This window comes from Acinetobacter sp. B-6 (genome assembly GCF_056930735.1).
Genome location: NZ_JBXPBY010000001.1, coordinates 461372 through 519042, shown reverse-complemented (window position 1 = coordinate 519042; position 57671 = coordinate 461372). Strand labels below are relative to the sequence as shown.

General features: G+C 37.9%; 53 protein-coding genes and 3 tRNA genes (2 of these 56 running past the window's edge). 36 read left to right on the top strand and 20 right to left on the bottom strand.

What is annotated here, in order from left to right; all coding sequences use genetic code 11:
* Positions 1-1053: the 5' portion of a peptide chain release factor 1 gene (prfA, locus tag AC1Z3T_RS02335; RefSeq protein WP_100885436.1), read on the bottom strand. Its footprint begins 36 nt before the window's first position; the window shows 1053 of its 1089 coding nt (coding positions 1-1053); the start codon lies at positions 1051-1053; its stop codon lies off the left edge, out of view.
* 391 nt (positions 1054-1444) lie between these two features.
* Between prfA and AC1Z3T_RS02330 the strand changes: the two genes are divergently transcribed.
* The 5 genes from AC1Z3T_RS02330 (at position 1445) to AC1Z3T_RS02310 (ending at position 6437) form a co-directional block, all read left to right on the top strand.
* Complete coding sequence (locus tag AC1Z3T_RS02330) at positions 1445-1876, top strand: hypothetical protein (protein ID WP_004824395.1); 432 nt, start codon at positions 1445-1447, stop codon at positions 1874-1876.
* Positions 1877-2482: 606 nt separating this feature from the next.
* Positions 2483-3001, top strand: a complete 519-nt coding sequence (locus AC1Z3T_RS02325; protein WP_004824397.1) for a glycine zipper domain-containing protein — start codon at positions 2483-2485, stop codon at positions 2999-3001.
* Positions 3002-3177: 176 nt separating this feature from the next.
* Entirely contained in the window at positions 3178-4191 is a 1014-nt protein-coding gene (locus AC1Z3T_RS02320; RefSeq protein WP_100885437.1) for an LLM class flavin-dependent oxidoreductase, read from the top strand.
* 227 nt (positions 4192-4418) lie between these two features.
* Positions 4419-4898, top strand: a complete 480-nt coding sequence (gene yiaA, locus AC1Z3T_RS02315) for an inner membrane protein YiaA (RefSeq protein ID WP_042089671.1) — start codon at positions 4419-4421, stop codon at positions 4896-4898.
* 978 nt (positions 4899-5876) lie between these two features.
* Entirely contained in the window at positions 5877-6437 is a 561-nt protein-coding gene (locus AC1Z3T_RS02310) for an NAD(P)/FAD-dependent oxidoreductase (protein ID WP_009584478.1), read from the top strand.
* 43 nt (positions 6438-6480) lie between these two features.
* On the opposite strand, the gene AC1Z3T_RS02305 is transcribed toward AC1Z3T_RS02310, so the two are convergent.
* Together AC1Z3T_RS02305 and ppsR are read right to left on the bottom strand one after the other, a co-directional pair.
* Positions 6481-7233, bottom strand: a complete 753-nt coding sequence (locus AC1Z3T_RS02305; RefSeq protein ID WP_100885438.1) for a hypothetical protein — start codon at positions 7231-7233, stop codon at positions 6481-6483.
* 112 nt (positions 7234-7345) lie between these two features.
* Entirely contained in the window at positions 7346-8182 is an 837-nt protein-coding gene (gene ppsR, locus AC1Z3T_RS02300) for a posphoenolpyruvate synthetase regulatory kinase/phosphorylase PpsR (protein WP_004824407.1), read from the bottom strand.
* A 154-nt stretch (positions 8183-8336) separates the two neighbouring features.
* Here ppsR and ppsA point away from each other — a divergent pair, with 154 nt between their 5' ends.
* The 7 genes from ppsA (at position 8337) to cyoE (ending at position 17017) form a co-directional block, all read left to right on the top strand.
* Positions 8337-10715 (top strand): phosphoenolpyruvate synthase, encoded by a 2379-nt coding sequence (gene ppsA, locus AC1Z3T_RS02295; protein ID WP_004824408.1) that lies wholly within the window; start codon positions 8337-8339, stop codon positions 10713-10715.
* Between the two features lie 338 nt (positions 10716-11053).
* Positions 11054-11830 (top strand): RDD family protein, encoded by a 777-nt coding sequence (locus AC1Z3T_RS02290; RefSeq protein WP_005032196.1) that lies wholly within the window; start codon positions 11054-11056, stop codon positions 11828-11830.
* Between the two features lie 294 nt (positions 11831-12124).
* Positions 12125-13189, top strand: coding sequence for a ubiquinol oxidase subunit II (cyoA, locus tag AC1Z3T_RS02285; protein WP_004824413.1), 1065 nt, complete (start codon positions 12125-12127; stop codon positions 13187-13189).
* A gap of 3 nt (positions 13190-13192) precedes the next feature.
* A complete protein-coding gene (gene cyoB / locus AC1Z3T_RS02280) occupies positions 13193-15184 on the top strand; it encodes a cytochrome o ubiquinol oxidase subunit I (protein ID WP_004824415.1) in 1992 nt (663 codons plus the stop codon).
* A gap of 4 nt (positions 15185-15188) precedes the next feature.
* Complete coding sequence (gene cyoC, locus AC1Z3T_RS02275) at positions 15189-15809, top strand: cytochrome o ubiquinol oxidase subunit III (RefSeq protein ID WP_004824417.1); 621 nt, start codon at positions 15189-15191, stop codon at positions 15807-15809.
* Positions 15806-16132: a cytochrome o ubiquinol oxidase subunit IV gene (gene cyoD / locus AC1Z3T_RS02270; protein ID WP_026040388.1), complete on the top strand. Its 327-nt coding sequence runs from the start codon at positions 15806-15808 to the stop codon at positions 16130-16132. Before cyoC ends, cyoD begins: the two co-directional genes overlap by 4 nt.
* Before the next feature lie 6 nt (positions 16133-16138).
* Complete coding sequence (cyoE, locus tag AC1Z3T_RS02265; protein WP_004824421.1) at positions 16139-17017, top strand: heme o synthase; 879 nt, start codon at positions 16139-16141, stop codon at positions 17015-17017.
* Between the two features lie 226 nt (positions 17018-17243).
* Here cyoE and AC1Z3T_RS02260 read toward each other — a convergent pair whose 3' ends face one another.
* On the bottom strand, positions 17244-17882 hold the full coding sequence (locus AC1Z3T_RS02260) for an HD domain-containing protein (RefSeq protein ID WP_042089666.1): 639 nt from the start codon (positions 17880-17882) through the stop codon (positions 17244-17246).
* A gap of 109 nt (positions 17883-17991) precedes the next feature.
* Between AC1Z3T_RS02260 and AC1Z3T_RS02255 the strand changes: the two genes are divergently transcribed.
* A complete protein-coding gene (locus AC1Z3T_RS02255; protein WP_100885439.1) occupies positions 17992-18957 on the top strand; it encodes a GlxA family transcriptional regulator in 966 nt (321 codons plus the stop codon).
* Between the two features lie 422 nt (positions 18958-19379).
* Here AC1Z3T_RS02255 and AC1Z3T_RS02250 read toward each other — a convergent pair whose 3' ends face one another.
* The gene (locus AC1Z3T_RS02250; protein WP_100885440.1) at positions 19380-19865 is read right to left on the bottom strand and encodes a hypothetical protein; all 486 of its coding nucleotides are present in this window, start codon (positions 19863-19865) and stop codon (positions 19380-19382) included.
* Positions 19866-20123: 258 nt separating this feature from the next.
* On the opposite strand from AC1Z3T_RS02250, the gene rpsF reads away from it, so the two are divergent.
* The 4 genes from rpsF to dnaB all read left to right on the top strand — a co-directional run bounded on the left by rpsF (position 20124) and on the right by dnaB (position 22871).
* Positions 20124-20510, top strand: coding sequence for a 30S ribosomal protein S6 (gene rpsF, locus AC1Z3T_RS02245; RefSeq protein WP_004824425.1), 387 nt, complete (start codon positions 20124-20126; stop codon positions 20508-20510).
* An 11-nt stretch (positions 20511-20521) separates the two neighbouring features.
* Positions 20522-20749: a 30S ribosomal protein S18 gene (gene rpsR / locus AC1Z3T_RS02240; RefSeq protein WP_004719336.1), complete on the top strand. Its 228-nt coding sequence runs from the start codon at positions 20522-20524 to the stop codon at positions 20747-20749.
* Between the two features lie 9 nt (positions 20750-20758).
* Positions 20759-21205 (top strand): 50S ribosomal protein L9, encoded by a 447-nt coding sequence (gene rplI, locus AC1Z3T_RS02235; RefSeq protein ID WP_004824427.1) that lies wholly within the window; start codon positions 20759-20761, stop codon positions 21203-21205.
* 220 nt (positions 21206-21425) lie between these two features.
* Positions 21426-22871 carry a replicative DNA helicase gene (gene dnaB / locus AC1Z3T_RS02230; RefSeq protein WP_004824429.1) on the top strand — a complete coding sequence of 482 codons (1446 nt, stop codon included), beginning with the start codon at positions 21426-21428 and terminating at the stop codon, positions 22869-22871.
* Between the two features lie 36 nt (positions 22872-22907).
* Here dnaB and AC1Z3T_RS02225 read toward each other — a convergent pair whose 3' ends face one another.
* Positions 22908-23330 (bottom strand): DUF4259 domain-containing protein, encoded by a 423-nt coding sequence (locus AC1Z3T_RS02225; RefSeq protein WP_004824431.1) that lies wholly within the window; start codon positions 23328-23330, stop codon positions 22908-22910.
* Positions 23331-23623: 293 nt separating this feature from the next.
* Between AC1Z3T_RS02225 and alr the strand changes: the two genes are divergently transcribed.
* A complete protein-coding gene (gene alr, locus AC1Z3T_RS02220; RefSeq protein ID WP_100885441.1) occupies positions 23624-24697 on the top strand; it encodes an alanine racemase in 1074 nt (357 codons plus the stop codon).
* Between the two features lie 266 nt (positions 24698-24963).
* Here the strand turns inward: alr and AC1Z3T_RS02215 are convergent, their stop codons facing one another.
* The 6 genes from AC1Z3T_RS02215 to AC1Z3T_RS02190 all read right to left on the bottom strand — a co-directional run bounded on the left by AC1Z3T_RS02215 (position 24964) and on the right by AC1Z3T_RS02190 (position 29830).
* Positions 24964-25404, bottom strand: a complete 441-nt coding sequence (locus AC1Z3T_RS02215) for a BLUF domain-containing protein (RefSeq protein WP_100885442.1) — start codon at positions 25402-25404, stop codon at positions 24964-24966.
* Positions 25405-25493: 89 nt separating this feature from the next.
* Complete coding sequence (locus AC1Z3T_RS02210) at positions 25494-25835, bottom strand: BLUF domain-containing protein (protein ID WP_228153596.1); 342 nt, start codon at positions 25833-25835, stop codon at positions 25494-25496.
* A gap of 167 nt (positions 25836-26002) precedes the next feature.
* A complete protein-coding gene (locus tag AC1Z3T_RS02205) occupies positions 26003-26737 on the bottom strand; it encodes a proteasome-type protease (protein ID WP_004824440.1) in 735 nt (244 codons plus the stop codon).
* 70 nt (positions 26738-26807) lie between these two features.
* Entirely contained in the window at positions 26808-27587 is a 780-nt protein-coding gene (locus tag AC1Z3T_RS02200) for a transglutaminase family protein (RefSeq protein ID WP_100885443.1), read from the bottom strand.
* Positions 27584-28192: an alpha-E domain-containing protein gene (locus AC1Z3T_RS02195; RefSeq protein ID WP_004824443.1), complete on the bottom strand. Its 609-nt coding sequence runs from the start codon at positions 28190-28192 to the stop codon at positions 27584-27586. Before AC1Z3T_RS02195 ends, AC1Z3T_RS02200 begins: the two co-directional genes overlap by 4 nt.
* A gap of 36 nt (positions 28193-28228) precedes the next feature.
* Entirely contained in the window at positions 28229-29830 is a 1602-nt protein-coding gene (locus tag AC1Z3T_RS02190; RefSeq protein WP_100885445.1) for a circularly permuted type 2 ATP-grasp protein, read from the bottom strand.
* Positions 29831-30133: 303 nt separating this feature from the next.
* Here AC1Z3T_RS02190 and AC1Z3T_RS02185 point away from each other — a divergent pair, with 303 nt between their 5' ends.
* Positions 30134-31129 carry a helix-turn-helix transcriptional regulator gene (locus AC1Z3T_RS02185; RefSeq protein ID WP_004824446.1) on the top strand — a complete coding sequence of 332 codons (996 nt, stop codon included), beginning with the start codon at positions 30134-30136 and terminating at the stop codon, positions 31127-31129.
* 502 nt (positions 31130-31631) lie between these two features.
* Here the strand turns inward: AC1Z3T_RS02185 and AC1Z3T_RS02180 are convergent.
* Together AC1Z3T_RS02180 and mnmG are read right to left on the bottom strand one after the other, a co-directional pair.
* Positions 31632-32576, bottom strand: coding sequence for an ADP-ribosylglycohydrolase family protein (locus tag AC1Z3T_RS02180; RefSeq protein ID WP_100885446.1), 945 nt, complete (start codon positions 32574-32576; stop codon positions 31632-31634).
* 126 nt (positions 32577-32702) lie between these two features.
* Entirely contained in the window at positions 32703-34583 is a 1881-nt protein-coding gene (gene mnmG, locus AC1Z3T_RS02175) for a tRNA uridine-5-carboxymethylaminomethyl(34) synthesis enzyme MnmG (protein ID WP_004824451.1), read from the bottom strand.
* Between the two features lie 255 nt (positions 34584-34838).
* On the opposite strand from mnmG, the gene AC1Z3T_RS02170 reads away from it, so the two are divergent.
* The 7 genes from AC1Z3T_RS02170 to purD all read left to right on the top strand — a co-directional run bounded on the left by AC1Z3T_RS02170 (position 34839) and on the right by purD (position 42277).
* Positions 34839-35264: a hypothetical protein gene (locus AC1Z3T_RS02170; RefSeq protein ID WP_100885447.1), complete on the top strand. Its 426-nt coding sequence runs from the start codon at positions 34839-34841 to the stop codon at positions 35262-35264.
* Between the two features lie 495 nt (positions 35265-35759).
* On the top strand, positions 35760-36638 hold the full coding sequence (locus tag AC1Z3T_RS02165) for a bile acid:sodium symporter family protein (protein ID WP_009584495.1): 879 nt from the start codon (positions 35760-35762) through the stop codon (positions 36636-36638).
* A 125-nt stretch (positions 36639-36763) separates the two neighbouring features.
* On the top strand, positions 36764-37666 hold the full coding sequence (gene prmA / locus AC1Z3T_RS02160; RefSeq protein WP_004824454.1) for a 50S ribosomal protein L11 methyltransferase: 903 nt from the start codon (positions 36764-36766) through the stop codon (positions 37664-37666).
* A gap of 21 nt (positions 37667-37687) precedes the next feature.
* Positions 37688-38545 carry a zinc-ribbon and DUF3426 domain-containing protein gene (locus AC1Z3T_RS02155; RefSeq protein ID WP_046761099.1) on the top strand — a complete coding sequence of 286 codons (858 nt, stop codon included), beginning with the start codon at positions 37688-37690 and terminating at the stop codon, positions 38543-38545.
* Between the two features lie 374 nt (positions 38546-38919).
* Complete coding sequence (gene fis, locus AC1Z3T_RS02150) at positions 38920-39189, top strand: DNA-binding transcriptional regulator Fis (protein WP_001086304.1); 270 nt, start codon at positions 38920-38922, stop codon at positions 39187-39189.
* A gap of 94 nt (positions 39190-39283) precedes the next feature.
* Complete coding sequence (purH, locus tag AC1Z3T_RS02145; protein WP_100885448.1) at positions 39284-40858, top strand: bifunctional phosphoribosylaminoimidazolecarboxamide formyltransferase/IMP cyclohydrolase; 1575 nt, start codon at positions 39284-39286, stop codon at positions 40856-40858.
* A gap of 135 nt (positions 40859-40993) precedes the next feature.
* On the top strand, positions 40994-42277 hold the full coding sequence (gene purD / locus AC1Z3T_RS02140) for a phosphoribosylamine--glycine ligase (RefSeq protein ID WP_005032218.1): 1284 nt from the start codon (positions 40994-40996) through the stop codon (positions 42275-42277).
* Positions 42278-42433: 156 nt separating this feature from the next.
* On the opposite strand, the gene AC1Z3T_RS02135 is transcribed toward purD, so the two are convergent.
* Positions 42434-43054 carry an RBBP9/YdeN family alpha/beta hydrolase gene (locus AC1Z3T_RS02135; protein ID WP_483396452.1) on the bottom strand — a complete coding sequence of 207 codons (621 nt, stop codon included), beginning with the start codon at positions 43052-43054 and terminating at the stop codon, positions 42434-42436.
* Between the two features lie 712 nt (positions 43055-43766).
* Between AC1Z3T_RS02135 and AC1Z3T_RS02130 the strand changes: the two genes are divergently transcribed.
* The 7 genes from AC1Z3T_RS02130 (at position 43767) to AC1Z3T_RS02100 (ending at position 49436) form a co-directional block, all read left to right on the top strand.
* On the top strand, positions 43767-44639 hold the full coding sequence (locus AC1Z3T_RS02130) for a MetQ/NlpA family ABC transporter substrate-binding protein (RefSeq protein WP_004824470.1): 873 nt from the start codon (positions 43767-43769) through the stop codon (positions 44637-44639).
* Positions 44640-44714: 75 nt separating this feature from the next.
* The gene (locus AC1Z3T_RS02125; RefSeq protein ID WP_042089647.1) at positions 44715-45740 is read left to right on the top strand and encodes a methionine ABC transporter ATP-binding protein; all 1026 of its coding nucleotides are present in this window, start codon (positions 44715-44717) and stop codon (positions 45738-45740) included.
* A complete protein-coding gene (locus AC1Z3T_RS02120; RefSeq protein WP_004824474.1) occupies positions 45737-46432 on the top strand; it encodes a methionine ABC transporter permease in 696 nt (231 codons plus the stop codon). Before AC1Z3T_RS02125 ends, AC1Z3T_RS02120 begins: the two co-directional genes overlap by 4 nt.
* A gap of 159 nt (positions 46433-46591) precedes the next feature.
* A complete protein-coding gene (locus AC1Z3T_RS02115; protein WP_151779536.1) occupies positions 46592-47221 on the top strand; it encodes a hypothetical protein in 630 nt (209 codons plus the stop codon).
* A gap of 191 nt (positions 47222-47412) precedes the next feature.
* Complete coding sequence (gene gloB, locus AC1Z3T_RS02110; RefSeq protein WP_042089646.1) at positions 47413-48147, top strand: hydroxyacylglutathione hydrolase; 735 nt, start codon at positions 47413-47415, stop codon at positions 48145-48147.
* A gap of 683 nt (positions 48148-48830) precedes the next feature.
* Positions 48831-49058: a hypothetical protein gene (locus AC1Z3T_RS02105; RefSeq protein ID WP_483396451.1), complete on the top strand. Its 228-nt coding sequence runs from the start codon at positions 48831-48833 to the stop codon at positions 49056-49058.
* Between the two features lie 174 nt (positions 49059-49232).
* Entirely contained in the window at positions 49233-49436 is a 204-nt protein-coding gene (locus AC1Z3T_RS02100; protein ID WP_004719296.1) for a hypothetical protein, read from the top strand.
* Between the two features lie 142 nt (positions 49437-49578).
* On the opposite strand, the gene AC1Z3T_RS02095 is transcribed toward AC1Z3T_RS02100, so the two are convergent.
* The 5 genes from AC1Z3T_RS02095 to AC1Z3T_RS02075 all read right to left on the bottom strand — a co-directional run bounded on the left by AC1Z3T_RS02095 (position 49579) and on the right by AC1Z3T_RS02075 (position 52324).
* Positions 49579-49663, bottom strand: a tRNA-Leu gene (locus AC1Z3T_RS02095).
* A 37-nt stretch (positions 49664-49700) separates the two neighbouring features.
* A tRNA-Trp gene (locus AC1Z3T_RS02090) sits at positions 49701-49774 on the bottom strand.
* Positions 49775-49810: 36 nt separating this feature from the next.
* Positions 49811-49895: transfer RNA gene (locus tag AC1Z3T_RS02085), tRNA-Leu, on the bottom strand.
* 108 nt (positions 49896-50003) lie between these two features.
* On the bottom strand, positions 50004-50816 hold the full coding sequence (locus AC1Z3T_RS02080; RefSeq protein ID WP_483396450.1) for a protein kinase domain-containing protein: 813 nt from the start codon (positions 50814-50816) through the stop codon (positions 50004-50006).
* Complete coding sequence (locus AC1Z3T_RS02075; protein WP_004824479.1) at positions 50813-52324, bottom strand: DUF3336 domain-containing protein; 1512 nt, start codon at positions 52322-52324, stop codon at positions 50813-50815. The genes AC1Z3T_RS02080 and AC1Z3T_RS02075 overlap by 4 nt, the downstream gene beginning before the upstream one ends.
* 199 nt (positions 52325-52523) lie before the next feature.
* Here AC1Z3T_RS02075 and AC1Z3T_RS02070 point away from each other — a divergent pair, with 199 nt between their 5' ends.
* From AC1Z3T_RS02070 to AC1Z3T_RS02060, 3 genes are all read left to right on the top strand, one after another.
* Positions 52524-53396, top strand: coding sequence for an ATP-binding protein (locus AC1Z3T_RS02070; protein ID WP_004824480.1), 873 nt, complete (start codon positions 52524-52526; stop codon positions 53394-53396).
* A gap of 319 nt (positions 53397-53715) precedes the next feature.
* Positions 53716-57288, top strand: coding sequence for a DNA polymerase III subunit alpha (gene dnaE / locus AC1Z3T_RS02065; RefSeq protein ID WP_199959393.1), 3573 nt, complete (start codon positions 53716-53718; stop codon positions 57286-57288).
* 39 nt (positions 57289-57327) lie between these two features.
* Positions 57328-57671, top strand: partial view of an RNA methyltransferase gene (locus tag AC1Z3T_RS02060; RefSeq protein WP_004824483.1) — the beginning only. Its footprint extends 490 nt past the window's final position; only the first 344 of its 834 coding nucleotides appear in the window; the start codon lies at positions 57328-57330; the stop codon falls past the right edge of the window.

The following is a 57671-nucleotide window of genomic DNA, read 5'->3' as shown; positions in this document are numbered from 1 at the left end:
ATCAGCTTGATATTCACGATGCAAGCTATCTAAAAGTTCAGTCAAATCACCTTCCATAACAGCATCCAACTTATATAAGGTTAAATTGATACGGTGATCTGTCATACGACCTTGCGGATAGTTATATGTACGGATTCGTTCTGAACGGTCACCAGAACCGACCAAGTCACGGCGCATTTCAGAAGTTGCAGCATCTGCCGCAGCACGTTTTGCATTTTCTAAACGTGATGCCAATAACGCCATCGCTTTGGCTTTGTTTTTATGCTGTGAACGCTCATCCTGACATTCAACAACTGTTCCCGTTGGAATATGAGTAATACGGACTGCTGAATCAGTTTTGTTAATGTGCTGACCACCTGCACCAGATGCGCGGTATGTATCGATACGCAGATCAGCAGGATTAATATCAACCGTTGTATCTACATCAACTTCTGGAAGAATTGCAACTGTACATGCAGAAGTATGTACTCGCCCTTGCGACTCTGTGGCAGGTACACGTTGTACACGATGCGCACCACTTTCAAACTTTAAGCGCCCATAAACGCCCTCACCATTGACGAGGCAAATGATTTCTTTATAGCCACCATGCTCACCCTCGTTTTCAGATAAGATTTCAATACGCCAATTTTGTGACTCAGCATATTTGCTATACATACGAAATAAATCACCTGAAAAGATCGCCGCTTCATCACCACCTGTTCCGGCGCGAATCTCCAAATATGCAGAGTTCACATCGTTCGGGTCTTTTGGAATCATGAGAATATTCAACTCAGATTCGAGTTGCTCAATTAAAGCTTTATTCTCTTTGATTTCCTCAACAGCCATATCCTTAAAATCTGGATCGGTTAACATCACTTCAGCTGTTTCAATATCTTCTTCAGCTTGCTTATATTTTTTCCAAACTTCAGTAATTTCTGATAAATCATTATGCTCACGTGATAAATTACGAAAGCGCTTATTGTCAGAGATGACTTCAACGTCTGCCAATAATGCCTCTAATTCCTCATGCCGATCACAAAGTTGATCTAATCGTAAACGTAACGATTCTTTCATTTTAAATACATTCTCAAGCTAAGCCTTAACCACATTTTAAGATTTAAAATACAACCTCAATCACATGGCTAAGAAAATTCTAAAATTGTGCATAGTTTACCGATTCTGCCATTTAAATGACACATTTATATAGGCGCTCTGCCGTGAACTTAACGAATTTATCTGCCAATTTACGAGCTTTATGCTTATTCATAACCGTATTATCTTCATCATTTCTCCTTTTTGTCCCAGCGTTTGCATGTTTTAAAATCACTTTTAATAGAAAACATACATTCAGATACCAAACGTTATCAATTTTCGGGTTCATCTCCACATTTTTTGGAAAAACTTTTGTTACATTTGCTTCATCGAATACAGATAGAGCTGTCCATCTAAGGACATGGAGCAACAGATGAAATTTAATACAATCTTATTTAGTACTGCTTTAGCAGTAACTTCAATGTTTACAGTAAGTGCCCATGCTGACAACTCAACACGTATTGCAGCAACTTCGGCTTTAGGAAGTGTTGTTGGTACAGCCGTAGGTAAACAAATTGGCGGTAACACTGGTGCAATGATTGGTTCAGCCGTTGGTGGTGCTGGTGGTGCAGCAGCTTCAACCAATAGAAGAGATCGTACTGCTGCTGCAATCGGTGGCGGTTTAGGTGGCGTGGGTGGTTATACTGTTGGTAAAAATATGGGTGGCACTACTGGCGGCTATATTGGTGCAGCAGCAGGTGCAGCGGGTGGTTCCGTTTTAGGTAAAAAAGTATCTCAAGACCGTCATGCCGATCAACGCAAGTACAATAAAAAGTACTACAAAAAACATCGTCGTCATCACTAATTGATCCGTGAATGACATCAAGCACCTTCGGGTGCTTTTTATTTGTTATATCAGCCTATTACACTCAATATTTAAAAATGATTCCATCTCGCCTTTAATGGTCGACTGTATCCATGCCACCCAACATGATAATGGCATCAGCTAGAATTGGATGATGGAAAAAGCAAAGAACATTTCATCTATATTAAGTCAATAATATTGTCGCTACCTAAGCCCTATATGATTAATTTAACAAGTTATTTAGCGGATTGAGATAACAATAATCTTCACGAACTCATGTTAAATTTTCATCTAATTTTAAATCTAACTGACGGCTCACCCGACTTATTTTTGCTATGAGGTGCTAGGCTGTGATAGTCGCATTTAGAGTTCAATCTTCTATTTTGTCTCGCTTGTTGCATAATTTTAATATGAATGCTCTCTGATCAATCGCGCTGAGAATAAAGTTTAACATTCACATAATATGAACCAATTAAAGAGCAAGAAATACAATCTAGAAACAAAACACAGAAATTGCTTACATCCACATCCATAATTATTGCTAATTGTTTCGTTATTCTAAGCTCAAGTTAAATAATTTGAAGAAGCTTCGACAAGGAGTTTGAAATGAAACTACAAGCAATACTTGGTGCAACTGTTCTTGCAGCAACTCTAGTCACAACTGCACATGCAGGTAACTCAACCAATACAGCCTTAACATCTGCACTTGGTGGTGTTGTAGGTGCAGCAATTGGTCAACAAATGGGTGGCTCCACTGGTGCAATGATTGGTTCAGCGATCGGTGGTGGTGTTGGTGCTGGTGCGGCATCGAATAAACGCGATAGAAATGGTGCAATCATTGGTGGCGCTTTAGGTAGCGCAGGTGGTTATACTGTTGGTCGTAATGTGACAGGTACATCCACAGGTGGATATATCGGTGCAGGTCTTGGTGCTGCTGGTGGTTCAGCTTTAGGTAAAAAAGTCAGTGAAGATCGTCGTTATGATGACCGTTATGACAACCGCTATGGACGTTATAATGACCGTTATGATCGTAACGGATACCGCAATGTAGACTATCGTTATAATAATCGTAATTATCGCCATGACAACGGGCATCACTATGGTCAATATAAAAACCGTTGGTAGAGTTAATTTCCCGCTTCTACTGATATAACAATATATTCAATCAAGCATTTACCGATGCTTGATTTTTTTTATCCGTCGTATTTTCTCAGCTTTAAATACAAATATCGACAATTTTCGATATACATTACTCAACATATATCGTAGTATTTCGATATATGGTTATATTGAGTTAAAAAATGACATCTATAGCAGATTCGGCATTAAAAAATACCAAGTTTTCTATTTTAGAGCTTGCACCTGTACGTGAAGATCAAACAGTTGGGTTTTCTCTTAAACATAGCTTAGAACTTGCTCAACATGCTGAAACGTTAGGATTCGATCGTCTTTGGTTAGCTGAACATCATAATATGGATGGCATTGCCAGTTCTGCAACAGCAGTACTCTTAGGTTATATCTTGGCAAATACACATAGCATCAAAGTTGGTTCAGGTGGAATCATGCTACCCAATCATGCACCACTGGTGGTTGCTGAACAATTTGGTACTTTGGCAACACTTTATCCGAATCGCGTTGAATTAGGTTTAGGACGTGCACCCGGTACAGATCCTCTAACTATGCGTGCATTAAGACGGGGTCGTCAAGAAACTGAAGATCAATTTCCACAAGATGTCTTAGAGATATTGAGTTATTTTGCAGATGCTCATTCAAACCAAAGAATCAAGGCAACACCTGGACAAGGCACGCATGTTCCAGTTTGGCTTTTAGGTTCAAGTTTATTCAGCGCTCAGCTTGCAGCAAAATTAGGGCTTCCCTATTCATTTGCCTCACATTTTGCACCGAGAATGTTGGGACAAGCCATCCAGCTTTATCGTGAAAACTTTCAACCTTCTGAATATTTGGATCAACCTTTTGTCTCTATGGGTGTACCTACTGTCGTCGCTCAAACAGATGAAGAAGCTGAATATCTTGCAACCAGTGTCTATTTGCGAATTCAAGCTTTGCTGACAGGGCAAAGTTTAAAACTCAAACCACCTGTTGAAAGTATGGAAGGTCGCTGGTCTGTTTCAGAAAAAATGGCTGTGCAAAATTTCCTCGCAATGGCGCAAATTGGCTCACCAGAAACAGTGAAAAAAGGTTTGAATCGACTGCTTGAACAATATCAAGTGGATGAATTTATTTTCACTTGTGACATCTATGACACATCGAAACGTTTAGACAACTTTAGTTTATTAATGGATTTAAAAAAATAATACAAACCCATTACCTTTTCCTCTTTACCAAAATGAAATATGAATTTTCATTTTGGTTTTTTTTGATTTCAATATTACTAAATCATTAATTTAAATATAAATTTAAAGTAATTCATGCTTTAAAACATATATTAATACAACAGAAAAAATGAAAAGATTTGCCATCTCTTTTCAAATCAGCATAATAGAACATATAAAAATCAGTAGAATATCAACTAGGAACAACAATGAATCAATATATCAATAAGCCAACACCTGCTTTTGTTGCAGTGAGCTGGGTGGCACTACTTGCTGGCGCTGCCGCCTACTGTGTGGGTCTGTTTAATGCACAAATTCTCTTAAACGAAAAAGGCTATTACCTCATCTTGATTCTTTATGGATTATTTTCTGCTGTTTCATTGCAAAAAATTGTTCGAGATAAGTTAGAAGGACAACAAGTTACCGCTATTTACTATGGCTTATGTTGGGTCTCAGTGGTGATTTGTGTTGTACTTTTAGCACTAGGTTTATGGAATGCCAACATGACTTTGAGCGAAAAAGGCTTTTATATTATGGCATTTTTACTCAGCCTATTCGGAGCTGTTGCAGTACAGAAAAACATTCGTGATTTAGAGTATTTGAGAACACATACACAACCTGAATTAACCCATTCTCTTCCATCCCAAGTGGAAATAAAAGAGATCGAAACACAGGATGATAAATTATAATTTGTTCAAGGCACTGATAATTTAGGTATTGATCAATTAATCAGATTGAGAGACACGCGATTCAATTTCAACAGATAAAATGATGGAAAACGCTTATCCTAACTTTTGTTGGGCTTTTTTAATGCATGAAAATACAGAAGAAATTACCGAAATGTGCCTCCAAAAAAGTACCTCGTCTAGCCCTATGATCAAACCATCTAATGATTCATACAAGTACTTTGTTATTAATCATTGATATTCAATAAACTGTATATTCCTTAGAAGATTTTGATCATTTATATTTCGCCCTTTTGAATCATAGATGGTCTTGCTATCGTGAAGCGACATGTATATCGCCATGTTGAGCGGGGGTATATGAGCAAAAACAAAACACTGCTTTGTTTGCAGCGCAAATAATGTTATTAAATAAAAATGGGTTGGGCAAAGGAAACCATCGTTTACGCAAAACGATTTAAACTTTAGAGCTAAAACGTGGCAGTGCAAACTTTAGATCATCAAACAATCTATTGAGTTTATTGATAAAAAGAAATGATATTTCACTGTATGGATTTTTCATCAGGATGACTATATGTCTCAACAATCTTTTCATATGACAAATAATTCACTGAGTTGTTATCGAGTTGATATTTTCATCTCTTGATAATGAATAATTTCGCCAATCTTTTCAAAATGAGATGAAATAGAATAAACAACAATATTGACCATTCATCACGCAGAAGAATTCAGTTCAACTCTGGTGTTATTGACTAAAATCTTGACGAATATGAATATTCAGGCACATCAGAAATAGAATTTTTTTAAAACCTCAAAATTGCAAAATCATATTTTCAATATAGTTTGTGTGATTTTTCATTACAGCGTTGCATCTATAAAATATGACTGGTGAGATTTTGAAAAGACTTTACCTCTGTGATTAAGTTGGTTATATCAATAAATGTCGCGATTCTCAGCGACCTATAAATAAAAAAAGGAATAAATATGCTCACCAGGAACAAGAGCCAAAACGAAGGTTTTTTTCAAAACCAATCCGAGTTTTTTAAGCCATATACAGGTAAAATCATTGCGTCCACAGACATGAAACTGCATGACTTTTCTGGTTTAAAAGTTGCAATTATTGGGGTTGATCAATTTACTGTAACGCAACTTGATCAGCTATTAAAGCAAGCTGAACTGGTCAAAGTTTTTCAGATTTCGCCTGTTTTTGTATTACCACAAACAGAACGTGGCATACACAAACTCATTTCGCATCCATTAATTATTAAAAATCGTCGTTTGTTTAATCATCGAATTAAAGCAATGTTGGCGATTCGATATTTAGATGCTCAAGTCCAAGACCAGTGGTTAAAACGCCAGCTTACGCCTAATCTGGCAATGAAAAATAAAGTCTTTTTGAAATCCGATAATTATTATTCAGCCTTGCAACATCCTCGATGCAAGCATATTGCTTGGCCAATTGTTAAAATTACATCCAATTCAATACACGGTATGGATGGAACAGAGTATGTCGTTGATGTTGTTATTAGTACCTATACATCATAGATTTGAATAAAATTTAATTGAAGGAGGCATGTATTGCCTCCTTTTATTTTGTCTGTCCGATATAGCGATAACTATTGGCAGTCTTTTGATAGCGCAAGTAGTTGTTCGTCAGTTTTCCAGCGTTATTGATCAGCAGAATATCTATATTCTTTAAATCTTTAGAAATACGGATAAAATCTTCCAATGGACGTTCCCAGTCCTGACAATCGTTTGCAACGTCTATTGAGTCCAAATTTTTCGTTTTCGTTTCAAAAATTTGAACTGGGGCGAATTTATCTTGGTTCAATATGAATGAATTTATACGATAAGTTCTTGAGCATGTACTCCCAACAAAAACACTGGTGATTAAATATACATCTCGATTTTTTATTTTAACTTGCTCAATTTTATTGATAAATCCAACTGTTGTTAAATCTTGAGTGATTGGACCTTTTTTGCCTTTCAATTGAATCAAATTCGTGGAGTCTCGCATCGTACCGCCAGCAGAAATATCCATTGTATAAGATTTAATTTTGCGATCTAGGCTGTAATGAATTTTCAACATATTCTTTTCGGTTAGTTTAGGAAAAGAATAAGTGAAACTTGCAGGGTCCTTTTTAATTTTTGTTTCAATCGCGTTAGAAATATTTTCATTGTATTGATCACATTCATTTCGCGACGAACAACTATTTTGATAATATTTCTGAATCAACGTTGTTTCGAAATCCTTTAAGGATTCGGCATGCAACTGCGTTAGTATCATGCCCTGCGCACAAAAAAACATCGAAAATGAACTTATTTTTAATATCTTTTTCATATAACAACTCAACATTATCATAATCATCTATACATATTTTATAAGAGCAAAATGTGCATTCTGCTCTTAGCAGTCATTCCATCATATTCGCAAGATCAAAGCTAAGGACAATTTATCCAATTCTGCGTTTTAAGCCTGTCATTTGTAGGACTCGTGTTGAAATTTCTTCAATCGACATTTCAGAAACATTGAGATATTTGATTCCTTCAGAAATATAAATACCCTCTACAGCACGAAGTTCCATCTGACATTGTGAAAAACTTGCATAACGACTATTGGCTTTTCGTTCTGAACGAATTGCAACCAAACGCTCAGCATCAATCATTAAACCAAATAGTTTATGTTTATGTTCTTTGAGTACAGCAGGTAAACGGTTATCGTCCAAGTCTTCTTCAGTGAGCGGATAGTTAGCAACACGAATTCCAAATTGTAATGACAAATAAATAGATGTCGGTGTTTTACCTGAACGAGAAACTCCAATCAAAATCAAATCCGCTTTATCGTAATGTCGCGTACGTGCGCCATCGTCATTGTCTAAAGCAAAATGTACAGCATCAATACGTGCTTTATAAGACTCAGAATCTGTTACAGCATGGGTTTGTCCGACTAAAGTTGTAGGCTGAGTTCCTAAAACATCAGACAACTTACTAATAAGCCCTTCAAAAACATCAAGATTCACTGCATTTGCAGTATTAATAATGTCACGCACATAAGGGTCAACCAAAGTATCGAATACCAATGGTTGCTGACCATCTTTATCAGCTCTTCGATTGATTTCTTCGACCACATTCATCGCCGCTTCTTCAGATGTAATGTAGGGAATGATATGAATATCAAACTTTACATGGGGAAATTGCGCTAATAATGAATGCCCAAGGGTTTCAGCTGTGATCGCCGTACCATCAGAAATAAAAAATACGCTCCGCTTTATTTGGTTACTTTCTGACATTAAAAATCTCCTCAAACATTTGTCTTAGCGATGTATAATCTTTATAGTAAGCCCATCTTACATGACTATCACTTAGTTGAATCAAAATGCTAAGTTTTTTGTTATAATTTCATGCCAAGATAGTGATTAATACTGCATAAGTGGAGTAACAACTTTGGAAGCACGCGTAATCGGTCTGGAAAAATTAGGTAAACACGACGTTGAGATCGTGGGTGGTAAAAACTCTTCACTTGGGGAAATGATCAGTCATTTAGCAAATGCTGGCGTATCTGTACCAGGTGGATTTGCAACGACTGCTGATGCATATCGCGAATTCCTAGAGCAAAGTGGCTTAAATGCTAAAATCAATGCAGAACTTGCAGCATTAAATGTTGATGATGTGATTGCACTTGCTGAAACTGGCGCAAAAATCCGCCAATGGATTGTAGAAACTCCACTTACTACAGGTCTAGAGGCTGAAGTTCGCGAAGCATTTGCTGCACTTTCTAATGGCAATCCTGACATTGCAGTTGCTGTTCGTTCTTCTGCGACTGCTGAAGATTTACCTGATGCTTCATTTGCTGGTCAACAAGAAACTTTCTTGAACATTCGTGGTATTGATAATGTTTTGATCGCAATTAAAGAAGTTTTTGCTTCTCTTTATAATGACCGTGCGATTGCTTACCGTGTACACCAAAACTTTGCACACGACATCGTTGCCCTTTCTGCTGGCGTTCAACGTATGGTTCGCTCAGAAACTGGTGCTGCGGGTGTAATGTTTACACTCGATACAGAATCTGGTTTCCGTGAAGCAGTTTTCATTACTGCTTCTTATGGTTTAGGTGAAATGGTTGTTCAAGGTGCAGTCAATCCTGACGAATTCTATATTTCAAAGCCACTTCTCAAAAATGGCAAACATGCTGTTATCCGTCGTAACCTTGGCTCTAAACACCAAAAAATGATTTATGGCGAAGAAGGTGCTGCAGGTAAATCTGTCGTTGTTGTTGATGTTGAAAAAGCAGATCGCCAACAATTTGCTCTTAATGATTTAGAGCTTCAAGAGCTTGCTAAACAAGCATTGATTATTGAAGAACATTATCAAGCGCCTATGGACATTGAGTGGGCAAAAGATGGTGATGATGGTCAAATCTATATCGTTCAAGCACGTCCTGAAACAGTAAAAAGCCGTGAAAATGTTGGCACAATGGAACGTTACCTTCTTAAACAAAAAGGTACGGTTCTTTGTGAAGGACGTTCAATCGGTCAACGTATCGGTTCTGGTAAAGTCCGTATCGTGACATCGATTAAAGAAATGGACAAAGTACAAGAAGGCGACGTACTCGTTTCAGACATGACTGACCCAGACTGGGAACCAGTAATGAAACGTGCAGCAGCAATCGTGACTAACCGTGGTGGTCGTACTTGTCACGCAGCCATTATTGCTCGTGAATTAGGTGTTCCTGCAATTGTTGGTTGTGGTAATGCCACAGAAGTGCTTGTCGATGGACAGGAAGTGACTGTCTCTTGTGCTGAGGGTGATACTGGCTTTATTTATGAAGGTTCGTTAGATTTTGAAATCCAACGTAATTCTATTGAATCTATGCCTAAACTTCCGTTCAAAATTATGATGAACGTTGGTAACCCTGACCGCGCATTTGACTTCGCTCAAATTCCAAACGAAGGTATTGGTCTTGCACGTTTAGAGTTCATTATCAACCGTATGATCGGTGTACACCCTAAAGCATTACTCAACATTGACAGCCTGCCACGCGAAACCCGTGCTGCTGTTATGGCACGTACTGCAGGTTATGCATCTCCAATCGAATTCTATGTTGAAAAATTGGTTGAAGGTATTTCTACGCTTGCAGCTGCATTTGCAGATAAACCAGTGATTGTTCGTATGTCTGACTTTAAGTCAAACGAATATGCGAACTTAATCGGTGGTAAGCTATATGAGCCTGAAGAAGAAAACCCAATGCTTGGTTTCCGTGGTGCAAGCCGTTATGTCTCTGACAACTTCCGTGACTGTTTTGAACTTGAATGCCGCGCATTGAAAAAAGCACGTGATGAAATGGGCTTAACCAACATTCAAATCATGATTCCTTTCGTACGTACTGTATCTGAAGCGAAGCGTGTTATTGAGTTATTGGCTCAAAACGGTCTGAAACGTGGTGAGAATGGTCTTAAAGTCATCATGATGTGCGAATTGCCAACCAATGCATTATTGGCTGAACAATTCCTTGAACATTTCGATGGTTTCTCAATCGGTTCAAATGACTTAACACAGTTAACTCTTGGTTTAGACCGTGACTCTGGTATTGTCTCTCACCTATTTGATGAGCGTGATGCTGCGGTTAAAGCCCTCCTCTCTATGGCGATTCATGCATGCCGTAAAGCTGGGAAATATGTCGGTATTTGTGGTCAAGGTCCTTCTGACCATCCAGATCTTGCAAAATGGTTAATGGAACAAGGTATTGAGTCTGTGTCTTTAAATCCTGACTCAGTGTTAGATACTTGGTTCTTCCTTGCAGAAGAAAAAACCAAACAAGCTTAATTTGTATGCTCTAAAAAAGACCCTCATGTAGGGTCTTTTTTATTTTTGAAATAATATTTATAACTTCAATTCATTTGAACTCAACTGCTGAATACGCAGTTATGTATTAAAATTTCCATCGCTAAGTTTTAAAGTTAAACACATTTTCACGATATTAATTCCTTATAAAAGCAACCTGATATTGCTTCATATTTTAAGATTTCGTGTAAATTTAATATTAATATGTGCAAAAATCGAGTATACATAGTGGATTACAATGTAGATGAATATTGATGATAACGCTTTCGTTGACCATCTACGCTTTTTGTATTTTAGATTTATTTTGAGAATTGAGTTTTATGCAAATTTACTTGGCGAGAAATAACCAACAAGCTGGACCCTATTCCATAGAACAACTGAATCAAATGCTTGCGAGTCAGCAAGTCTTATTAACTGATTTAGCTTGGCATCAAGGAATGACTGAATGGAAAGCACTTGGTGAACTTACACAAGGTAAACTTGTCTATGAACCTGTTGGTTATATTACACCGACAACTTTTACCCCTGAACATCCCACTCAACAAAACCAAGCAATTACCAACATAAAAGTTGAAAGATCCACTAAAAAAGCAATTAAAGCTGCACCTGTAGGTAAACGTATTTCAGCAAAACTCGTCGATTTTGCAGTATTGTTTTTACCGCAAATTCTTGCTATTGCTTATTTTATGCCTGAAAGTGCAGTCAACATTGCTGAAGGTGGATTTTCTAGAGAAAGCCAAATGCAGATCGCTGAAATAATCAGTAAAAGCATACCAAACTATGTCAATATTGGTTTAATGGTATTCGTATTGGCAATCTTGATTATTCAATGTTTTATGATTACCAAGTCGGGGCAGTCGATTGGTAAAAAAATATTCAAACTTCAAATCGTTGATGTGAATACCAATCAACTACCGGGGTCATTCAGAGGCTTTTTTGTACGTTCGTTTTTATTTCTGATTCTCTCTCAGTTGATGAGCATTGTTCCGCTTATTGCAATTGTATTTATTGTTGATTTATTTATGTTTTTTTCAAAAAACAACTATGCACTCCATGATCGCCTGGCAAAAACCAAAGTGATTGATCTTGCAGAATAAATGAAATGGCGGTGACCCCGCCATTTTTGATACTAAATCACGAAAAAATAATAATTTATGTTTTTGTTTTTTTTATAATTCCGACTAAAAATATCAGGTATTTTTACATTAATATATTCATGCCCTATCTATAGCTAAGTTTGCCGATATGAGGCATAATGCCCTACAACGTAGCGGTGTCAGATCATTGAGAATGTTTTCTATTTGTAAACAATAGTCATTTTCAATCATGCGACACTTTAATCGCTATCCCATATTTATATAGGGAATGGGACTCTTCACCGAGGTTGTAAAATGAGACAAACGACTTTAGCTGTATTGTCTTTATCTGCGATGGCTGCACTCTTAACTGGGTGTGGTGGTGATTTAGTACTTCTAAACTCGAAAGGTCCAGTTGCTGAAGGTCAAAGTAGCCTGATGATGACTGCGATCTATTTAATGCTTTTGGTCGTAATTCCTTCGATCTTAATGGCATTGTGGTTTGGTTGGAAATATCGCGCGTCGAATAAAGATGCAGACTATAAACCTACATGGGCACACTCAACTGCAATTGAAATTGTAGTATGGGGTATCCCGTGTATTATTATTGCTATTCTTGCGTATTTAACATGGTGGGGTTCACATAAGTATGATCCTTACAGACCATTAACAAATACTCAAGGTCAGATGGAAGAACATTTAAAAATTCAAGCTGTCGCTGAACAATTTAAATGGGTATTTATCTATCCTGAACAACAGATAGCTACAATTAACGAAGTTCGTTTCCCAGTCAATAAACCAATTGAATTTCAAATCACTTCTAACTTTACGATGAACTCTTTCTTCATTCCTAAGTTAGCAGGTCAGGTTTATGCAATGGCAGGTATGCAAACTAAGTTACATATGCTTGCAGAACATCCAAGTCCAGCAGAAGGCTACCGTGGATTCTCAGCGAACTATAGCGGCTATGGCTTTACGCAAATGCGTTTCCGTGCGCACGCTGTTTCTGATGCTGATTTCAACGCATGGGTAGACGCAATCAAAGCAGGTAAAGGAACTTCAATTAACCCTGAAGCAATCCAAAAAACCACGCTTGATGCGACTGAATTTGCTACGCTCAAAGATGGTGACCGTTCTAAACACCAAATTGAAGCAATGCTGAACAATGCGCATACGCCAGAAGAAATTAAAGCTGCACACGAAGCTGAACGTAAAGGTCCATTCCCTACTAAGCCTCATCCTGTGACTTATTATTCTTCAGTTACGCCTGACTTGTTCAAGAGCATTATCAACACTTACATGAGCAACTATCATGGTGCAGACCATGCAGGTGCTGAACATGCAGGTGCTGAACATGCAACTGCTTCTGTAGGGGAATAAGACATGTCTTTGTTATTAGGTAAACTCAATTGGGACGCGATCCCTAAAGAGCCTATTGTACTTGTGACAATGGTCGTTATGGCCCTTGGCGCAATTGCAGTTTTAGGCGGTATCACCTATTTCAAAAAATGGGGATATCTCTGGAATGTATGGTTTAAATCAGTAGACCATAAAAAAATCGGTATCATGTATATCCTTGTATCTGTAGTGATGCTACTTCGTGGCTTCGCTGATGCAATCATGATGCGTCTTCAACTGTTCCTTGCAAAAGGTGGCGGTGAAGGTTATTTACATCCAGACCACTACGATCAGATCTTCACCGCACATGGTGTAATTATGATCTTCTTCGTAGCTATGGGTCTTGTTGTAGGTATGATGAACATTACTGTACCACTTCAAATTGGTGCACGTGACGTTGCATTCCCATTATTGAACTCTGTAAGTTTCTGGTTATTTGCTGGTGCTGCTGGTTTGATGATGGTTTCGCTTGTATTAGGTGAATTTGCTGCGACTGGTTGGATGGCTTACCCTCCACTTTCAGGCATTCAATATTCTCCTGGTGTTGGTGTTGACTACTATATCTGGGCACTCCAGGTTTCGGGTCTAGGTACGCTTCTGACAGGTGTTAACTTCTTTGTTACCATCATTAAAATGCGTGCGCCTGGTATGAAACTTATGGACATGCCGATCTTTACTTGGACTGCACTTTGTACAGCCGTTTTGATCATCGCATCGTTCCCAGTATTAACAGCAACTATTGCAATGTTAACACTTGACCGTTACTTCGATTTCCACTTCTTCACCAACGAGCTTGGCGGTAGCCCAATGCTTTACGTGAACTTGATTTGGACTTGGGGTCACCCAGAAGTTTATATCTTGGTATTGCCTGCTTTTGGTCTTTACTCAGAAATCGTTTCAACGTTCTCTCGTAAAACGTTATTCGGTTACAAATCTATGGTGTATGCAACAATTGCAATTACTGTACTGGCATTTGTCGTATGGTTACACCACTTCTTTACCATGGGTGCTGGTGCCAACGTTAACGCGTTCTTCGGTATCATGACCATGATTATTGCGATTCCTACTGGTGTGAAAATCTTCTCTTGGTTATTCACTATGTACAAGGGTCGTATTACATTTACATCACCAATGTACTGGACACTTGGCTTCCTTGTGACTTTCGGTATCGGTGGTTTAACTGGTGTATTAATGGCTGTTCCACCAGCTGACTTCTTAGTACACAACTCATTATTCTTGATTGCTCACTTCCATAACGTAATTATTGGTGGTGTTGTATTCGGTATGTTCGCAGGTATCACTTTCTACTGGCCAAAAATGTTTGGTTGGAAGTTAAATGAGACTTGGGGTAAAGCATCTTTCTGGTTCTGGTTCTTTGGTTTCTATTTTGCATTCATGCCACTTTATATCCTTGGTTTCATGGGTATGACTCGTCGTCTGAATACATATGACAACCCTGAATGGGATCCATACCTAGCTATCGCTTTATTCGGTGCTGTACTTGTCGCTATCGGTATTGCTTGTTTCTTAATGCAAGTGATCGTAGGTTTCTTACAACGTCATGACAACATGGACCACACTGGCGATCCATGGGATGGTCGTGTACTTGAATGGTCTACTTCTTCCCCTGCTCCGTTCTATAACTTTGCTGAAATTCCAAAAATCAATGGTATTGATACTTTCTGGAATGACAAAGAGAATGGTGTTGCATATGCGCGTCCTGAGAAATATGAAGATATTCATATGCCAACCGACCGTGCTGCAGGCTTTGTTATTGCGTTGTTCATTACATCAATGGGCTTTGCTTTAATCTGGCATATCTGGTGGTTAGTCGTTGTAACTTTCCTTGGTGCTGTTATTAGCTTCATCGTAAGTTCATTCACGAAGAAAGTGGATTACTATGTACCTGCTGCTGAAGTAGAACGTATCGAAAATGAGCGTTATGCTTTACTTGAAAAACACTTGAAGAAGGACTAAGGATATGGCTGAAGTACTTCATCACGACAACCATGGACACGATGAGCATCATCATCACGATGATACTGACATCACAGTCTTTGGTTTCTGGACATACTTGATGAGTGACTTGATTTTATTCGGTACACTCTTCATCGCGTTCGCTGTATTAAGCAGTCATATTCCGCCTGGTACTCCAAGTCCAAAAGAGTTATTTGGTGAGTCTTTAGGTTTCGTACTTGTAGAAACTTTCGCTCTCCTGATTTCTTCTGTGACTTTTGGTTTCGCGGTTCTTGCTTCATACAAGAAAAATGTCAACCAAGTGCTGATGTGGTTAATTATCACTTGGCTCTTTGGTGCAACATTCATCGGCATGGAACTTTATGAATTTCATCATTTAGTTCTTGAGGGTCATGGTCCTAGCCACAGTGCGTTTTTATCTGCGTTCTTTACTCTAGTTGGTACGCATGGTATCCATGTAACTTCTGGTTTAGTATGGATGATCGTGTTAATGGTTCAAATCAAGAAATATGGTTTGACATTACCAAACACGCGTCGTCTTGCTTGCCTAAGCTTGTTCTGGCACTTCCTTGACATCGTTTGGATCTGTGTATTCAGCGTAGTTTATTTACTGGGAGCTTTATAATGAGTCATGATCATAATGCTGCTGGTGCGTCGCACGGAAACATCAAACAATACTCTATCGGCTTCATCCTTTCTGTCGTTTTGACCATCATCCCATTTGGGATGGTGATGAAAGGCATGACTGGTGGTGCTGTTGTTGCAACGATTGCGATCACTGCTGTTGCTCAGGTTCTTGTACAATTGATTTTCTTCTTGCACATGAATTCATCTTCTGAACAACGCTGGAACGTCATTGCATTCATCTATACGATTCTGACGATTGCCGTTCTCTTAATTGGTTCTGTATGGATCATGAACTACTTACATTCAAACATGATGCTCTAGGGTGTCATGTTGAAAAAATATCTATTCCTGACTAAGCCAGGAATTCTCTTTGGTAACTTCGTTACCACTTTGGGCGGCTTTTTCTTAGCCGCTCAAGGTTCAGTAGATTTCCTTTTACTTCTCATCACACTCATTGGTACAACACTTGTTGTTGCTTCTGGCTGTGTTGTGAATAACGTCATTGACCAAGACATTGACCAAAAAATGCAACGCACAATGAATCGTGCGCTTGTCAAAAAGACCATCAGTCCAACAGTTGCTTTAATATTTTCTGCTGTGCTGGGTTTAATTGGCTTTGCTTTGTTGTGGTTTTTTGTCAACGCCTACGCATTTGGCTTCGCTGTACTCGGCTTTGTTGTGTATGTGATTTTTTATAGTCTTTGGAGTAAACGTACCACCATTCATCAAACTGTGATTGGAAGTATTTCTGGCGCAAGCCCTCCTGTAATTGGTTATACTGCTGTTTCCAATGAATTTGATATTGCCGCTTTGCTGATTTTTTTAGCATATGCACTTTGGCAAATGCCACATTCTTGGGGAATTGCAATTTATCGTTTCGATGACTATAAAAATGCAGATATCCCTATTTTGCCTGTAGCACGTTCAATTTTTCGAACCAAAGTTGAAAGTTTAATTTATGTTGTACTTTTTGCTGCGGTTTTAAATGGGTTATATTGTTTTGGCTATACCAACATTTTCTTTTTAATCACCTTTAATGCTTTGTGTGCCTATTGGCTCTATTTGTCTATTATTGGCTTTAAAGCAGAGAATGATCAGGTTTGGGCAAGAAAATATTTTTTGTATTCAGTAATTCTAATTACAGCGCTCAGTTTTAGCTTTAGTTTTAGTTACGTCTCCCCTGCACCACATTTGCCACTGTTTTAAAAAAGATAGAGTTTACTCTATCTTTTTTTTGATCCTTTAATTCTCAATAGTTGCTTTCTCGAAAATAATTCAAATCTCATTTGTTCTTGAAAATATGGATGCTGTAAAAAGCTTTGCCACAAGCAAAATTTTAACTTTTAACACAGCAATTATTTTCAAAAAATACTGTCTTGTTCATTTCTCCCACCTTGATAAAGTAAAAAAGATGTGAGCATATAAGATATATTTAAGATGACCATTTAGAGTTTCTGATGATTGAACAAAAATTAATAGCATCGAACTCTGGCTGCTTGTCGGCAATAACATCTGCTTTTACATTACCGAAAGTGCTCTCAGGCTTATTTTTTATACCCTCGTAAAATGCTTGAATGATTTTTTCTTTAAATCCTGTTTCACGAGGATGCAGTTGGATGACTTGATCACGTTCCTGTTGACTATATTGATCAAACTTGATTCCCAACACATCCATTTCAACGCCTGCGGTGACCATTGCAATTTCTGCTGCCATAAATTCAGGAATTCCAGGTGTTGTATGCAATGCAATCGCTGTCCAAACTTTATCAATCTCTTGCTGAGAAAAGCTACGACTTTTCATAAAGTCCGCTGCTGCATTTGCCCCATCCACTTCAAAACGCTGATCACAACTACAATATTGTTGTGTAAGCCCAAGATCATGAAACATACAAGCAATATAGAGTAACTCATGATCGACTTTGATATTTTTACGTTGAGCAGCCAAAGCTCCCCAATGGTATACACGGCTTGAGTGGTGGAACAGCAGCTCTGATTCACAATCACGTATGAGTTGCTGTACATCCTGTACTACTTTGCTATCTGGTATATATAAATGATCCAAGCTTTCCATAGAAGTTTTCCTTTGAAGATATTGATATTCAATATAGATGGAAAAACCAATGTCTTAAATTTATTAAAAGCGTAAAATTAGGACATTTTCATTAGATTATGGATCTGAGATGACAGCTAAAACCGTTGCACTCTTTGCATTACCTCAAGTGCAATTACTCGATATTGCTGGTCCAATAGATGTTTTTTCAGAGGCGAATCGGCAGATTGGTCAAGAAATATATAAGCCGATTTTAATTGCAGCCACAGCTGAGCCCTTAAAGACGTCTTGTGGCATTAAATTATTGCCAGATTATTGTATCTATAGTGATTTAGATGCTATCGATACCTTTTTAATTGCAGGTTCACCTTTTATGGCGGATGTTCGAGTAAATAAAAGCTTGATTGAGCAATTAACAAAATTATGTCAAAGCTCAAAACGTTACGGGTCAATTTGCACAGGTACTTTTTTATTAGCACAGACTGGCTTGTTAGATGGCAAACACGTTACAACGCATTGGGCATTCATAGAACAGTTAAAAATTCAATTTCCCAAATTAAATATCAATAATCAGGCATTTTGTATACAAGATAGAAATTTATTTACCTCAGCTGGTGTTAGCGCAGGATTGGATTTAGCTTTGACGATTGTAGAGCATGATCTTGGAGCTGAAATAGCCAGAAAAACTGCAATGCATCTGGTCACCTTGTTCAAAAGAAAAGGTACTCAACAACAGTTTAGCGATGATATTGAACTTAGCCATCATGGCAAAGCGGTATTAAATGATTTACAAATATGGGTGAAAGCCAATCTCAAACAGCAAATTAATGCGCAAATCTTAGCTGACAAATTTGGCATTACCACACGTCACCTGTCACGAATTTTTTCAAAAGAATTCGGACTTTCTCCAGCAAAATGGCTAGAAGGCATTCGACTCGAATATGCTAAAAAACTTCTTAGAGAAAATCAGTTGGCTGTTAAACAAGTTGCAATGCAATGTGGCTTGAATCATGAACAGGTTTTAAGGCAGTTATTTATGAGGAATTTAGGTATGAGCCCTGTTGAATATAAAAAACTCTATCAATATCGATTTTAAATACAATGATTTGATTGTAGCTTCAAAAAAATAACGATTTAATCAAATCTCCATCTTCTAAAAAAAGCTTGTGCGCTAACACTGTTGTGTATTTACTCGACTAGTTGATTAATTATTCAATACTACTTTTCAGCCTAAAAAGGCAACATGTAAAAACAAAGAAACAGCAATGCAGTTCCAACACATAGCTTACTAAAAATTAGTGACTATAATTTAAAAAGCGACATACTTATTTCAAAGCAACAATGAACATTTTTTCCAAAAGCATATATAAAAACATCTACATTCCATCCTAAAAACTTGTTTTTAATTGGATTTTATTCAACTTCAATTCTAAAGACTATTTAACATGTTCAATATTCAAGCAACACCCAAATAAACCAATCCTTTGATCAGTATAATGACTGATTTAAAAAGTTAAATTAACTTCCAAAAAATACAGAATCATGCTCAAACCGAGCAAACAAATCATCCATTTTTTCAGCATATTTGAGATCTAATTGATGCCATAATTTTTGGGGCAGTGGGATAAATTCTAATGTGTCTGAACCATCAGAAGCTTTACAGAAACGGATTTCATACTCTGGATGTAAAATTTCATTGAGTGCTCGTAAAGTTGTATCTCGATCAGCACCCTCACCTTGATAAGGAATCAGTAATGTTTTTTCACCCAACTGAATCGTAATGGTAAAACCTTGTTTGTTATTGGCAGCTTCAAATTTTGCAGACAGTTGTCCAGTTTCTAGAATTTTTTCACAATATGTGATGATTGCATCATCCTCCTCACCCCAATCCACCACCATGACAATGTCATAACGACCATCAAATACCTCAAAGTAAAACTCTTGTGTTGGATTTTCAATATAAGATTCAATGGTTTCAAGTTTCTCAATACGGTAGTTTGTCATTGTTGCTATCCTTTTTTATTCAGTTTTAATCTAAATAGTGACAATACAAAATTCAATTCACCCTCTGTAAAAATTTAGTGGCTTTTCCAATAAATAATTGAATATTAAATTGTGTTTGCTCATAAACTTTCCTATAATAGGCGCTCGCAATTTTTGCGGCATAATCTATTGCTTTTAACTCTTGTTTAAAGCATTACAGATTGTGACTCCTTGCTTCATTCTTTTGAATGGGGCTGTATAAACCGTAAGGAGCTGACAATGCGTCACTACGAAATCGTAATTCTGGTACACCCAGACCAAAGCGATCAAGTTGTGGGAATGGTAGAACGCTACATTTCTCACATCAAAGATGCTGAAGGTCAAATTCACCGTCTTGAAGATTGGGGCCGTCGCCAATTGGCTTACCCAATTAACAAAATTCATAAAGCGCACTACATTTTGATGAACATCGAATGTAACCAAACTACGCTTAATGAATTAGAAGAATTGTTCCGTTATAACGATGCAATCCTTCGTAACGTGATTATCCGTCGTGAACACGCAATCACTGAAGAATCATTACTTGCTAAGAGTGCTGAAGAAAAACGTGCGCGTAAAGCTCAACGTGAAGAAGCACAACAAGCTCAAGATTCTGTTGAAGCATAAGGAGAACATCAATGGCACGTTTTTACCGTCGTCGCAAGTTCTGCCGCTTTACAGCTGAGAACGTTACGTACATCGACTACAAAGATATCGACACTTTAAAACAGTACATCACTGAAAATGGCAAGATTGTTCCTAGCCGTATTACAGGTACTAAAGCTCGTTACCAACGTCAATTGGCGCTTGCTATTAAACAAGCTCGCTATTTAGCGTTGATTCCTTACACTGACAATCATAAGTGAGGTTGAGCCGTGGATATTATCTTATTACAACGCATTAAAAACCTTGGTAAATTAGGCGATAAAGTATCAGTTAAAGCTGGTTACGGTCGTAACTATTTAATCCCTCAAGGTAAAGCAGTTGCTGCTACTGAAGCAAACACTGCTGCTTTTGAAGCTCGTCGTGCTGAACTTGAGAAAGCTGAAGCTGAAGTTTTAGCTGCTGCTCAAGCACGTGCTGATCAATTGAACGAAGTAAATATCGTTATCACTGCGAAAGCTGGTGATGAAGGTAAACTATTTGGTTCAATCGGTACTCGTGACATCGCTGACGCGTTAACAAATGCTGGTCTTGTTGTAGACCGTGCAGAAGTTCGTTTACCGAACGGTGCGCTTCGTCACACTGGTGAATTCAACATCGCAATCCAATTGCATCATGATGTTGTTGCTGAAGTTCTCGTTACTATCGTATCTGAGTAATTTTCAAGCAAAAAAAAGAGCATACTTTTGTATGCTCTTTTTTTATCTCTAAACTTTTAGTTTCACACTTTACAGTTGTTTTTTTCACTTCATTAAGTCTCTACTTATCGGTATTACTGTTAGATACTTTCTAAATTTTGCATTAAGATAAGTAAGTACTGAAGTGTCTCCATACATTATTTTAAATAATGTTTTCGCAAGATTTAAAACAAGGTCTTCTATGTCTCAGGCAACCGCCACTGCTCAACAAAACTCTTTCAATGCTGATGCAAAAAATAAAGACAATGCGCAGTTAAAAGAGTTTCGTACGCCACCCCACAATTTGGCAATTGAACAAGCTGTACTTGCTGCGTTAATGACTGTCGCTGAATCTTTTGAACAAGTGAGCGATACTTTAAGTGAAAATGATTTTTACGCAACGCGTCATAAATATATCTTTCGTGCAATCGAAAAACTTGCTCAAGAAAGCTCACCTTATGATGCGGTATTGGTCAATGACTGGCTGATAAAGCAAAATTTACTCGATGCAATTGGTGGTGAAGAGTATCTAATGCAATTGATGGCAGACTCCCCTTCAAGTTTCTATAATTTAGAAACTTACGCTGGAAAAATCAAAGAGTTTGCGACTTTGAGAAATATGATTAAAGTCGGCAATGAAATTTTGCAGAATGCCTATGACACCAAAGGTCGTGATGTCAGTGAGATTTTAGATCTTGCTGAAACCAATATTTTCTCTATTGCAGAGCAACACAATAATAATGCGAAGGCACAAGGTCCTAAAGCAATTACTTCCGTGGTTGCTGACGTTTTTGATAAATTAAATGAATTATCTCAGCTAGATGGCAATATCACTGGCTTAACCACAGGTTTTATGGAATTGGACAATAAAACCTCAGGTATGCAAGCAGGTGATATGATTATTGTTGCGGCACGTCCGTCCATGGGTAAAACGACCTTCGCAATGAATTTAGTCGAAAGCGTTTTATTCAACTGTGACCTACCCGCACTGGTTTTCTCTATGGAAATGCCAGCAGACTCTATTGCAATGCGTTTAATCTCTGCCTACGGTAAAGTTCATCAAGGACACTTACGTTCAGGAAAACTGGATGGTGATGAATGGTCTAAAGTGACTGGCACGATTTTACAACTTCAAGAAAAGCATCTTTATATCGACGACTCCTCTGCACTTCCTCCAACAGAGGTACGTGCACGCGCACGGCGTATTGCCAAACAACATGGTGGTAAATTGGGGTGTATCATGATCGATTATCTCCAATTAATGAAAGTCCCTGGTATGGGTGACAACCGTGTGGGTGAGATCGGTGAAATTTCACGAAGCTTAAAAGCGCTTGCAAAAGAAATGATGTGTCCTGTTATTGCATTGTCTCAGCTTAACCGTTCTTTGGAGAATCGACCAAATAAACGTCCTGTTATGTCAGACTTACGTGAATCTGGTGCGATTGAGCAGGATGCCGATTTAATTATGTTTATTTACCGTGATGAAGTTTATAACAAAGAATCAAAAGAAGCTGGCACTGCCGAAATTATCATTGGTAAACAACGTAATGGACCTATTGGTACAGTACGTCTAGCCTTTGAAGGTCAATACACCCGTTTCAGTAATTTATCTCCTGAGTACTATGCTCAATACGAAGACGAAGAATAAGCTTTATCACCAATAAATAATGAAGAGACTTTGGACTCAGATCTTTGATTTTAAAGTCTCTTTCAATTCATCAATATTTCTGATCCAGTCTTCATAATCATCTGAATCTTGCCATAGCTCATCCAATTCAGAGCTTTCAGATGTCAATAAGTTTAATGCAAGTAGGGCTTTTGGAATCAATGCATAATTTTGCTTATTTCTATTCTGCTCTAGCCATTTTTCTACAGGTTCAGGATAATATTCGTTGTCAGCTATACTCGCTGTAAAAGATTTTGCCAAAACCTCTGCTGCCGCATGCGCAATACATCCCAAATCAGCGTCAATAAACTCTTCTGTGGTCATATCAATGATTTGATCAAATGCATCCTCAATCACGTCATAACCGTTATGTTCTTCGAATTCATATGCCCAATCACTGGCTGTATCATTGCCAAAAGGTTCATGAGACCATGTTCCCATACACGTATACCTTAATCATGAAATTGAATATAAAATGTACGATTTTGTAAAAAAAATAAAGATCAATATTTTTACAAATTATGTTTAAGCAAAAATACAAGAATTTTATCGATACAAAATCAATAACTCATTAAAAACACAAATGTTCGTGTCCATTTAGCCTTGATCGGACTACAATAATCTTGGTTCTTGATCATGATCTTTTTAAGACAATATAGAACCATCATTACATTTCTAACCGCATAATTTCATCAATTTTATGCTGTATTTGCCATTCCCAAGGAGTAACGAGGGTGCGCCAAGCAACAGTTTATATTGACAGCGAAGCGCTGCAATATAATTTAAACCGTGTCAAACAACTTGCCCCAACCGCAAAAATTGTCAGTATGGTAAAAGCCAATGCATATGGTCATGGCGTCAAGGATTGCTTAGCCGCCTTAAGTTCAACTGATGCTTTCGGTGTCGCCTGCCTTGAAGAAGCTTTGGAAATTCGTGAATTAGGTTATCAACAACCGATTACCCTGATTGAAGGTATTTTCAATGCAGATGAAATGCCAATTGTTCTAGACAGTAACTTTGAGCTAATGATTCACCATCAACAGCAGCTTGATTGGTTAAGCGCCTACAAAGACCAATATATCCAAAAAGGACTGAAAGTTTGGGTCAAACTCAACAGTGGCATGAATCGCTTAGGCTTTAAAGTAGCTGAAATTATTGAAGTGATCCATTCATTACAAGCTGAAGGTTTTACTTGTGTACTTGCTATGCACTTCGCAAACGCTGATGTCGATCATCACCCCTTAAATGAATTGCAAAAGCAACAATTTTTGCAAGTTAAAGAAGCATGTTCACCTATTTTGGCGTCGTGCTGTAACTCAGCCGCTATTTTTAAATGGCCTGAACTAAATTTTGATTTTGTGCGACCAGGAATCATGCTCTATGGTGCTTCACCATTTGCAGACCAATCTGCACATGAACTCGATATTCGTCCTGTAATGACATTTACCGCTGAAATTATTGCTTTAAATCATATTCAAGCAGGTGAATCTGTCGGCTACGGTTCAACTTTCGTTTCAGAGCAAGAGATGGATATCGCAATCGTTTCTATTGGTTATGGAGATGGTTATCCTCGTGCATACCTCACGCAGAATTATGTTTCTATTCATGGGCAAGCAACCCGTGTTATTGGTCGTGTTGCAATGGATATGATTGCCATTGATGTCACTGGATTGAATGCACCAATCGGGACAGTCGTAGAACTCTGGGGTAAAAACCGTTTAGTTGATGAAGTTGCGACAGCAAATGGTACGATTGGCTATGAATTATTATGTCGTATGACAGGTCGTCCAAAACGTAAAAAGATTTAAATCTTTTTATGCCAAATTGTACCCATCGTTCAGAATAAAAGCCATGTATATGATAGAGATACACTTAATATCTCTATCATTTTTAGAAAAAATACTCTCGGAAGTATAGGCAAAAAAGTCAGATAAGATTCACTCGATATCGGCGATTGTCTATTTAACTGTTAAAACAACAGCAAGGATTGAATGTTTAATTTTATCATCTTAAAAAACTCTTACTCAAAGCACAGCCCACAAAAGTACTTTTTAAATAGCATTAAAAAATGGCTTTAAACAAAATCTTCCACAATATCTTCAAATTGTTCGATCTCATAAAGTAATTTGAGTAAATTAGGTATATCTTGCTTATCTAAATTTAATGGCTGAAAACGCAGAAAACCTTTGTGCTCAAAAAACTGCTGAATTTTACTGTTTCGCCTGACATACTTCATCGACCACTGAGAAAAATGCCCTCTTTCTACCTGTAAAGCTCTAAATAGCTTTATCTGATGATGTCTAGGATCTTTATATAATTTCTCCAACAGACGTAAAATTACCGACTGTTCACCTTCAAGGCATTGAAAAAAATGCTCATCGGCAAAATAAAGTACGCCTCGAACTTGATGCAGTACATTAAAGTCTCTCGCTTCACCAAGAATTTCTCTTAGATCATTCAGTAGTTGATGATGAGGTGATGTTGTTTTACTTGCACAGCATAATTGAAAAGTCATGTAATTCTTCTATTTTTATCTTTATATTGTTATAAACAATTATCATTTAATGTACAAGCCTTAACTTTTTATTATTTAGATATTTAATTCTATTTTGATACTGTTCTAACAGACACTATTTGCATAAGTTCGTCGATTTGTTGATCAGTTAAACTCATGGGTTTAAAATGATTTAAGCCACATTTTTTACAGAAGATGCTGACCACTCCATTACGATCGACATACTTCATTTGCCAAGCTTCAAAGTGAAACTCTTCAATATTGTTAAGGAAACAAAAACGATAATTCTGATCTTGATGATTTAAAATATGTTGATAAATTAAATCTATTGATTCCGCTTCACCCTCAAAACAATGTAAGAAGTGTTCATTTGCATAAAATGAAACACCATGTATATGCTGCTCAGTAAAAAAAGTGGCTGCACGATGCATGCATTCCTAAATTCAGCCATTAAACGCAAATCTTTTAAATTTATGCTTGATACATAACAAAGTTGAACTAATTCCATGTTCTTTACATTTAAAAAATTAGAGTACTTATTAAAATAATGGATCGAGATTAAATTTTAATTAATGCACGTTCCCATCTATTGAGAAGTTTACTCAAAATAGTCCACAGTAGGTTTTGGCAAATCCTGTAATCCTTTTTTTAAGGTTTCCGACCATTGCTTACTGATATGCTGAAAATATGGATCATCTTCAACAATACGCTTTCCTTTAGGAATTTTTAAGCTGTCTTTATCATAGATCATGGCATCTAATGGCATACCGACTGAAACATTCGAACGTAGTGTGGAGTCAAATGAAATCAAACTACAGCGTAAAGCTTCATCCAAAGGCATATCATAACTCAATGCCCGATCTAAAATCGGCTTACCATACTTACTTTCTCCAATCTGGAAATACGGCGTATCACTGGTCGCAGAAATAAAGTTCCCTTGTGGATAGATATTATAAAGCTGCATTTCTTCACCGCTGATTTGTCCACCCACCAACAAACTGCAGTAATAATTACTTTGCTCTTGGGTATCTTCAGTCACATCAGCAATCACTTTTCGTAAAGTCTGCCCAATTAAGCCAGCAACCTCAAACATGGTGTTGACGCTATATAGATTAGGTTCCTGTTTTAGAGCTAAATGATTTTCCAAATGCCCAATCACTGCTTGAGTCGTCGCCAGATTACCCGAAGTTTGTATACAGATAAAACGTTCGCCTTCGATCCCGAAAGTATAAAGCTTTCGATATACCGAAATGTGATCGACTCCAGCGTTGGTTCGAGTATCACTAATAAATACTAAACCTTGTTTGAGTCTTAAAGCACAGCAATACGTCATGGAGCTACCTATACAACTAAAATTCGAAATTAATCATTTTGCAATACATGACACTATTGATCATTCTGCATCAGCATGCAAGTACCTGAACGATAGAATACATTGTTTCTGCACCCCCTTTTTCACGTATACCTCGAACTGGAGCAACATCCCAATAATCTCGACCAACAGCGACATAGACATGTGATTGTGGGCTAAAAAGCTGATTGCTGACATCAATCATATGCCATCGCCCTTCTAAGTAGACTTCTGTCCAAGCATGGCTTGCCAAATGTGACTGATTATTAACATACAAATACCCTGAGACATAGCGTGCAGGAATACCCAAAGCTTTTGCCATTGCAATCAATACATGACTATGGTCCTGACAAACCCCTTGTTGTGCAGAAAAGGATGCTATAGCCGTATGCGTAACCGTTGTGCTTGCGGTGATATATGGCATGTACTGTAGCAATGCTTCGGCTAATTTTTGAAAATTAGCCCAGCTTTTTTGCGGTAAATAGTATTTTGCAAAGGCAATCATTTCATCATTACACAGTGTTGCAGTTGTAGGTTGTAAAAATACGGCTGGAACAAGTGCATCCTGTAAACCAAGTTGATTGTCTGTATTAATTTCAACAATCCCTTGCGCCATAATCAACATTTGTTGATAAGGTTCTGTTTGCGAGCTGGTCAACCAAATATTATTGAAAGCATCTTTTTTATATTGTTTTTCTCCAGGAATACTAATTTGCCACCCCGTCACTTGTTGATGTAAATTCGATTGCGGGGTCATTTTTATATATTGAATGCTGTTTTTTGCCCAGTCAGAATATTGATAATGGGTTTGATGATTAATCATGAGTTTCATAAGCGATCCAATTCAAATAAAGAATCAATATGATCACTAAAATGATAATAATTCATTCGATTAGGCTGTTTTTTTAGCTCCTCCCACACTTCTGGCAAGCTACACATCCCATGTTGATTCAAACTACTAATCACCGCATTTAATTGCGTCAATGTTAGCGATTTATCTTGGCTTAGCCGTAACTGACGGTCGAACTGTTCCATTTTTTGCCCAAGACTAAAGAATAAGAACAATAACTCATCATCTTCTGCTTCAAGAACATCATTACACTCCTCACAGACATCACAGATAAAACTGGCATTTTGTTCGGCTTGGTGTAAAAGCTGATTCAACTCAGCAAATGATTTCGCAGAAATAACCCCACGCAAGTCATGAATATTATTTTTGGCACATAAAAACTGTTGGTGAAATGAAGCAGGCTGCTCAGTGTCCAAAATGAGTTCATTCAAGGAGCTAGCATCGAATGCAGGTAAGCAAAATGCATTTGCATAATCTAATGCCAATTCATTGGTTTTAAAAGGGAACTGGCTACATAAATATTGTATGCGAGTCAAATAACGCCCTAACCAAAATATATTTTGTGCATTTGTACTGAGTAAAATCATCTTTTCTCTCCTTTGGTTGGGATTGCTAAGGACTGATTAAATTGAATATTCATCAATCACCCATGTATCCTTAATTCCACCACCTTGTGATGAGTTAACCACCAATGAACCTTGTTGCATTGCAACTCGGGTCAAACCACCAGGAACGATTTCTATACGTTCAGGTGAGGTTAAAATGAATGGTCGTAAATCAATATGACGTTCAGCAATTCCTTGTGAGGTTAATGTTGGCGCTACTGATAAATCTAATGTCGGTTGCGCAATATATGCTGAAGGTGAAGCCATTAATTTAATTCTAAATAAATCAATTTCTTGTTCAGTTGCTTTAGGACCTATCAGCATCCCATAACCACCAGAACCTTGAGCTTCTTTTACGACCAATTGATCGAGATTTGCCAACACATAATCCAATGCATCAGCCTCACGACATTGATAAGTGGGTACATTTGATAAAATTGGCTTTTCATTCAGATAATAAGCAATCATTTGATCCACATAAGGATAAATTGACTTATCATCAGCAACTCCTGTACCTGGTGCATTTGCAATGACCACATTACCACTCAAATAAGCTGACATCAGCCCTGCAACACCTAAAGTACTGTCAGGTCTAAAACATAAAGGGTCTAAAAAACCATCATCTAAACGTCTATAAATTACATCAACCTGTTGACGTCCTCGGATGGTTTTCACATAAACCTTGTCGTTTTCAACAAAAAGGTCACGAGATGTCACCAAGGGTACACCCATCTCTCTTGCTAAAAATGAATGCTCATAATATGCACTATTGTAACGACCCGGCGTCAGCACCACGATTGTGGGTGTAGTGACTCTTGAATTTTCAGCGAGAATTTCACGCAAAAGCTGTGGATATTGCTCGATACTTGCAACTTGCTGATTGCATAATTCAGGCATCAATTTTTGACTCATCTTACGGCTTTCAATCATGTAAGACACACCAGAAGGAGTACGTAAGTTATCTTCTAAGACAAAGAACTCCCCGTGTCGATCACGGACAATGTCGATACCACTGATTTGACTATAAATATTTCCATTTAAACTGTGATTCATCATGATCGGCTGATACGCTTCATGTGAAAGCACTGGTAACTCAGGAATAAAACCTTCTCTTAAAATATTTTGCTCATGATAAATATCAGCAAGAAATAGATTTAAAGCTTTGATACGTTGTGTACATCCTGCCTCGATTTTGTTCCATTGTTGTTTGGCAATCACTCGGGGAATCAAATCAAAAGGAATGGTGCGATCAATCCCTGATTTCTCTCCATATACAGCAAAGGTAATTCCTTGATATAAAAAATGCGCTTTAGCTGTTTCATTTAGTTTTTCAAGCTCATAAATACTATGTTGAGATAACCAATGCTCAACTTTTTCCGCAGTTTCAGGTGAAAGAACATGATCATCAGTCATTTCATTAAAGAAAATAGAATCGAGTTGTTTAAGTAAATGCACTGCTGGTTGCTGCATCTCAATATTTAAATGAACAACTGCCTGAATATTTTTTATCTCTTTTAATTCACCTGTATTCGACTGAGTCTGCTCTTCAATCATTGACACAGCAAAACGTTCTGCATAATTTTCATTACTTGAATTTGTATCCATCGTTTCTTTTAGCATACAAACCTCTTCTTATGTTCTCTGGTGGCAAGATGAATCAAGCAATATCAATGCCAACAATCATTGAGTCTTAAAATGTTTTTCAGCATCAGGTTTGAAATCTTTTAACCAGCTTTTATTAATTCATTGTTTATTGTTTAGCTCAATGTGAGTTTTGATCGAACTTGTTTCAAAATTTTTTAGTGTGTGTTTTCAAGGCCTAACAAATTAATTTAAGGATAGAACTTGCAGAAAGTTTTTTATTTTTCTATTGTGTAGCAGATTTATTTCCCTTAAACCTTCACGATTTCAACGATATTTGACATGTCTGCACAAGAAAAAGAAACCTCCAACAGCCTCTATCGCCAATGGCAAATTTTGTCTCGACTTTCTACGGGTAAATGGATGGGCACACGTGAGTTACAAGAAGTCTTAGAACGTGAAGGAATTGAGATCAGTTTGCGTACTATTCAACGTGATCTCAATCAAATTGCGCAACGCTTTCCCATCGAAAGCAACAAGACTGTGCCTCAAGGTTGGCGTTGGCGCTCAGATGCACCAATTCAAAGCTTGCCTCATATGACCAGCTCTCAGGCAGTCACATTTATGATGGTTGAGGAACATTTAAAGCACCTGTTACCACCAAGTTTGATTGATGAAATGAATCCTTGGTTTGATCTAGCTCGTCGCAGTTTGTCAACTCAGAATAATGTTCGACAATGGATTAATCGAGTTCGCATTGTTCCCGCAAGTCAGCCTGTAATTCCCCCTTTGGTTGAGAGACAGGCGCAACAGGCAATCTATGAAGGATTACTCCAAGACAAGCAAATTGAATGTATTTACCGTTCACGTGGTCATCAAGGAGAAGAAAAAACTTATATTCTCAATCCTTTAGGCTTGGTGCAAAAAGGTGCGATCATTTATTTGATTTGTACCAGACATGATAAAACCGAAGTCCAAACTTTTGCTTTACATCGTTTTAAATCAGCAACAGTCTTAGACTTGCGAGCATTACATCCTGTTAAATTTGATATTGATGAGTATATTGATTCAGGTGCACTTGGTTTTAGAGTTGATTTTTCTCAACCGACCAAGAATGTTGAATTAAAACTGGTGATGCACGAAGATGATGCGCAGTACTTTACAGAAAGTCAGCTCAGCAAAGAGCAAAAAGTTGAACAATTAAATGAACAACTGTATCAAGTGAGTGCAGTAGTTCCCTTTACCTCACAATTGGTATGGTGGCTGAGAAGCTTCGGTAAAAAGATTGTTCGAATCGAACCTGTAGAAGTTTTTAATGCAGTTCATGAAATTGAATAATCAATATTAACTAGCATAGATACAAGTTCTACATACAAGCCCCAATAAAAAAGAGCCTCTCGGCTCTGATATCTTATTGTTTTTGTTTTTTTAAATTTTATTATTTTTGCGCTGATTAAAACTCATGTCACATTTTTACATGTCCACAAGACATGAGTTTTCATTGGAGTAAGTTGAACATCACATCAGACAGCACGCAAGTTCAGCATTGTTGTAACGGATTGATTTCATCGTCATAGTAACCACCTCTCGTTTGAATGTAGATTGACTATAACCACGATTTTTCAAACTGAAAAATAATTAAAACTGCTTTGTTTTTCACCAATTCTGTTTAAGCGTTATTTGTATAACCTTAGGTTGAATCTAATTATTTAGAATTTATCGCAAACAAAAACCAATAAGATGCGCAATTAAAATCTTTATCGAGATATGCTTACTTGATGAATCTACTGATAAAATCAAAGCTTCATCATTCAAATGACTTTTCAATTGATATAAATATTCATTTTGAAGATGCGATGTAAATACTGAGTTTTTCCAATAAAGGTTCCACCAACGCTTTGCCTCTTAATTGATCCAACCATAGCTGAGGAATGGCATGATAACCAAAATACAATCCAGCTATACCACCAGCCACACATGCAGTTGTATCGGTGTCTCTGCCTAATGCAATCGAGCTTTTAATCACATCTTGATATGACTTTTTTTGGAGGGCATATCTTGCAGAATTTAAACAATCAACCACATAACCACTCCCCGTCCCCTGAACGAATTCATCAGGACGAATATATAACTCAAGCTGTTGCAAATCTTCTTGTCGATCGTGTAAACATTGGCGTAGTCTTGCAACTGCATCCGACCACGCAGGTTCAATATCCAATCCGTTCAGAATTGATCTAGCCCATAAGCAATACAAAGCACAACATAACTTTGATCTTAGATGTGCATGGGTAATATGGGACTGAGTATACGCATCCTCAATCAACTGTTGATCTGAACCTTGATGCCACAACGCTAAAGGCAATACACGCATAAGTGAACCATTACCATTGGCATGTTCATCATTTTTAGCAACCTGAGATAAAGGAACACCCATTAAATACTTTCTTATCGATTCAGCAGTTTGCACACCAACATCGAAAACTTGATAGTCAACTGCCATATATCCATACTGATACCAATTACACAACCGCTTCATGAGATCTTCTGCATCCATTTTATGCTTATACAGGAGTGAATCGAGCAAACTTAGCGCTTGTGCACCATCGTCCGACCATGTCCCTAGTGGAATTTCTGGATAAGTCTTAGAAAAATAAGCAGGTGGAAGCATATCAATTTGATTATATTCAGGTAACTGTTCAGGCAGATTAAACTCATAAGGCACACCGACTGCATCTCCAATCAATAGCCCATAAATTGCACCTTTAATTCGATCTTGCTTGTTCATGTTATTCTCAGAACTACTTAATTTATTTTATATTGTCACAAAGACCATATATTTTCAACAAGCAACTATACATTCTTTGGGTTATAAAAAAGCCCGCAATAAGCGGGCTTTTTTAAGGATTCAAACTTAGGCAGATTTTTTCATTTGGTTATGTTTACGAATCGTAATCATCACCAATTGAACAGCCGCAGGTGTTACCCCTGGAATACGACTCGCTTGTGCAAGCGTTTCTGGCAATACATTTTTAAGTTTCATGGTAATTTCACGAGAAAGACCTGAAACAGCATCATAGTCAAAATCAGCAGGAATTTTGGTATCTTCCAAACGCTTCATTTGAGCAACATCTTCTTGCTGACGGTTGATATAGCCTGCATATTTCACCGCAATTTCAATTTGCTCACCCACAAATGCAGATACTTCAGAGCCTGTCAATTCCGCAATTTGAGAGAAATTGATATTTGGACGTTTAAGCAAATCAATCGCAGAGCACTCTTTGGAAAGATCTGCACCAGTCATTTCAACGAATTTTTTACCCATCGGGTTATTTGGTGCCGCCCATAGATGTTGCAAACGACCTGTTTCTTTTTCAACTGCTTCCATTTTTTCACAATATGCAGCCCAGCGCTCATCGTCAACCAAGCCCATTTCACGACCAATCGCTGTTAAACGCTGATCTGCATTGTCTTCTCGAAGCATCAAACGGTATTCTGCACGCGAAGTAAACATACGGTACGGTTCTTTAGTCCCTAAAGTAATCAAGTCATCAACCAAAACACCCATATATGCTTCATCACGCTTAGGTGTCCATTGCTCTTGATCCCAAGCACGACGAGCAGCATTTAAACCTGCCAATAAACCTTGCGCACCGGCTTCTTCATAGCCTGTCGTACCATTGATCTGACCAGCAAAATACAAGTTATTGATGGATTTTGTTTCTAACGAGAATTTCAACGATTGCGGATTGAAATAATCATACTCAATTGCATAGCCTGGACGAAGGATATGTGCATTTTCCATACCGCGAATTGAACGTACCAACTCAAACTGAACATCAAATGGCAATGATGTTGAAATACCATTTGGATAAAGCTCATGGGTGTCCAAGCCTTCAGGCTCTAAGAAAACCTGATGCGAGTCTTTATCAGCAAATTTATGAATTTTGTCTTCAATAGATGGACAATAACGTGGACCAACCCCTTCAATCACACCTGTATACATCGGTGAGCGATCCAAACCACCACGAATGATTTCATGGGTACGTTCGTTGGTATGCGTAATATAGCAATTCACCTGTTCTGGATGCATAGACACATCTCCCATGAATGACATGGTTGGAGATGGAAAATCACCCGGTTGCGGGATCATCACAGAAAAGTCAACTGAGCGTGCATCGATACGTGGTGGTGTACCTGTTTTTAAACGCCCCACTGGTAAGTTTAATTCACGCAAACGCGCAGCCAAAGAAATAGAAGGAGGATCACCTGCACGACCACCCGAAGAATTGTTTAATCCAACGTGAATAACTCCACCTAAGAAAGTACCTGTTGTCAACACAACTGTTTTCGCATCGAAGCGAATACCCATTTGAGTGACGACACCCTTCACCGTATCGCCTTCAACGATAAGATCATCAGCGGCTTGTTGGAAAATGTCTAAGTTGGCTTGATTTTCCAAAGTATGACGAATTGCAGCTTTATAGCGAATACGGTCAGCTTGAGCACGTGTTGCTCGTACAGCCGCACCTTTACGTGAATTCAGGATACGGAATTGGATACCACCTTTATCGGCAGCAAGTGCCATGGCACCACCCAACGCATCGATTTCACGAACCAGATGAGATTTACCAATCCCACCAATAGCAGGGTTACAGCTCATCTGCCCTAAAGTCTCAATGTTATGAGTCAAAAGCAGAGTCTGTCGACCCATACGCGCCGCAGCAAGTGCTGCTTCCGTACCTGCGTGACCGCCACCGATAACAATGACATCGTAAACTTTAGGATAATGCATAGTGATAAATGAGAGATAAAAAGAATGACAGGAAATTATAGCAAAAATTTACGATCAGTTTTAGGCGGTTTTACAAAAATTTATCTCACAAATCACACTTATTTCCAATTAAACATTTAGATACATAGGCAACATAAATTGACACTTCGTTTCAGTAAGTCCCTACAAATCAAATTTAACTTAGCAAAAAACCGCTATACCATGAGAATCACTCAGATAATTAAATTTTCCATCATGAATACAAGGAATACGATTATGAAAAATACATTGTCTAAGATGATGACGGCTTCATTGTTGAGTTGTATGGCAATTGGTTTTGCTTATGCTGCTGAGGAAAACACCAGTAAAGCTGAAGTGAAAAAGCAAATTCAGGTGTGTGCTAAGAAAAAGCAAGGTGATTGGGTCACTTATGCCAATAAAGGTGTAACTTTTAATGGTACTTGTGAAACCAATGAAAATGGTAAGCTTCAATTTAGCTTCCCTGCACCACCAGCAGGCAGTAACACAACAGGTGCTGCTGCAGCGCCAGAACCTGCGATGGAAAATCGTCCTGCTGTAGAACAAGCTGCTCCTGCAAGTGCTGATGCACCTGCAACCAATGACGCTTCTCAAGCGGAACAGCCAGCGGTTGAACAACCTAGCCAAGCTGTACCAAGCGAAGATCCTATCCAAGCTCAGTAATTTTTCTTACACTCAACAATTCTTCCTGTTTCAATTGTGAATAGTAACTACATTCAACAATATTGAAACTAAATGGATGAATGTTGATAGAAAAGAGATTCCGTTTAACGGGATCTCTTTTTTTATATTCAGAGATCCTATAGTTAAACCACCTGATTATTCATACAAGTGATTTAATTTCAATCATGTATATCCAATGAACTTTATGCTTTATATAGATTGTTAGAAGTTTTGGTGATTCATTTATTTTTTTGGGATTTAAAATTAGGGATAGTCTTTGAATGACCACTTGAATCCACTCCACTTATTCTAAATATAAAACATTGTATTTATTAATTTTTTAATAAAATTCATCACTTTCTAAAAGAGTATTTTTTTAATTATTCATCAGTCATGTTTTTTATTTTTATATTTTGATTGTTTCGATTACACTCAATTTTGAGTAAGGAATATTCACCTGTTTAAATGATTTAAAACAACAAAAAGGATGAAACTATGGATTCAGGAATAATCACCATCATGCTTCCACTCGCCCTCGCCATCATTATGATTGGTTTGGGCTTAGAGCTCACTCCGAAAGATTTCGCTCGGGTATCAAAACATCCCAAAGCGGTTTTGATTGCATTATTTTGTCAATTGGTACTTTTGGTCGGTATCGCCTTTGTCATCTGTAAAGTACTCGCCCTACCACCTTTACTCGCAGTTGGATTAATGTTACTCGCTGCATCACCAGGTGGAAGTACCGCAAATTTATTTAGCTATTTATTTAAAGGTGACATTGCACTGAATATTACCTTGACTGCAATTAATTCTGTGATCGCAGCTTTTACCCTCCCCCTGATTGTTAACTTCTCCATTCAATACTTTATGAATGATGGGCAGCAAATCAGTATGCAGTTCAGCAAAATTCTTCAGGTTTTTGCAATTATTTTAATTCCTGTCTGTATCGGTATGCTGATTCGACATTATGCACCTCATTTTACGGAGAAATTAAATAAACCATTGCGCATTTTCTCAGTGGTCTTCTTGATACTCATCATTATCGGAGCAATTGCTAAAGAGCGCGCACATATTCTGGAATATCTCACTCAAGTCGGTTTAGCTACAGTAATTTTCTGTATTTGTAGTTTGCTCATCGGTTATTTTGTCCCAAGATTATTAGGCATCAATAGTGCGCAAGCACGTGCTTGCGCTTTTGAAATAGGTATTCATAACAGTACCTTGGCAATGACCATCGCATTGACGGTCATGGCAAATTCAACAGTGGCAATGCCTGCTGCAGTTTATTCGATATTTATGTATATTTTTGCAGCGATATTTGGTGCATTGATTTCAAGACATGCCACGCAAGAATCTGTAATTGAACGTGCATGAAAGATGATCCCATAAAACCGAAGTGGATGTTGATACATCCACTTTTTTATTTTGGCTGAAGCTAGGCGCACCTTGACAGTTTCCGTTACAATATTGGCTTTAAGAAAACGATTTAGGTCTTTCCCGTGAAGTGGTTACAAATTCATATTACAGTTGAACAAGCTCAAGTTGATTTTACTGAAACTTTATTAAGTTCTTTAGGTGCAGTAAGTGTGACGCTCGATGATGCTGAAAATCAAGACTTGCTTGAGCCTCTTCCAGGTGAAACACCTTTATGGAATAAAGTCATTGTTACAGGCATTTACGCTCAAGAAGACCATGAAGAAATCGATGTAGCGGCTTTAGAGACATTTATTCGCACTCAACTCCCGACTGCCCCAATGAAAAGTGAGTTCCTAGAAGACCAAGTTTGGGAACGCTCTTGGATGGACTACTATGAACCTATTCAAATCGGTGAAAAATACTGGATCGTACCTGAGTGGTTAGAGCCTCCTGAAGCTGATGCTGTCAATATCAAACTTGATCCGGGCTTAGCCTTTGGTACAGGCAACCATGCATCCACCTTCCTTTGCTTGCAATGGCTGGGTAAAACTGATGTTAAAGACAAAATTGTGATTGATTATGGTTGTGGCTCAGGCATTTTGGGTGTTGCAGCATTGTTATTAGGCGCAAAAAAAGTCTATGCAACTGATATCGACCCACAAGCAGTCTTAGCGACAAAACAAAATGCTGAGTTGAATGGTGTACTTGAAAATCTTTATGTCGGGCTTCCAGAAGAATTTAACGAAACGTTTAAGGCTCAACAAGCAGATGTACTGGTTGCAAATATTCTTGCTGGTCCATTGATGTCCCTTGCCGAAGAATTCTCAACTTTAATTAAATCTGAGGGCGAGTTCGCACTTGCAGGTGTAATTGAAGAGCAAGTTGCTGATGTTTCTAGTGTTTATTCTGAATTTTTTGATATAGTAGAGGTAGAGAAACGCGAAGAAAACTGGTGCAGAATTTCTGGTTCGCGTAAGAAATTTTAATCGATGAATATTTAACTATCTATGGCTGAAAAACAAACCCGCTGCCCTAATTGTGCTTCAATTTATAAAGTGTCAGTTACACAGCTTACTGTTGCGCAAGGTATGGTTTGTTGTCCAAAATGTGGCGATAACTTTAATGCACTGGTTCATCTTCAACCCTCTCCTTCTGACCAGCAAGCGATAAATACCCCTGAAACAGAACACAAATTGAATCAGGAGTCTTTTGATAATCGTCGGAATGAAACCAGCGTGCTGGATATATTCAATCGTAAAGTTGAACATTCCAATATAGATCTGAGAACCTACTTAAATAATTTGAACTACTTTAATAATGAACCTGTTCATAATATTCCCAGTTTAAATCTATCGAAGGGACTCAATCACAAAGGCGATGATCTGCTCAAACCGAAAAGTACTTTGTATTATCTGGCTTGGAGTTTCATCAATCTTTCATTGCTTAGCATTTTAATGTTCCAAATTGTTTGGTTTAACCCAAACTTGACTGACCGCTATCCTGCAATCAATACTGTTTTCACCAAAGCATGTTCAGTTTTTCATTGTGATACTGTCGATCAACGTTACAAACATATCGTGATTAGTAATCTCAGAGTAAAGGCAATTGATTCACAACAAACTCAATTTTCAGGTCAAATCAATAATCAGTACTCTAAAAGTTTAGAGCTCCCGATAATAAAGGTCACACTCAAAGCAAATGATAAAATAGTCAAAACCTATTCAATCCCAGCTGAAGACTATCTCATCAAGAGTTTGATAGGAATTAAACGAATTCCACAAAATAGCCCATATCCTTTTAAATTTGTCATTACAGAGCCTAGAAAAAGTTTTGATGACTATCAATTAGACGTCATTCATCCATAAAATTAAAAAAAACTACAAAAAAATGAAAAAAAATGTAGTTTTCTTGCTCATTTTTTCTGAGACAATGCTATCATACGCGCCACGAAAGCTTTGTCCTGCAAACTCCTCGCAATTTTTCACAAAAACTACTGTTTTGTTATGTGCTTTATATCCAATATCGCGCAAGTAGAACATTTTTTTGTTTAAAAGAGTGTAGTAACAAATATTAATCTATTGTTACGCTTATTTTTCACTCAACTCGACGATTTGTGGCAAGCTAATTGTTCTTGTTTTAGAGCCAACCGTTTTAGGATCTAAAACGGGGCTCAGATTTTTTTAGACCACATTTATATTGCTTTACCCAAGCAATATTTTGATTTTTCGGATTAACTCGCATGAATAGCAAATCTCCTATTTTTACTGCACAATCTGATGTCGCTCTTCGTATTCACGTAGATCGCGCAGTTCGTCACTATTTTGCACAATTGCAAGGTGAGCAACCATCTCAAGTGTACGATATGGTGCTAGCAGAAATGGAGAAACCTCTTTTATCTGTCGTTCTAGAATATACGCGCGGGAATCAGACACGCGCTGCTGAAATTCTCGGACTAAACCGCGGAACTTTACGCAAAAAGTTAAAAGCTCACGGTTTAATGAGTGAATAAATGATAAAATGCTCACGGCTTGCGTGGGCATTTTTTTTACCTACGTTTTGCCTACCTGTTCAATCTCTAGACTTAAAAACTGTTGACGAAGATCATGACTATTAAACGCGCTTTAATCTCTGTTTCTGATAAAACCGGGATCGTTGAATTTGCCCAGAACCTTGTTGCTCTTGGGGTAGAAATTTTATCTACTGGTGGTACATATAAGTTGCTTAAAGACAACAATGTCGCTGTAGTTGAAGTTTCAGAGCACACTGGCTTCCCTGAAATGATGGATGGTCGCGTAAAAACATTACATCCTAAAATTCATGGTGGCATCTTGGCTCGTCGTGGACTAGACGAAGCTGTCATGGCTGAACACAATATTGATGCGATTGATCTTGTTGTTGTAAACCTTTATCCATTTGCCGCAACTGTTGCTAAACCAAATTGTTCTCTTGCTGATGCAATTGAAAATATTGATATTGGTGGTCCAACAATGGTTCGTGCTGCTGCAAAAAATCATGCATCTGTGGGCATTGTGGTAAACGCAGCCGATTATGCAACGGTGATCAATGAACTCAAGACTGAGGGTGCACTATCTTATGCAACTCGTTTTGATTTGGCAGTAAAAGCTTTTGAACATACTGCACAATATGATGGCATGATTGCATCTTACTTAGGCGCTCGAGTAGGTAACGAAGAAGGTCAAGCAGATAAATTTGCACGTACTTTCAATACACAATTAAATAAAGTACAAGACCTGCGTTATGGTGAAAATCCTCACCAGTCTGCTGCTTTCTATGTTGAAGCAACTGCAACTGAAGCATCAGTTTCTACTGCAAAACAGTTACAGGGTAAAGAACTCTCTTATAACAATATCGCTGATACAGATGCAGCTTTAGAATGTGTGAAATCATTTGCTAAACCAGCTTGCGTGATCGTAAAACATGCCAACCCTTGTGGTGTTGCTGTATCACTTGATGGGATTCAAACAGCTTATGATCTTGCTTATGCAACAGATCCAGAATCAGCTTTTGGCGGCATCATTGCATTTAACCGCGAACTTGATGTAGCAACTGCTCAAGCGATCGTCGATCGTCAGTTCGTTGAAGTGATCATTGCACCAAGCATTGCAGATGGCGTTCTTGAAGTGACTGGTGCCAAGAAAAACGTTCGTGTCTTAGTTTGTGGCGAATTGCCAAAAATTGATGAACGTGCTGCACAATATGACTATAAACGTGTTAATGGCGGTTTACTTGTTCAAGACCAAGATCTTGGCATGATCACCAAGGATGATCTTAAAGTCGTAACAAAACGTGCTCCTACTGAAGCTGAAATTGATGATTTGATCTTCGCATGGAAAGTTGCGAAATATGTTAAATCAAATGCAATTGTCTATGCTAAAGGTCGTCAAACTATCGGTGTAGGTGCAGGTCAAATGAGCCGTGTCAACTCAGCACGTATTGCGGCTATTAAAGCTGAGCATGCTGGCTTAGTGGTTGAAGGTGCGGTAATGGCATCTGATGCATTCTTCCCATTCCGTGATGGTATTGATAATGCTGCAAAAGCAGGTATTAAATGTATTATTCAACCAGGTGGTTCTATGCGTGATGAAGAAACCATTGCGGCAGCTGATGAAGCTGGAATCGCTATGGTCTTTACAGGTATGCGTCATTTCCGTCATTAATTTACGATAAATCAAATTAGAAAATTCACCCAAATCCTCCTTTATAAAAAGGGGGATTTGTTACGAAATATAGGACGCTTTAAATTCCACCCTCACCAATAAATGAGAGGAAAGAATTTAAAAAGGATACATTCAATGAACATTTTAGTTTTGGGTAATGGCGGTCGTGAACATGCACTTGCATGGAAAATCGCTCAAGATGAAAAAGTCACAAAAGTGTTTGTTGCACCTGGCAATGCAGGTACAGCTACAGAACATAAATGTGAAAATGTTGCGCTCGACATCCTCGACAACCCTGCAATTATTCACTTTGCTAAGAATAATGCAGTCGATTTAATTGTTGTTGGTCCAGAAGCACCACTTGTAAATGGTGTTGTAGATGCAGGTCGAGCTGCTGGACTTAAAATTTGGGGACCTACTCAATTCGCTGCTCAGCTTGAGGGTTCAAAAGCTTTTGCTAAGCATTTCTTAAAACGCCACAATATTCCAACCGCCTTCTATGATGTGTTCACAGAAGTAGATGCTGCGAAAGCATTCGTAGAAAAAAATGGCGCGCCGATAGTGATTAAAGCTGACGGTCTTGCTGCAGGTAAAGGCGTTATTGTTGCAATGACCAATCAAGAAGCATTTGATGCGATTGATGACATGCTTGCAGGCAATAAGTTCGGCGATGCAGGTTCTCGTGTTGTGATTGAACAATTCCTTGCAGGTGAAGAAGCATCTTTCATTTGCATGATTGATGGTGAAAACATTCTCCCAATGGCAACATCACAAGACCATAAGCGTATTTTTGAAGGTGACCAAGGACCAAATACTGGTGGTATGGGGGCGTACTCTCCTGCCCCTGTGGTCACAGCTGAAGTCTTTGATAAAGTGATGAAAGAAGTGATGCGTCCAACTGTAGATGGCATGAAAGCAGATGGTCATGTTTATACAGGTTTCCTCTATGCAGGTTTAATGATTGATGATGAAGGTCAACCACGTGTGATTGAATTCAACTGTCGTTTTGGTGATCCTGAAACGCAACCGATCATGATGCGTTTAAAATCATCTTTGGTTGATTTGGTTGAAGCGGGTATCGACGGTCAACTTCCAGCAGAAGCTGAATGGGATGAGCGTAAAACTGTAGGGATCGTTCTCGCATCGAAAGGTTATCCTGAAACTTCGAGCAAAGATGATGTCATTTCTGGTTTAGATACAGAAATGGCTGATGCAAAAGTATTCCACGCAGGCACAGCTAAAAATGCCAATGGTGAGATTGTCACTGCGGGTGGTCGAGTACTTTGCGTGACTGCTTTAGGCAACACAATCGGTGAAGCGCAAGCGAAAGCTTTAGAACTTTGCCAAAAAGTGACTTTTGATGGTGTTCAATATCGTAAAGATATTGGTTACCGCGCAATTGCACGTGAAAATGCCTAAAATCTTTTGATACTTCACAAATGCCTGCGACAGCAGACAGTTTTAAGTGTCGTCGCTTTTAATCTCAAAGAAGTTTAAAACCCGCTTCAATGCGGGTTTTTTATTACTCATTCAAGCACAAATTTTAATTTCGTTTATTAAATTAGCCCCCTCAAATTAATCATGAGCTTCAGTTGCATTTCTTAACCAATCTAGCAATTGTGGAAATTCAATATAACCATCACTGGCAAGGAAGTGTCCAGCATTAGGTATCACTGTATAAGCAAAGTTAAGTTCTTGGGCCAACGCTAGACTTAATTCTTTGGGGACATATTGATCATGATCAGAAATAAACATCTGCCCATACAGAATTTTATTTTTAAAAGAAAAGTCTTTTTTCGTAGCAAGAATATATCCATCCAACTGAGGTAAGGCTTTCAATCGTTCAGAAAATCCTGACACACAAACCACCCCACCGATTTGCTGAAAGTTTGATTGTGCAAGATAATCAAGTAAGGTGATACAGCCCAAACTATGCGCAACGAAAAATGTATGTTTATCAATTCGAGGAATATTGTCTTTTAACGTTTTATTCCACGCTAAAAGATGAGGATGACTTGGATCAGGTAAAGCAATTTTTATAACACGGTTATTTTGATCACTTATGTTACGCTCAATATAACCAAACCAATGATCATTCACATTTGCACCGTAGCCATGAATAATATAAATATTATTTTGCGCAAATGCTGCATTGATCAATAGAAAAAAACTGAATACAACAATGATAAATCTCATAAGTTTAGCACTCTGTTGACAGGACATTCATCATGCTAAAGTATGACAGTAGTGTGAGTGTCAAGTGAATTCATACCGCATTGAGAACATCACACTAACAAATTAATTCACATCAGAAATAAACTCATTCCAAGCCAGCGAAAAAGCTAAATCATGAAATATATACCCAACTGACGTTATGATCTAAAACATTCAATGAGACAAGCCAGTCAATATATTCAAACTGATATTTTTATGAGACTAACTAAGCACGAGATATAAAAATATCTTAAATACTCCCTTTGTTTTGGCTATCCCTATAAAATTCCTATATCTAAAATTGAGATAAAAAATCCTAAAAAATTTATATATAATGAATAAGCATAAAATTTAAACAACGTTATCAAAAAATTCAACAAAAGCGATTGTTTTACCTCATAAATTAATAAAAACATTGATATTCAATCTGATGCAGCATGATACATTGTTAAAAAACAACCACTATGTATAACATTGATTTATTGATATGATAAACAAATCTTTAGGGGCGGTTTTAAACAATTAAAATTCCTTTAAAACTTCACTCTAATTCCCAAATGTAAAGATCATAGATAGCGCAATACGACATGTACGTCAGCGCATTATTTATTTTCAAAGATGTTAAAAATTCGATTTAAACCATCGAGAATGCAAGGGACTCTATTCGATTGCATTTCCTACTTAGGACTGATTCATGAAAAAGCTGTTTGGCGTTTTACTCAGCGCATCTGTGCTTACCCTTTCTGCTTGTGGAAAACAAGAAGCTCCAAAAAATGACACTGCTCAAGCAGATGCAGGAAAAGAACAAGTCGTAACTATGGCTTCAACGGGTTCGGATGCAGATATTTGGCGTTATATCGCAACACTCCCTGAAACCAAACAAGCAGGAATTAAGCTTGAAGTTAAAAATTTCACTGACTATGTTGCAATGAACACTGCTGTTGCCAACAAAGAAGTCGATATTAATGCTTTTCAATCGTACGCTTACCTTGTGGCTTTCAATGATTCTAACAAAGAAAAAATTGCACCGATCTCTACAACATATTTAGAGCCTATGGGTATCTACTCTAGCAAAGTTAAAAAAGTTGAAGCGTTCGCAAATGGTGCAACGATTGCGATTCCTAACGATGGTGCAAACGAATCACGTGCCTTATTGCTGCTTCAATCTGCTGGGTTAATCAAATTAAAAGATGGCTTTGATCTTGTTAAAGGTACACCTGCTGACATCACAGAAAATACTAAAAAAATCGTGATCAAACCAATTCAAATGGCAACTGCGGTTCGTGCTAAAGATGAAGTTGATGCGATTGTTTTAGGCAACACGCTCGCAATGGAAGGTGGTTTAAATGTACTCAAAGATTCAATTTACTATGAACCAGTAGACCAAACCACCAAAATGAATGTCAATGTATTAGCGGTAGCTGATGCGCGTAAAGACGATCCTATCTTGAAAAAAGTGGGTGAGTTATATCATGTTGCAGCTGTTGGTAAATATGTTCAAGAACACTTTGGTGGTACTAAAGTGGATGTGAATAAACCAGTAAGCTACCTTACAGAAGCAAAATAGCCTTATAATGGCTTATAAACAAAACAGGCAAAGCGACTTTGCCTGTTTTTTCTTTTTAGTATAGTTTTTGACGATATGATTGAATTTAAAAACATTTCAAAACACTATGAGTTAAAAGGTCAGACCATACGTGCGCTGGATCAGATTAATCTGGAAATTCCTGCGGGCAGTATTTTTGGCATTATTGGCTATAGTGGCGCTGGTAAAAGTACCTTAATCCGCTTGATTAACCTGCTTGAGCGCCCCAATGAAGGTCAGGTCATTATCAATCAAAAAGACTTTACAGCACTTGATGCACGTACATTACGTCAAGAACGTGCAAACATCGGGATGATCTTTCAGCATTTTAATTTACTACAAACCAAAACAGTGGCAGACAACATTGAAATGCCTCTGAAATTATTGGGCGTAAACAAGTCTGAACGTGAAAAACGCCTAAATGAGTTGCTTGAGTTTATTGACTTAAAGCATAAAAAAGATGCGTATCCCGATGAGCTTTCAGGTGGTCAAAAACAACGTGTCGGTATTGCTCGTGCCTTGGCAAATCATCCAAAAATTTTGCTTTGTGATGAGGCAACTTCTGCACTCGATCCACAAACCACAAAATCTGTGCTTGCTTTGCTTAAAAAAATTAATCAGGAACAAGGGATTACTGTGGTGATGGTTACCCACGAAATGGATGTCATCGAATCTGTATGTGACTATGTGGCTGTCATGGAACAAGGGAAAGTCATCGAAACGGGTTCAACTCTTGAAATCTTTAGCCAACCACAACACCCTACGACAAAAAACTTCATACAGACTGTTTTACAGCAACAATTGCCTGTAAATATTTTAAATAATTTAGAAAATCAAAATCATAAAAGTATTTACAGCCTACAATTCCTTGGCACATCTGCTCAAGAAACTGTCGTTCAAGCTGCAATTAAACAATTTGATGTCAGTTTGAATATATTGTTTGCCAATATGACTGAAATTAATGGTTCAGTGATCGGTCAAATGTTTATCCAGCTTCTCGGTGATGCAGATAATATTCGTCAGACGATTGAATTTTTTGAAAGAAATGGTGTAAAAGTTGAACAGTCAGGAGTGCGAGTATGAGAGAGCTCATTGTACAGTGGCTAACAACATTGACTGCTCCCTTTTGGAAAAGCTCACTCAGCATTGACCAATTTGTTACAGCAATGCAAGAAACCTTACAAATGGTTTTCTTTGCAATGTTGTTCGGTACAATCTGGGGCTTTATTCAAGCCATTATCTTATTGGTCACTCGCCCAAATGGTATTCTGCCGAATCGTGCCGTTTATCAAATTCTGAACCCGATCGTAAATGCTTTACGCTCACTACCCTTCATTATCCTGCTTATTGCTGTATTCCCACTGACAAAAGCACTGGTGGGTACTACCATCGGAACATGGGCAGCAATCGTTCCGTTAACGATTTATGTTGGTCCATATATTGGACGCTTAGTGGAAACGTCGCTACTCGAAGTAAATGAAGGAATTATTGAATCAGCTCAAGCAATGGGTGCATCTCCTTGGCAGATTATTTTTAAATTTATCATTCCAGAATCACGCAGTTCTCTGATCCTGAGTCTAACCACAGCGACGATCAGTTTGATTGGTGCAACTGCTATGGCAGGGGCCGTTGGTGCTGGCGGTATTGGTGATTTAGCTATTTCTTATGGTTATCAACGCTTTGACCAAAGTGTGGTCTATCTCACTGTTATTGTATTGTTGGTTCTAGTCCAAATTGTTCAAAGCTTAGGAAATTGGTTATCTAAACTGAGATAATCGTGATTCTGAAATCATACCCTCTACCTTGAGGGTATTTTTTTGATTGCACTCAGTATAATTTGAATTGAACCCTATAAAAGTTAGTCCTTACTCGCTAGTCTCTTGATCAAACACTCATAACTAAGTAAGTTATGGAAAATTTGAGGCATCTTTAAAATGAATAAACTTAACCAAATATTTAATCGAACACTTATATCAACACTTTTTCTTTTTACGATGGGAAGTTTTGCACATGGTTCCGAAGATTACACCACAACAGTAAAAGTAAATGGAATAGAACTCAATCAAGCAATAAGTGCAGTACAAGTTGACAAATTATTGGGGAAAAATAGTCAAAAGATCACCAAAGAGTACGCAGAATGTACAGGAAACTATGAATATTCAACTTCTACACCATCTGGAAAAAATTTGAAATTTGAAATATTTGCTGAAGACAACCCACAAATTAAATCTGACAGTTTTTATAAAAATAAACAAAACTTTCAACAACTGGGAACAACCAAAGGGCGTGTTTGGTTAGCTTGGTCAAATAGTCAGAACATCAATGACAGTATTTTCGTGAATAACCAAGCCATCACCCATCAATACACACTTAATCAATTTAAAAAAGATTTTCCAAACAGCGCAAAGAACGGCACAGACGTTCTGATTTTAACCAGTGCTGAAGCGAAACAATATTTAAAAAAATCCACCGAATTTGAAATAGGTTATACCGCCTATGTCCATTTTGATTTCAAAAACGGTAAGCTAAACAAACTTGAAATCAACCAAGGAATGGCTTGTTAAGTTGACTTAGCATAGCTGATCATTGATTGGCTATGCTTGACAATTAAAATCCTTCAGATCAACCAACAGCCTATTTTCTCATTCTCACTCCCTGCTTTAATGCATGCTTAGCGAGATGATTTAGTCACTTTCCAACTTGTCTATTGAGTGAATTTGATATTAAATTTAAGTCAGCGTATACAGGGAATACAATGATGCAATTTAAAATTCACGTCATCGATGTTAAAAACCAATTACAAAACTATATTTGGCTTATCGAACATCAACAAAGCCATAATGTTGTTGCGATTGATCCGACTGAAGCATCATTGGTTGAGGATTATTGTAAAGAACAGCAACTTAATTTAGAGCAAATCTGGCTCACACACTGGCATAAAGATCATATTGGTGGTGTTCCAGAACTGATTGCGAATCGCAATATTCCTGTATATGGACCACGTGAAGAACTAAGTCATATCCCCTTTATAACTCACCCACTACAACATGATGATCAATTTGAATTCCATGGAGTCAAAATTGATATTATCGCGGTACCAGGACACACCTTAGGACACATTGTTTACTTCATAGATGCGCTTGATAGCGTATTTTGTGGAGATACGCTTTTTGCTATGGGTTGCGGTCGCATGTTTGAAGGAACGCCAGAACAGTTTTATCATTCGCTCAATCGCCTTGCAGCGCTCCCACCAAGAACTCAAGTATATTGCACCCATGAATATACTCTTTCAAATGCACAATTTGCTTTACACATTGAACCTGAGAATCGCGCCATTCAACAACGAGCAGAAGAAATTAAACACCTGAGACAACAAGGAAAAATTACCTTACCCAGCAGCATTGAAATCGAACTTGAAACCAATCCATTTTTACGTGTTGAAAGTGCTGAAGAATTTGCTCGAATTCGGGCGCTTAAAGATAATTTTTAACGCGTTATACTGAGCCAAACTTGCATATTCAAGCTAAGCCAACCCAAACCTATTTTTTTACCAGCCTTTCAATGCGCAGTATTGTGACTACACGCCTATACCAGTGCTGTGCGAGATATGAAAGCATTGGCAGAATTTCTGCATCAATACAGCTACACATGTTACACAGCTTCCTATTCAGGACATGGCTTAGCGATTGATGATTTTGTAAATTACACCTCAATAGATTGATTACAGGATAGCCATAAGGCTTATCAATTCTTAAGACAACAAGGTTATGAGCAAATTACTGTCATCGGTGTATCTTTGGGCGCGATATTATCCCTTGAACTCAGTAAAAAGTTCCCTGTCTCTGCATGCATTAGCATGTCTGCACCACTAGAATGAAAGGTAAATGATCTTTTTAAACACCTAGAGCAATATAACAACTACCTTAATCAGTTTCTAAATAACAAGACAACGCTCAACTCACTAGACTGAGCAAAAAAATCGATGAACCAGCTTCAAACACTTCAACAGCTCATTCAGACGACAATTAAAGACACTGCGTCGGTAATAGCACCGATTTTTTTATTATATGAAGAACTTGATGATGCACTCTATCAATCGAGTGCTCATACAATTTATGATCATGTGAATTTTACTAAAAAAAGATTAAGAATTATTCCAATACAGGACATCTCATGACACTTGAAGTTGATCAAACACAGTTTTTTGGCGATATTTTAGAATTCTTACAACAATATCATTCAATATCAGCTAAATCCCCTCTATTTCTGTTAAATTTACTTACATTTAAAGCAACGAGAATGAGAAAATTTCTGCTTTTAAAAAACCATAACTTTGCATCAAAATATTACAAACATGTTTCAACAATAAATATAACCATTTGTTTTATTTTAGTATTTTAACAACTATTCATATTATATTCATACTGATAGCAAAAAAATACGCATTGATACAAAAGCGTCATTTCTCAAAGTGCTCAAATATTGATATAAAAAATAAAATTCAACAAATTCCCCCTTTAAAAGTTTAAAGGTCATCCCTATTAAATTTGTAGGCAGGAATTAAGGAGATCTTCTGTGAAAAAAGTTGTTAAGGCAAAAAATTTAATTGCATTTCGTATTTGGTTAGAAAAATTAGGCTATTCAGTCAAAAACTTAGCGGATGGTAAAGGATTTACTTTCAGTTTTAAAAAAGAATATGGTTTAGTGACTTGTGATTTATCTGGTAATAATTTGGCAATGCAACTGGGTGAAGAATTTGAGGATCACTTAAAAGCTTAATTCAAGTCTCTATTATTTTTAATATTTAATGAAGTCTCTCTGAAAAAGACCAAATTGTTTTTTGATTTGGTCTTTTTTATTGCCTTAAATATAAAATTACAGGCAATAAAAAAGCATGATAAAAATCATGCTTTTTCGAATATGGTGGGGACGGAGAGACTCGAACTCTCACGCATCGCTGCGCTGGAACCTAAATCCAGTGCGTCTACCAATTTCGCCACGTCCCCGGATAAAACAACTATACGAATATAGTTTAAAATAAGTTGGCAGAGGATCAAGGATTCGAACCTTGACGAACGGTTTTGGAGACCGTCATGCTACCATTACACCAATCCTCTATTACATTTCATTTTGATACCACAAAATGAATTGCTTGGTGGGGACGGAGAGACTCGAACTCTCACACCTTGCGGCGCTGGAACCTAAATCCAGTGCGTCTACCAATTTCGCCACGTCCCCAATGGCTGTGTATATTATAGAGATCGTTTTGTTATGACAAGCCCTTTTTTCGAAAAAACCACTCGTTTGTTTAAATAAAAAACAAAAGCTGCAAATACTGCTTTTTGTTTAAACAATTTGGCTTAATACTTGTTTTATTTGATAAATATTTGAGCAACGTTGCTCATTTTTTTTGTTCAACATACTTTTTAAAATGCACTCTAAATATTTAAAACGATCTGGCAAACACACATTCAGCTTTTGGCAATGCAAAATTGCCCAGTCTTGATAGCTTTTTGCAGACAAACGTCGCTGTGTTAACCATTCCAACCAAATAATGCCCAATGCGTAAATATCAGATTGAAACGTTTTCTGTTGTGCGTGAAATAATTCAGGTGCCATATAACGAGGCGTTGCAGTTATTATCGGCTTCAATCCATAGCGATTTTGGTCAATACTGCAAGTTTGCTCAAAGTCGATCAGATAACTGCGCTGTTGTTGAGAGCGAAAGTGCTGAAGTTTTAAATCACCATGTATAAAACCATAGTTATGCAAGTTTTCCAGCACCTCCAAGCTCGACATCAATTTACCGTAGACATCTTCTTGGGAGAATTGATCACTCACAGGTTTAAACAAAAGCTCAGTATCTTTAATCCAGATCGCCTGTTCAATTATCGCTTCATCTAACTCAAATTGTAGATACGGATCAATGATTGAAAAATCGCACAGCACCTTATGAGTCGGTTTCTCTAAAGCATTTAATTGTGTATAACAATTTAACTCGTTTAAAAAACTTTGCTCATAATCCTGATTGATATTTTTTACTTGTAGCTTTAGCCAAAAAAATTGATCGCCCTGTTTAAGCTGATAAACACGGCGACCAAATTTTTGACTTTGAATTGAATTTGATGCGACTGGAAGAATAATTTTGTTTAGGCTCATACTTCCGATAGCTGCCCAACAGCTTGAGAATGATTTATAGAATGGTTCAGCACTTCCAGACAGTGTTGAATTGTCTTGCCAATACGGGCATGTGTTTCAATACTCGATATCTTCGGCCATGTAGCCCGCTCACCTTCTCTTTGCAATAACTTAAATAAATGAGGACGCGGATTTTGCAGCATATAACTATAGTGGCGCAGGCTATAATTTCCAATGATATTCACATCACCATAATAGCGTTGGTCAATCACGCCATAACCATGATCAAGCAGACGTCTCATTGAAGGTATACGCCCCATTCGACCACGAGCAAAATCCATAACCCCCATTGCCGCCATTCGTCCTTGCATCCGAACGATACGTTCTGGCCAACTCAATAGATCTTTACGATAGCGTTCTTCATCGTTCTGCATAAAGGGAACAATATGCGGATTCACTTGACTGGCAATGGTATAATTTAAATTATATAAACGAGACATACGTTCTTGAGGAAAATCACTGCGTACACTACCATCAACCCAACGCGTATTGGCTAAATACGGCGTATGAACACCATCATAACGTTTGCTGATTAAACGGACTGGCGGAAATAAAATCGGTACTGCACAAGAAGCCAACACCGCACTCCATACCAATAAATCTGGCGAAGTATATTTATTCATAATCCGTGCATCTTCTTGAGATACATCATATGGTGCAACAGTAACGTTAATGTCTAAACCAGATTTTTCAAAAGCTTCTTCAAAAGTTACATCACCTAAGTTTTCAATCAAAAACTTTTTCAGATAACGCACATCTGCAAAACCACCATTGCCTTTAATTAATTCTTTAAAACTACGAAAATGAAAAGCCTCACTATAGAACTGATCACCTGACAAAAGATTTGGAATTTCTACTGGTTCATTGACACCCAACAGCGCAGTCATGATCGCTCCAGCACTTGAACCAGAAAGTACCTTTGGCATCAAATCTTGTTCCATAAGTGCTTTACACACACCACTATGAAATAAACCTAATGTCGCACCACCTGAAAACATCAGTGCAGGTTGACCATAGGCTTTTTCACAGTTTTTAAAAAAATCTCGTTTACTGTTTAAACATAATGAATGGCAACTTTCAGAAGCGATAAATGCCAAACTGTTGCTCACTTCATCTATATAGTCTTCTATGATTTTTTTAGTCCCTACATAGGTATGTGCGAACAACATTGGATGCCCAATATTTGCAACATCGTGACTAAATCCTTCTCTGAGGATATACATCAAGTCATGTGTACGATTTTGCTGTCGATAACGTCGCAAAAGGTTTAAACGATGTGAAATGATCTCAGCATCAAAATAAGGAGACCCATTGTCAAATTTCCATTCTTGCGCACCAGTTTCTTCATCTAGTTTTAATGCAATCGACTTCCACTCTTCGTAATTCTCCGCATGTTCAAGTTTTCGCTTTAATTTTTTGATTCGATAGGCTTGGTGCGGATTTAAATCCTGAGTGAGTTCTAATAGCATTTCTAATTTTCCTTTGATTTCAACCCGAGGATGAAGACTCATCTGTAAACTATGCTTAAAAATAAGCAGATAATCAATTACCACAAGTCATTTAATTTTTTGGCAATCAACTCCAATAATCACCAATTGAGATGAGCTCAATAAAATTACTGTGCTAATATCATCCATACTTTGTAATTTCTGAAAATAGCGAACGGATATGGCAACTTTAGATTTACCAGACAATATCATCCAAAAATTATCTCAAGTTCTTGATCAATTACAGCAATTTTTACCTAAAACCAAACAAGAACCTGACTTTTCGGCAGTTGCTTTTCGATGGCATGATCAACAACTCAAAGCCATTTACAATCCCAAAGCCATTCACCTAGATGATCTTAAAGGAATCGAAAGGCAAAAAGCCAAAATTTTACAAAATACCGAACAGTTCCTGCATGGATTACCTGCAAATGATATTCTACTGACTGGATCGCGTGGTACTGGGAAGTCTTCTATTGTACGCTCCTTGTTAACTCAGTATTCTGAACAAGGTTTACGTTTAATTGAAATTGAACGTGATGACTTATCAGATCTTCCAGAAATTCAAAAAATTATCCAAAATCGTCCTGAAAAATTTATCGTTTATTGTGATGATTTGGCATTTAATGCTGAAGATGAAAATTATCGTAGTTTAAAAAGTGTCTTAGATGGTTCTTTACAGTCCGGTTCGAGTAACTTTGTGATCTATGCAACCAGTAATCGTCGTCATTTATTGCCGGAGTTTATGCACGAGAACACCCCCGTTACTAAAGTCGATGTACCTCAATATAAAGAACTCCACCCTCAAGAAGCCATTGAAGAGAAGATTTCTTTATCTGATCGCTTTGGAATGTGGCTGTCATTTTATCCCATGGATCAGAATCTTTATTTGGAAATTGTTGAACATTATCTTAAAAAAGAATCCATGCCCTTTGGCGAGGAAGTTCGCGCTGAAGCACTGAGATGGTGTCAAGCGCGTGGACAACGTTCAGGACGTGCTGCATATCAGTTTTCTAAGCACTGGATTGGTTCTGAGCGATTAAAATCAGTCTAATCTTTATCCTGTCTTTCAAGTATTTGCCAAACAATACCCTGATTCGAATATCAGGGTATTTTGTTTATTATGTTGTTCTTTACTCAAAACAAATCATGTTTTAGCAACACGTGTATTTCAACATATTCAACTGCAACATGTTACATATCAGAATTGTTGGAATTACATGCAATTGAATATCAAATATATTAAAACATTATATTCTATATATATTTCAATCATTTAAAATTCCACTACTAATTTCGTCAGCTGATGATATTTCAGCACATCGTAGTTTAGGCGTGATAAAATAGCACGCAGTTTCATATAGGATTGGTCTATGCAGTTTGTTCATCTTGGTATTCATACCGAATTTTCGATTACCGAATCGATTGTACGTATACCTGATCTGATTAAAGCTGCTGCATCTGATGAAATGCCTGCTTTAGCCATCACTGACCTCTCTAACCTGCATGCCGCAGTCAAGTTTTATAATAAAGCATTAGGTAAAGGCATTAAGCCTATTTTCGGCAGTGTGATTCGTCTCAATGATGCCAACCATAAAGCAACCCTGCTTGCAATGACCAATAAAGGTTGGCGTGGACTGACAGAAATCGTTTCTCGAGGTTTTATTGAAGGTCAACAACTTTCAATTCCATGTATTCAAAAGCAATGGATACTTGAACAATCCGAAGATATCATTGTTCTATTAGGTCTACACAGTGATGTAGGTGAAATGCTCTGTTCAGCATACCCAGAAAAAGCTGAACCTTTACTTGAGCAGTGGATTGAAAAATTTGGCAATCGGGTCTATTTGGCGCTAACTCGAACAGGTCGTCCACTTGAAGAAGACTTCAATCAAGAAGCCGTTAAACTTGCCGCAAAATATAAGATTGGTGTGGTTGCACACAATGATGTGCATTTTATCACCGCAGAAGATTATGAAGCGCATGAAGCGCGTGTCTGTATTGCCGATGGATATGTGTTAGGTGACAGTAAACGTCCAAAAAACTACAGTCCTGAACAATATTTTAAAACATCTGCTGAGATGATTGAACTATTTGCTGATCTTCCAAGTGCTATAGAAAATACACTGCAAATTGCAAAACGTTGCACAGTCTCTCTGCGTTTAGGCTTCCATGACCTGCCTGATTATCCGATTCCTGAAGGTCACACCATTCACTCCTATTTCGAGCATCTGTCTGAAATTGGTTTAGAAGAACGTTTAGACTTTCTTTATCCTGTTGAAACACGAAATGAAGATTGGGCGGAAATTCGTAAACCTTATGATGAGCGACTGGCTTATGAGTTGGGCATCATTAACAAAATGGATTTCCCTGGTTATTTTTTAATCGTCATGGACTTCATTCAATGGTCAAAAAACAATGGTGTTCCAGTTGGTCCGGGACGTGGTTCGGGTGCAGGCTCACTGGTTGCATATAGTTTAAAAATCACCGACTTAGATCCACTTCGTTATGATCTACTCTTCGAACGCTTCTTAAATCCAGAACGGGTATCCATGCCCGACTTTGATATTGATTTCTGTATCGCAGGGCGAGATAAAGTTATTGATTATGTGGCACGCCACTACGGTCGTGATGCTGTATCGCAAATTGCGACATTCGGTACCATGGCGGCTAAAGGTGCAATTCGAGATGTCGCTCGAGTTTTAGGAAAATCTTACGGTTTGGCAGATCGTATTTCCAAAATGATTCCAACAAAACCTTTAGGTTTAACTTTAGAAGAATCTATTGAAGCAGAACCCCAACTCAAAGACATCGTCACCAATCCATCCAATCCAGATTATGACGATGCTGCTGAAATTTGGGAAATGGCGCTTAAGCTTGAAGGTATTACCCGAAATACAGGTAAACACGCTGGTGGTGTAGTGATTGCACCCACCAAGATTACTGATTATTCGGCAATCCTCTGTGAAGCTGACGGTACGGGGAGAGTTGCACAATTCGATAAAGATGATGTCGAAGCGGCAGGCTTAGTTAAATTCGACTTCTTGGGGCTACGTAACCTCACTGTAATTGAAGATGCAGTTCAAAATATCAATAAGCGAATTCAATCGGATCAACCATTAAACATTTCAAATATTATTTTGGATGATCCAAAAGCTTATGCTGTTTTTGCTGATGCAAATACAACAGCGGTGTTTCAGTTTGAATCCGTGGGCATGAAAAAAATGCTCAAAGAAGCTCGCCCGAGTAAATTTGAAGAAATTATTGCCTTCGTTTCTTTATATCGCCCAGGTCCTATGGATCTAATTCCTGACTTTATTCATCGTATGCATGGCGGTGAATTTGAATATTTACACCCGCTTCTCGAAGGTGTACTTGAACCGACTTATGGGATTATGGTGTACCAAGAACAGGTTATGCAAGCAGCACAGTTTTGTGCAGGCTATACCCTCGGTGGTGCGGACTTACTTCGTCGTGCAATGGGTAAAAAGAAAGTCGAGGAAATGGTCAAGCAACGTGCCACCTTCATTGAAGGTGCTGCGAAAAAGGATATTGATGAGGCTACCGCAAACCATATCTTTGACTATATGGAAAAATTCGCAGGTTATGGTTTTAACAAATCACATGCGGCAGCCTATGCTTTAGTTGCCTATCAAACCGCTTGGTTAAAAGCACATTACCCTTCGGAGTTTATGGCAGCAGTCATGTCTTCTGAAATGCAAAATACTGATAATATTGTATTTTTAATTGATGACTGTCGAATCAACAATTTAGTTGTATTGCCTCCATCTGTGAATATGTCGTTCTATCAGTTCTATGCCAGTGATGCGACAACCATTATTTATGGTTTAGGTGCAATTAAAGGTGTCGGTGAACAAGCCATGCAGTCCGTGATTGACTCACGTGAACAAGATGGTCCATACAAAGATTTATTTGATTTTTGCCACCGTGTAGATTTGAAAAAAATCAATAAACGAACCTTGGAAGCCTTAATCCGTGCAGGCGCACTGGATTGTTTAGGTATTGAACGTTCGAGCTTAATGGCTCAACTTCCTGAAGCTGTTCAAGCAGCAGAACAGGCCCGATCAAACCGTGAAACAGGCATTATGGATCTGTTTGGTGAAGTTGAAGAAGTTCAACGTAAACCAGCCAAACCTGTGAAAGCGTGGTCAGATGAGGTACGCTTAAAAGGTGAAAAAGATACGCTTGGCTTATACCTGACTGGTCACCCAATTGATGTATATCGTCCTGAGTTAAAAGCATTTATCCCTCATAAGATTAATGAACTGACACCAACACGTCGTGGTGTAACTACAGTATTTGCCGGCTTAGTGGTCGATGTAGCTAACTTCCCCAATCGTATGGTCATCACATTGGATGATGGTACAGCTCGTATCGAAGTTTCCTCCAATCATGAGCGTTTCCAACGCTTTAAAGATATCATTCAGAATGAAAAAGTGGTGGTGATTGAAGGTGAAATTTATGAACGAGAAGGCTTTGATCGTCCAATGGGGCGCTTAACCAAAGCGTTTACACTCAATGAAATTCGTCAAAAACGTGCCAATAATATTGCGATTAAATTGAACCCAGAAGTCATCAGTAAAACTTTAGCCTCAGATATTCAAAAAATTTTACTGCCATTTTGCAATGTAGATATGTGCCAGCATATCCCTATACACATTTTACTGGACTATGATTATGCAACGGCTGATTTGCATTTTGGACAACAATGGAAAGTTGCTCCTTTAGACGAACTCTTATCAAAATTACGAGACTATTTTGGTAAGGAGTCGATTCATATTGAATACTATGTCAAATCTAAGGCGGCTAAGGCAGTTGACCATCGTGAATTGGCACAACCTACTCAAGTTGCACCACCTCCAGACAATATGAGCATGGATGATGCAATGGATGAGTATCTCGCTGATGCAAGTCAATACTCCTAACTTCCCCTATCTTCTCTTTATTTAATTTTTGGAACATCAATGGACATTTTTGACAATGCTGTGATTTCACAGCATTTAAGTCATGTACGTATTGTGATGGTCAATACCACACTGCCTGCAAATATTGGTAGCGCCTTACGTGCAATGAAAACAATGGGATTATCTAAATTGGTTTTAGTCGCACCTAAAACTTATCCACATCCAGATATTGACGCTTTGGCAGCAGGCGCAACAGATTTAATCGAACAGATTGAAATCGTAGAATGCCTAGAAGATGCAATCAAAGACTGCCATTTAGTGTTTGGTACCAGTGCACGTAGCCGTACTATTCCATGGCCGTTGTTAGATGCTCGCCCTGCTGCAGAAAAGTCAATGCAGTCTGT

Bases quoted from the DNA above. Each gene is read 5' to 3' on its own strand.
- AC1Z3T_RS02330 (WP_004824395.1), top strand. From the start codon at position 1,445: ATGAAATTTAATACAATCTTATTTAGTACTGCTTTAGCAGTAACTTCA.
- AC1Z3T_RS02325 (WP_004824397.1), top strand. From the start codon at position 2,483: ATGAAACTACAAGCAATACTTGGTGCAACTGTTCTTGCAGCAACTCTA.
- AC1Z3T_RS02320 (WP_100885437.1), top strand. From the start codon at position 3,178: ATGACATCTATAGCAGATTCGGCATTAAAAAATACCAAGTTTTCTATT.
- yiaA (WP_042089671.1), top strand. From the start codon at position 4,419: ATGAATCAATATATCAATAAGCCAACACCTGCTTTTGTTGCAGTGAGC.
- AC1Z3T_RS02310 (WP_009584478.1), top strand. From the start codon at position 5,877: ATGCTCACCAGGAACAAGAGCCAAAACGAAGGTTTTTTTCAAAACCAA.
- AC1Z3T_RS02305 (WP_100885438.1), bottom strand. From the start codon at position 7,233: ATGAAAAAGATATTAAAAATAAGTTCATTTTCGATGTTTTTTTGTGCG.
- ppsR (WP_004824407.1), bottom strand. From the start codon at position 8,182: ATGTCAGAAAGTAACCAAATAAAGCGGAGCGTATTTTTTATTTCTGAT.
- AC1Z3T_RS02290 (WP_005032196.1), top strand. From the start codon at position 11,054: ATGCAAATTTACTTGGCGAGAAATAACCAACAAGCTGGACCCTATTCC.
- cyoA (WP_004824413.1), top strand. From the start codon at position 12,125: ATGAGACAAACGACTTTAGCTGTATTGTCTTTATCTGCGATGGCTGCA.
- cyoB (WP_004824415.1), top strand. From the start codon at position 13,193: ATGTCTTTGTTATTAGGTAAACTCAATTGGGACGCGATCCCTAAAGAG.
- cyoC (WP_004824417.1), top strand. From the start codon at position 15,189: ATGGCTGAAGTACTTCATCACGACAACCATGGACACGATGAGCATCAT.
- cyoE (WP_004824421.1), top strand. From the start codon at position 16,139: ATGTTGAAAAAATATCTATTCCTGACTAAGCCAGGAATTCTCTTTGGT.
- AC1Z3T_RS02260 (WP_042089666.1), bottom strand. From the start codon at position 17,882: ATGGAAAGCTTGGATCATTTATATATACCAGATAGCAAAGTAGTACAG.
- AC1Z3T_RS02255 (WP_100885439.1), top strand. From the start codon at position 17,992: ATGACAGCTAAAACCGTTGCACTCTTTGCATTACCTCAAGTGCAATTA.
- AC1Z3T_RS02250 (WP_100885440.1), bottom strand. From the start codon at position 19,865: ATGACAAACTACCGTATTGAGAAACTTGAAACCATTGAATCTTATATT.
- rpsF (WP_004824425.1), top strand. From the start codon at position 20,124: ATGCGTCACTACGAAATCGTAATTCTGGTACACCCAGACCAAAGCGAT.
- rpsR (WP_004719336.1), top strand. From the start codon at position 20,522: ATGGCACGTTTTTACCGTCGTCGCAAGTTCTGCCGCTTTACAGCTGAG.
- dnaB (WP_004824429.1), top strand. From the start codon at position 21,426: ATGTCTCAGGCAACCGCCACTGCTCAACAAAACTCTTTCAATGCTGAT.
- AC1Z3T_RS02225 (WP_004824431.1), bottom strand. From the start codon at position 23,330: ATGGGAACATGGTCTCATGAACCTTTTGGCAATGATACAGCCAGTGAT.
- AC1Z3T_RS02215 (WP_100885442.1), bottom strand. From the start codon at position 25,404: ATGACTTTTCAATTATGCTGTGCAAGTAAAACAACATCACCTCATCAT.
- AC1Z3T_RS02210 (WP_228153596.1), bottom strand. From the start codon at position 25,835: ATGCATCGTGCAGCCACTTTTTTTACTGAGCAGCATATACATGGTGTT.
- AC1Z3T_RS02205 (WP_004824440.1), bottom strand. From the start codon at position 26,737: ATGACGTATTGCTGTGCTTTAAGACTCAAACAAGGTTTAGTATTTATT.
- AC1Z3T_RS02200 (WP_100885443.1), bottom strand. From the start codon at position 27,587: ATGAAACTCATGATTAATCATCAAACCCATTATCAATATTCTGACTGG.
- AC1Z3T_RS02195 (WP_004824443.1), bottom strand. From the start codon at position 28,192: ATGATTTTACTCAGTACAAATGCACAAAATATATTTTGGTTAGGGCGT.
- AC1Z3T_RS02190 (WP_100885445.1), bottom strand. From the start codon at position 29,830: ATGCTAAAAGAAACGATGGATACAAATTCAAGTAATGAAAATTATGCA.
- AC1Z3T_RS02185 (WP_004824446.1), top strand. From the start codon at position 30,134: ATGTCTGCACAAGAAAAAGAAACCTCCAACAGCCTCTATCGCCAATGG.
- AC1Z3T_RS02180 (WP_100885446.1), bottom strand. From the start codon at position 32,576: ATGAACAAGCAAGATCGAATTAAAGGTGCAATTTATGGGCTATTGATT.
- mnmG (WP_004824451.1), bottom strand. From the start codon at position 34,583: ATGCATTATCCTAAAGTTTACGATGTCATTGTTATCGGTGGCGGTCAC.
- AC1Z3T_RS02170 (WP_100885447.1), top strand. From the start codon at position 34,839: ATGAAAAATACATTGTCTAAGATGATGACGGCTTCATTGTTGAGTTGT.
- AC1Z3T_RS02165 (WP_009584495.1), top strand. From the start codon at position 35,760: ATGGATTCAGGAATAATCACCATCATGCTTCCACTCGCCCTCGCCATC.
- AC1Z3T_RS02155 (WP_046761099.1), top strand. From the start codon at position 37,688: ATGGCTGAAAAACAAACCCGCTGCCCTAATTGTGCTTCAATTTATAAA.
- fis (WP_001086304.1), top strand. From the start codon at position 38,920: ATGAATAGCAAATCTCCTATTTTTACTGCACAATCTGATGTCGCTCTT.
- purH (WP_100885448.1), top strand. From the start codon at position 39,284: ATGACTATTAAACGCGCTTTAATCTCTGTTTCTGATAAAACCGGGATC.
- purD (WP_005032218.1), top strand. From the start codon at position 40,994: ATGAACATTTTAGTTTTGGGTAATGGCGGTCGTGAACATGCACTTGCA.
- AC1Z3T_RS02135 (WP_483396452.1), bottom strand. From the start codon at position 43,054: ATGAGATTTATCATTGTTGTATTCAGTTTTTTTCTATTGATCAATGCA.
- AC1Z3T_RS02130 (WP_004824470.1), top strand. From the start codon at position 43,767: ATGAAAAAGCTGTTTGGCGTTTTACTCAGCGCATCTGTGCTTACCCTT.
- AC1Z3T_RS02125 (WP_042089647.1), top strand. From the start codon at position 44,715: ATGATTGAATTTAAAAACATTTCAAAACACTATGAGTTAAAAGGTCAG.
- AC1Z3T_RS02120 (WP_004824474.1), top strand. From the start codon at position 45,737: ATGAGAGAGCTCATTGTACAGTGGCTAACAACATTGACTGCTCCCTTT.
- AC1Z3T_RS02115 (WP_151779536.1), top strand. From the start codon at position 46,592: ATGAATAAACTTAACCAAATATTTAATCGAACACTTATATCAACACTT.
- gloB (WP_042089646.1), top strand. From the start codon at position 47,413: ATGATGCAATTTAAAATTCACGTCATCGATGTTAAAAACCAATTACAA.
- AC1Z3T_RS02105 (WP_483396451.1), top strand. From the start codon at position 48,831: ATGACACTTGAAGTTGATCAAACACAGTTTTTTGGCGATATTTTAGAA.
- AC1Z3T_RS02080 (WP_483396450.1), bottom strand. From the start codon at position 50,816: ATGAGCCTAAACAAAATTATTCTTCCAGTCGCATCAAATTCAATTCAA.
- AC1Z3T_RS02075 (WP_004824479.1), bottom strand. From the start codon at position 52,324: ATGCTATTAGAACTCACTCAGGATTTAAATCCGCACCAAGCCTATCGA.
- AC1Z3T_RS02070 (WP_004824480.1), top strand. From the start codon at position 52,524: ATGGCAACTTTAGATTTACCAGACAATATCATCCAAAAATTATCTCAA.
- dnaE (WP_199959393.1), top strand. From the start codon at position 53,716: ATGCAGTTTGTTCATCTTGGTATTCATACCGAATTTTCGATTACCGAA.